The organism is Sphingobacterium sp. GW821-FHT03E03 (assembly GCF_059420745.1).
The window spans coordinates 692058-749728 of sequence record NZ_JBWKUH010000001.1 but is presented as its reverse complement, the minus strand read 5'-3'; the positions used below and the strand labels follow the sequence as shown (position 1 = coordinate 749728).

Genomic DNA, 57671 nt, shown 5'->3' with positions numbered 1-57671 from the left:
GCTTGTTGGAGATATTGATCCATATTCAGTTTGAGGATATTGATCTGGCAATTTCACGGGTGAAAAGCTTTAGACGTCGGTACAAACAATATCTGGAAACCGTGCGGGAAGGTCGGGTTGTTAATTTTTTAAGACTGGTTGAAAAGTACCTGCAAAATCCATCGATCGTAAAAAATAATGTTTTTATGGCCGATATAGAGGCGATGACCGATCGCGCAGAAAATCAGGATTTGTTTGTGTTGGGGTTCATTGCTTGGTTAAAATCCTTAGTCACATCGGAAAGCCCTTATCAGGCTTTATTGAGCTTGGTTAAGAAATTGGAACTGAAAAAGGATCAATAATAGATGTTTAAGACAATTTGTTTTTGAGAGGAGTCAATAATAGGCTGCAGTCTTTCGTAGAATTTTACGCTTACCATTGGGCACCCCTGGCTTAAACATATTGGAGCAATCTGTTCATCGTAGGGCATGCTGTCGTATTTATGTAAAACAATGTTTCTGCTGTAGGCGTTGCTATTGGAATTTTCAAGCCCATATAACTTATAAGCTTTTCCGAAACGACCGTTATAAGATGTACCGATCGAGTACATGCCTAATGAGGTCGCATAGGAGTTGTCCTGATTGCTGAATTTTAATCTGCCGGCTTTTCCGGTTTCCGAACCTGAACCATGGGCTACTAAACCTTGATCCAGGATCCGGTTCTTTTGGATATCAACAACAAAAAAGCGATTCCTTCCCGAAAGCTTCTTCATGTCGAGAAGAAAAGCGATGTTTTTATTGTATTTTTTATCCTTTTTAACGAGGCCTTTGACCCGGTCAAATGCGTCAATATACCGTGCTGAGTCTGATGCCGCAGTATTTTCGGTGTTGTTTGCAGCAAATGTGTGCTTTCGGGAAACTTTGAAAGCGATCAAACTGATCCCGATCGCGATAATGAGCAGAATGAACTTATTCATTTATTAGGTTGGCTTTTTTGTTCAACAAAGTGTGCACATTTATTTTTCAATAGCCTATTGTTGTTATTCTATTGTTTTATTAAATCGTGCAAAGGATTTCCAATATTTATCTTTATAGATAGCATAGTCGATTTCAAGCCTATTTTGATATTGCGCAATTAGCTGATCTATTATTTGGGATGATTTCCTGAATTCTGTACAGGCTAGGTAAACTTCCCGTATGTTGTCCGCAGTTTCACGTCCAATATTGAGATAACCGATATCATGTGGAAGGCCAGCCATTAAGTCGTCTTCGAATTTATCCATTAAATCGTATGTCGTCTGGTCAGGCATACCATTGGTCGAAGTTCCATCGTAATTGATCCGCAATGTTACGATCCAGGGGTGTGATACCTTTCCGTCCCAGTCTAAAAGTGTTGTATTTATTATGGCCAAAATAGGCAGATCGTTTTGCATCATGCCCTCAAAAGCGGTGTAGGAATCATTTTCGGTTTCATGCCTGACATCCGTATATTTTTCGACAAATTCTTTTTCCCGCCATATTAAATAGTCTTTTAATTTGATCAATGGAATGAGTTCTCCCGCTGTCAGGTCGCTGGAGGTAATGTTTAAATTGTCAATGGTGATGATCGAGTTTAGTTCGCCGATATAATTATCTAAGAATATTTCAACCCCATGAGCGATGTTGGCTTTGTTTTCTTCCGTGTAATTGGGGTGCACAATAACAATATCGACATCATCTGGACGGTATTTGTGTTCAATGGAGTAAAAATACATGTCATTAATGTCAAAGGAAAAACCGTACATCGTTATTTTGAATTTTTCCATGTCTTCGATAGCCGGTTTTAAGGCGGTAAATTTCCAATTTGGGAGCATAGGAGCTGAGCCGATCAAGGCCTCGACGAACGCGATATTTTTCACAACCCCATCGGGAGTAATAACAAGCTCAGCAATATCATCACTGTACATTCCAGTTAAAAAATAGAGTTCTTTTCGAAGCGCGTCAATTTTTGGGGAGAGTTTGCTGAAAAAATTCTGATCAATCTGATCCCCATTTTTTACAATTTGAAAAAATGTTTGTTCATTTTTTGCAAACCAATTCCAAAATTCCTGTATGCTATCTTTTTTGTTTTCTTTCTTTCCAAAAATATTATTAAAAAACCCCATAGTTACTATTTATTCAATTGGAACCCGATATCGTATGTAAGACCTGTTAGACCTTTGCTTTTAAAATTAATGATATAATTATGATCCAACAAGTGATTTGCTGTTTAAAAATTATGTGACAAACAATTGGTCAAGCAGTTTGTTAAGGATAGTATTGGAAAAATATAAATTAAGATGGAGTAGCTGAAATACCTATGATTGGGGTACAGATAGATGTGTGAAAATATTTGGCATATTTCATTTGACATTTTAAAAAAACAAACCGAGTGTATCGCGTCCGGATATAGCAATGATATAAGACGATTATACCGCCGAAAGCTCGTGAATACTTTAAACAGAAAATAATTGATGAACAAATAATTATTTAAATATGAAATTTAACAAATTAACATTTTGCCTTATGGCAACATCTGCAGTACTTTCTTTTTCTGCATGTAAATCGGGGTTATCGGATGATAAATTAGAGGAGAAGATCGAAAATGCACTTACGGGACGTAAAACTGTTGATGTTGAGGTCGAAAAAGGAAAAGTAATCCTTAGCGGCACCGTAGCGTCGGAGGAAGAAAAACAACAAATTGAATCGATCGCAAAAACAGCAGGGGATAAGGATGTCAAATCTATTCAAAATGATATCGTTGTGAGTGCACCTGTTGCAACAACACCGGCACCGATTACAGTATCGAATAATGATGCTACACTCGGCGCAGCTGTAAATACGTTTATGAAAGATTTTCCATCCGTCCAGGCGAGTGTTAAAGATGGAATTATTTCGGTAACAGGAACGTTGGAACAGGCAAAGATTGTTACATTGAAACAAGGTTTGGATAATCTAAATCCAAAAAAAGTAGATTTGAGTGGTATTGTTGTCAAAAAATAAAATAGTAAAAATTATGTCATTACAAGAAAAATATAAAGTTCTTTTGGATACTGCGCAATCTTCAGGAGTTAACGATCTGAATTACGCTGAAATGGATGGTGTGCTTCAGATTAGGGGTACTGCGCCTACCGCTGATGTGAAAAATAAACTGTGGGAAATTTATGGAAATATAGATCCAAACTTCCAGACCGGTGATGTCGTCTTAAATGTTGATGTGGCTACAGAGGTGCCCGGAAGCCAGGTAAAGGTAATCACAGAGAATAGCAACTTAAATATTCGAAAAGGCCCCGGAACTGACCAGCCTATTGTAGGAAAAGCTGCAAAGGGCGAAATTATCACATTGATCAGCAAGGCAAATGAGCAATGGTGGTTAGTGCGGACCAACGATAACGAAGAAGGGTACTGCTATGCGCAATACCTTGAGTCTGTCTAATACGATCAGTCCCTAAATAAAATATAAGGAGATCTATCTTAAGGATATTTCTCCTTTTTTTATCTGTATGCTGTTGTTTTGGCGTTTTATATTCCCTATTTGAATTTAGTTTCATCTAGACTTGCGGTTTTTGGTGTAATAATTGTACTATATGTTTTGCAACAAACTTATTACAATATGTCGAAATTGAAATTTTTCTTGTTCCCATGTATTGCTTTGTTGGGACAAATAGCCGTAGCTCAGGAGTATGTTCGTTTGGATAAAAACAGGTATCAGTTACATTTATCAGAATCTCCAAAAGATACTATTAACATCGTTGAAAAAGGACAAGTCACTAAATTGAAGCAAGGAAAATATATTGTGCAGCAAAATCAATTTTTGGGCCCCTCTAATGCCTTTATTGCGGTCAACAAAGACGGTTTAGTAGATGGAAATTTTAAGATTGAAAAGGAAGGAAAGCGTGCTGTGGTCCAGGTCAGGCATGGTGTGATGCAGCAAATGGACGTGCAGACTGACGCGACTTTGGATTTTCAGTATACGATTACGGATACTTCAAGTGTACAGCGCGATTTTCGAAACGGTAAAATCAGTCAGGAAAAGATAGTGATTTATCAACCTAATATAGGAAAGAAGAAAGTATTAAAGACTTTTTATGACAGCTACTATATCGTTGAAAACGAGTTTGACCACAGTAAATCAGAGTATGGCCTGGATAACAAGTTACTTTATAAAGCGAAGTTGGATTGTGTCGGTCAGGTCGTCGAATCGAAGTCGTTCAACAGGGACGGCCAACTACTTAAACATACCTATAAAAAAGATAAAGTCAATTATACCGACTTATATCAGCATAATAATCTTGTCGAGAGACTGTACAAATTCAATGGTTCGAGTTATAGGGAATATTTTAAGAACCAATTATTATTGAAGAAAATTGTTGAGAAAAAACGAAATGGTCGAGTTGAGAGATATGTATATAATGCCGAGGGTAAATTGCTGGAGAAACGGAATGATAGTGGATCGAACAAGGGAGATGAGAATAACGTGTAGTTGAGTTTTTGATAAGAGGGAATAAGGTGTAATTAGGCGCCTGATAAGAGCTGATTGGAGTCAGATGTCGTGTGGCATTGAATAAGAGGGGATGGTATTACTATATTATTATGGCTTTTTTGATTTTTGGAAATATAGCGTTAACTTTGTTAAGGCAATGAAGAAAATGAACAACATATTACGTCTTCCATTTTTCTTTAATTATTATCTCCCGATAGTAGTTCGGGAACCTTATGCCTATTAAAATTTAGAAAATTTAATTATTTATATAGCTAAGCCCGAACATAACGTTCGGGCTTTTTTGTTTTTATAGCATTATGTTAACAGATTTAGAAGAAAACATTGAAATTATGTTGCCAAAGGATGGGCTGAGGTCCAAATTGCAACAATCTAAAGAAACTGGGCGTCCGCTGATTATTAAACTCGGGTTTGATCCTACGGCTCCAGACCTTCATTTGGGGCATGCTGTCGTGTTGAAAAAGCTTAAGCAATTTCAGGAATTGGGCCATCAAATCGTCGTTTTGGTTGGGAGTTTTACTGCGCGGATAGGAGATCCAACTGGCAAAAATAAAGCGCGTAAACCTTTGAATCAGGAAAAAATAGCTGAGAATGCTGCAACCTATATCGCACAATTAGCTAAAATCATTGATATGTCAAAGACAAAAGTTGTCTTTAATGGTGATTGGTTGGATAACTTGGATTTTGCGGAGGTTATTCAGCTTGTTTCAAAAGTGACGGTTGCGCAGCTTATGCAACGGCATGATTTTCACAAACGTTTCACGGACAATCAACCGATCGCCATGCATGAACTTATCTATCCTATATTGCAGGGTTTTGATTCCGTACATATCAAAAGCGATATTGAAATGGGTGGGACAGACCAATTGTTTAATTGTACAATGGGACGCCAGCTTCAAGAATCTTTTAATCTCGATCCTCAGCTTGTCTTATGTATGCCACTGCTCAGAGGATTGGACGGTAAAGAGAAAATGAGCAAATCGCTGTACAATACCATTGGTCTGTTGGATGAGCCGAATGAAATGTTTGGCAAAGCGATGTCTATTCCCGACAGCTTAATCCCCGATTATATTGATCTCACAACAGACTTTACTCCAACGGAAAAGAAGATGTTAAAATCCCGGATGGAAATTGGCGAAAATCCGATGGAAGTCAAAAAGCTTATTGCGCATAATCTCGTGGCCCAATACCACGCTCCGCATGCAGCTGCGGATGCATTGGATTTTTTTGCTAAACAGTTCCAGCAAAAATCATTCGATAATAAAAGTTTTGAAGAGGTCTCGTTGCAACATGTTAATGCGCAATTGGGTTCTGTTGCAAAGCTCGTCGACCTTTGTCACTTTTTAAAGAAAGATCTGAGTAAGTCCGCTATTCGCAGACTCATTGCCGAGGGGGCAGTACAGATTGATTCGAACAAATGTCTGGATCCTGATCTGCCCGTTGATCTGGAAACTGGTTTTAGAATTAAATTAGGAAAAAGAAGTTTTTTTAGATTTGTTTAGGAAGGTTTTATGAGTCATACCTTTGATATATTTTGTAAAAAAGCACGAGAATGTAAGGTTGCCCTTTCGGAAACAATAAATATTTTCTACCTTCATACAAAGTCTCACACTTTATTTTGATACCGATTATAAATGGAAACATATAATAATGTTGTTTTGGAGCAGCTGCCCAAACATTTAAAGCGCTATGTAGTCGCCCAGCAATACGAACGTTATACGGCTTTGGATCAAGCCTTGTGGCGCTATGTCATGCGTCAGAATTATTCCTTTTTAAAAGATGTCGCTTATTACCCATACATACCAGGATTGAAGAAAGCGGGGCTTTCCATTTCGCACATACCGGATCTGCAACAAATGAACGATAGTTTGAAATTAATTGGTTGGGGAGCTGTAACGGTCGATGGATTTATACCACCGGCAGCTTTTATGGAATTTCAGGCACATCGGGTATTGGTTATAGCCGCAGATATCCGACAATTGGAACATATTGAATATACCCCTGCACCAGATATCATTCATGAATCTTCTGGCCATGCACCGATCATAGGTGAGCCCGATTATGCGGTGTATTTGCAGTACTTTGGTGAAATTGGAACAAAAGCATTGTCGTCCCGGAAGGATTTCGAACTGTATGAGGCTATTCGCCATTTATCAATTTTAAAAGAGCACGCGGGTACAACCGAAACCGAATTGGTGGAAGCTGAAAACAAGTTGAAGACCGTTCAGGACAATATGGGCGAACCTTCGGAAATGGCTTTGCTGAGTAGGTTGCATTGGTGGACTGTGGAGTATGGTCTGATCGGTAGCCTTGATGATCCCAAGATTTATGGCGCAGGTCTACTGTCTTCCATTGGCGAAAGTGCCAGTTGTATGCAAAAATCGGTACCAAAGCTACCTTATGATTTAAATACTGTAGCATATACCTATGATATTACTAAGCCACAGCCACAATTGTTTGTCACACCCGATTTTGAACATTTAATGGATGTCCTGAATCAGTTTGCAGATACTATGGCCTTCCGGGTTGGCGGAAAACAAAGTTTGGAAAAAGCGATTGACTGTCAGGCTGTATGCACGATTGTTTATAGTTCTGGATTGCAGGTGTCAGGTATTTTTAAGGCGGCGAATGCAGATCAGTCTATTTCCTATATACAAACAGTAGGCCCCACTGCATTGGCGTGTTCTGGGAAGCAATTAGAAGGACACGGGATAAATTATCATCGGGAGGGCTATGGTTCTCCGGTCGGTCTTCTCGCAGATAGCAATAAAGATTTGGCGGATTTCTCAGACGAAGAATTGACCACTTATGGTATTAGTCAAGGAAAGCGATGTTCTTTGTGTTTTTCTTCAGGGGTTGAAGTTGAGGGCGTTGTTTTGAAGGTTGTACGTCAGGCGGGTAAAGTTGTGTTGATTTCATTTGATGACTGTGAAGTCTACCGAAATGACCGGAGGGAAGTTTATTTTAAACCTGAATGGGGAGTTTACGACATGGCTGTAGGGACCGAGATTATTTCAGTATTTGCGGGGGCTGCTGACAAAGATGCTTATGAGTCTATTGAGGAAGGGACGGAGAAGTCATCCGTTTTATCGTATACGCAGATTGAAGACTCAAAATTGCTTGTCTTGCATGCACAGATCGGAGCACTGCGGTCAGGATCATTTGCTACGGAGCGTTGGACGGATATCTTTGATCAGTTGTCTGCTGAAATAACAGATAACTGGCTCGCGCTGGTAGAACTTTATGAAATCGCCTGGGCGAATTATGCCTACGACTTAACTGAAAGTGTACAAGGTAAGCTTAAAGCTATTATTACAATTCGACCCAGCTTGAAAAAACTGATAGATGATGGTCTGCGGGTGGCAAAAGAAGAGTCGTTAAATAATCACTGAGTGAAATGATTGATTCCCATAGTATAAAAATTTGGTAAAACTTTTTATATTTGGAACGTTTAATTTATCCAGTTATTTCTGATGAACGAAAAGTATACTCCCGGAAAACATCTGCTGATGACATTGCAGGTAGAGGAGGCATCATTATTGACTACTATAGATCCTTTTTTGGAGTTTACAAAAAAGCAGATCAATATCCATAATTTACAAATTGTAGGTATTTCCACCCATTCTTTTGAGGGCGGTGGATTTACCGCTGCAATTTGTTTAATGGAATCCCATATCTGTATCCATACCTGGCCGGAATTTGGACAATTGACATTAGATGTCTATCTCTGTAATTATCTAAAAGATAACAGTGAAAAAGTTTTGCATTTGGGTAAGCTCTTTAAAACTTATTTTAATGCAATAGTTATTAACGAAACTGTGGTTAATCGGTAGTTTATGGATGTAATATGCAAAAAATGTGGCCATGCACACCGGTTTAAAATCGAGGTAACCGACTTTTCAGGTTTCGTTTGTGCAAAATGTCATAGTTATTTTAAAGGTACGACAGTTGACACCTTAACTTATGTGAAAGAATTTTCGGCTCCCTTAGTCATGCAATGGGCTACTTTGGGTGAATCCGTTCAATTCAAGAGAAATAGCTATTATATTATCTCCAAGATACAGCGCTTTACAAAAAGTGGCGAATATGGAAATGAATTTGTGGGGTTAAATGCGAAGCAAGACGATATTTATTTCAGCGATGGCGTAGACTATGCCTGTGCCTTACATACCATTGATCGGGAGCAGGTGACGCTCATACCGAAAAGCAATTCATGTAAGTTTGGTAATAGACACTATGACCTGGAGTATACGGAGGAGCAAACTGTTGTCTATGCAGAGGGCTTTGTATTTGAAGACTTGGAATCGACGTCAACGACCCTGACCTACATTCAAACAGTTAATGAGGATCGTTTTATTTCTCAGGAATTTATTGATAACGATGTACAGTATTATCAGGGAATTTACCTGGAGGATGAGAGCTATTATAAAATTTTTGACACCTATAACGATTATATTGCCAAAAAGGAGATTGTAGGGACGAAGCTGAGAAATATTGGTGTCTTCGCTGTTTTGCTGTTGGCAGCTCTATTCTGGGTTTTAAACTGGGGACAGATCGGTAAGGATACTTATAAGTTTGATGAAAAATTCCCCGGAAAAAAGGCAAACTCGGAATTTGTCGGCGCCTCTTTCGAATTAAAAGGCGATAAACCCAAAAAGCTGGTCCTGGAGGGAATATCGGAATCTAAAAGCCATCCCATCCAGCTGATGATCAAATTGGTCAATGAAAAGACAAATGAGATTATTGAGTCTGGTACAGCTGTCCACGAGAACAATGACGTTAATTATGCCAGTGGATTGACCGTCGATTTTTGTCGTATACAACCGGGGATTTATCACCTTGTTTTTGTCACCTCTTCAACCAATGGTGCCGCTGATATGGATGTTAATTTTGAACTCACAGAGGACTATAAATTAACATACGGAGGTACCAGTTATACCTTTTTGATTCTTTGTTTGGTGGGTATTGTTGTTCTTGTGGGGATTTTTAGACATAATATTCTGGCGATTAAAAATAAAGATTTTGTTGCTCGGGCTGAAGGTTTAGGTTATTTCGATATCTTAAAATTTGATCGGCTGGGTGTAGCTTTAGTTGCTTTTTTTGTCTTTTTTGTTGCTGTTAACCTATTTGTAAATTCCTCTACAGATTGTAAGACTACAATGCGGACGAGCACCTTGGAAGACCATACTTATACAGGATCAAGATCACATTATCGTCGATCCTTTTATGGTAGCGGAGGTAGTTATAGTGGATATGGTTCAGGTCATAAATAAAAATTAATATAAAAATGAATTACGAATTGTTTTATAAAGGAATTGCAGCATCATTGATTTATTCGCTTATTGGCATTGCTGTATTGTTATTGGCCTATTGGCTTATCGAGCGATTGACGCCGGAACAATCTTGGCAGGAGATCGTAAAGAACAAGAATATGGCTTTAGCGATTGTTTTTGCGGCTTTTATATTAGGCATATCGATTATAATAGCTGCGGCAATACATGGGTAAAAAGAGCAATCTGCCCATTTTTCTCTTATTTGCGGTATTTGTCATTGCAACTTGCGGGCTTATTTACGAGCTGGTTGCGGGTGCATTGGCGAGCTATTTATTGGGAGATTCAGTCAAGCAGTTTTCATTTATTATCGGTACCTACCTGTTCTCGATGGGGGTGGGATCTTTTTTAGCGAAGTACATCACCAAAAACCTTTTTGACCGATTTATTGATATTGAACTGTTGATCGGCGTCATTGGCGGTTGCAGTTCTGTCGTTTTATTTTTACTGTTTCAGCAGGTCGAACACTTTCAATTTGTACTCTATTTCTTTGTTTTTCTGACAGGCTGTCTCTGTGGTATGGAGATCCCCTTATTGATGAATATTCTAAAAGATAGGGTTCAGTTTAGGGACTTGGTTTCCAATGTATTTGCTTTTGATTATATCGGCGCATTGATCGCTTCGGTGCTGTTTCCTATCCTGCTGATTCCGCGGTTGGGCGTGATGGGAACATCACTGTTTTTTGGGATCATCAATATTTTGGTAGGCGTCTTTCTATCATTCTATCTCGCTAAAAGACTTAAAAATCCCAACTGGATTAAAGCCAAGTCAATAGTTTGTCTGGTATTGCTTTCGGTTGTGTTTTTTTATTCCGATGATTTGCTTAAATATTCCGAAAGTCAATTATATGGGAATAATATTGTCTATAAACATTCTACACCCTATCAACGTATTGTTCTGACGGAGAGCAAGGGTGAATATCAATTGTTTCTGAACAATAATTTACAGTTCAACACCAAAGATGAATATCGGTATCATGAGGTTTTGGTACATCCGGCGATGTCTATGGCCAAAGATGTATCGCATGTATTGGTGTTTGGCGGTGGAGACGGGCTTGCTGTCCGGGAGGTTCTTAAATATCCAGGTGTAAAAAAGGTTACATTGGTGGATTTGGACGAGGGTATGACCAAATTGTTCCAGACAAATGAATTACTAGTCAGTCACAACAAGGGCTCGCTGAATGACCCGAGAGTAAAGGTGATCAATCAGGATGCATTTATCTGGGCAAAATCTGCAAAGGAAAAATACGATGTCATGATTATAGATTTTCCGGATCCGTCAAACTATAGTCTTGGAAAATTATATACGACAAGTTTTTATCAAAGTCTACAACCTCTCATGACACCCTATACCATGGTGTCGGTACAGACAACTTCGCCTTATTTTGCACCCAAATCTTACTGGTGTATCCATGAGACAATCAGCACGGTTTTTCCAAATACTGTCGCCTATCATACCTATGTGCCATCCTTTGGCGAATGGGGGTTTTGTCTATTTTCGGCAGATATGACACAACAATTTAAGCATATTGCCCGACGGGTGGATAAGCTGCGGTATTACAATTATCATTTTAGAGAACTGACTGAGTTTCCGGCCGACATGCGTGTGGATCATGTAGAAATAAACCGTTTGGACAATCAGATTTTAGTGCGGTATTTTGATGAAGAATGGAGTAAGATTTAATCCCTCGCGGCGTGGTTTTCTCAAGCTCGCATTCTTGGGGGCAATCGGCCTGCAGTTTGCTCAGGCCTGTAAGAAAAAGGTGAACCGTATTTTTTTGCGCCTGACGGGGACAGACCATATTTTGGGGCATCGTCTGCGATTCCAGGATTTCCCCAAATCTACAGCAGTGGTTGAAATACCCATTCTGATTCTTGGTGGTGGCGTTAGCGGACTATCGGCTGCTTATCGTTTGCAACAAAAGGGAATGAACGATTTTCTACTTTTGGATATGGAGTCTGAAGTAGGGGGTAATGCGCGTCATGGCGAGAATGATTATAGCCGTTATCCGTTAGGAGCACATTATCTTCCTATTCCGAATGCTTCCAATAGGGAACTCCTGCGGTTTTTGGAAGAATCGAAAATTATCGTCGGCTGGACGGAGGGGGGTGTTCCATTATTTGATGAGGAACAATTGTCCTTTGCTCCGCAGGAACGACTTTTTATCCATAACATCTGGCAGGAAGGCATTGTTCCCAGCTATGGGTTATCCCAGCAGGAGACGACTGAAATAGATCGTTTTATGACACAGATGGGTCAGTTTAAGCAATTGAAAGGTAGCGATGGAAAGTACGTCTTTGATATCCCGATGCGCAATGCTTCGCAGTCGGCCGATCTCAAAAGATTAGATGTCCTGACGATGCGTTCATGGATGGAATCAGAGGGGTATAAGACGGAACCTGTGTTTAGTTATGTGAACTACTGTTGCCGTGACGACTATGGAACAGGTATCGCGGCCACTTCTGCTTTTGCTGCTATACATTACTTTGCGAGCCGAAAGCACGATTGGTCTGCCTACCAGGATCTGGTGCTCACCTGGCAAGAAGGGAATGGACGATTGGTCAGCCATTTGAAAAAATATGCGGATGGTAGGGTATTGAATCAACATCTGGCTTATCAGATACATGTAGGGCAAGATGCTGTGGAAGTGTCCGTCTTCGATGATAAAACGAAATTGTCAAAGACCATTAAAGCCCAGAAGGTGATCAATTGCTGCCCACAATTTGTCAATCAGTATCTGTTGCCAAACCGTACGGCATTGACGAAAAAATTTCATTATGCACCTTGGATCGTAGCGACGATTGTATTGCATCGTTTCCCTTTTGCAGATGGTGCGACACTTTCTTGGGAAAATATTATTTATAACGGAAAGGGATTGGGTTATGTGTATGATCAACACCAGAGCCTAAATCAGTTGCAAAGCCCTTTTGTGATTACCTATTATCATAGTCTGGGAGATGGGGACCTCAACGGAAACCGGAAACAGCTATATCAGTGGACAGACCAGCAATGGAAAGAGTTTATTTTGGAAGATCTAGAGAAGGCGCATTATGGAATAGAAAATGAAGTCATTAGTATAGAAGTCTTTCGACACGGACATGGCATGATAAGCCCTGTCAGTGGTTTTCTATCAGACGAAGCGCGTACCGAACTGACAAGACCTATTGCTGATAAAGTCTATTTTGCACATTCTGATTTAAGTGGTATATCTATTTTTGAGGAAGCCTTTTATCAGGGAATCACCGTAGCCGATCAGGTTTTCGCTGACCTTGGTCAAAAAGAAGCATAGCTGTCGGTCTATGCTTCCGGATTTCTGTAGGTGTGCTATAGGTATTGCGTAGCCGATATTTTTATAGGTTTGCTTATTTGTAGTATTATGCAACGAAACTTTTTATAGGCTTAATAGTACCTGCCATGCTTTGTCTAATTGCTCCGTATCCAATAATTGCGCAGCGTAAGCATGTACTTTTTGTGTTAATTGCGGTGAACCTTGTTGAAAATTCAGCCGGAGGTAGTTTAAATATTTATCCTCTTGGGTGGCTTGCTCTAGAACTGGTAAGGATTCGACATTAGCCAATAATCCGAGATGGTTTCCGGTAAGTACTTTGGAAAGGCGAATACTTTCGGGCAGCTGATCTACGCCAATACCCAGACTGCGGAGTGGTTTAGGAACAATAAAGAGGTTTTCATTGGTTACACGGCAGTACCAGTCGCCGCCGAGACGAGCGACCAGATCTAGTTCCTCTTGTTTTATCGTATTGTTTTTGTGCAAGAGTTCTTTGTGCACATGCATATAGAGTACTTCTGCAATAACGAGATTTCCTGCGCCGGGTTCGTCGCTCAGGGCGATCACTTCTCTTACACGACATTCCAGTTGAACCGGAGATTCCGAGACCCGCGGTGGGCGAACATGTAATGATGGGATTGGTGTAAACCCAGATTTGTCAAATTCATTTACCTCCTTGCTGTACTCTGTACTGGCCAGTGACTGTTGCTGTACCATCGCATAGTTTACGATGTTGATGACGACCTCATTGACTTCCTGAATATTGTCCAGTGTATGCTTGGTACTGCCATCACGCATGCGACGCAAGGGTGAGAATACACATATTGGTGGTTGGTGTGACATCAGGTTGAAGTAGCTGAAAGGACTCAGGTTGACATTGCCCGCCGCATCGATGGTACTCGCAAAACAGATGGGACGAGGTGCAACGGCATATTTGATTAAATTATCAATGATCGCTTTATCAGCCGAGGACTCAAAAGTGACTGTATCGAAAGAAGAAGAATTCATTTTTTGAATAGATTTATTGTTGGTATAATACTACGGAATTGGAAAGTTTGCCCAAGCCAGTTATTTCTAGCTCGACCTGATCGCCTACCTGTAGCCATTGATCCTGATGAGCGGGATTCTCCATGCGCCCAGTGCCGTTGAGTTCTAAAAAACATCCCGTTCCAACTGTTCCCGAACCGATCACATCACCCGGAAAGAGACGTACACCATAGGAAACGCGCTCGATAATTTCGGCAAATGTCCAGTGCATTGTAGCAAAATTACCGGAAGAAACCTGCTGACCATTCACGCGGCATGACATGTCGAGATTGTATCTGTCACCAATATGATCTCCTGAAGAATTAATTTTATAAGGTTCCAATTCGTCCTTGGTGACTAACCATGGGCCAATTGCCGTAGCAAAATCCTTTCCTTTGGCGGGCCCCAAGCTTAATTTCATCTCGTCCATTTGGAGTTTTCGTGCGCTAAAATCATTCATGATCATGTATCCGGCAATATATTTATCAGCCTCTGAGGCAGGGATATTTATACCTGTTTTATTGATTACGATGGCCACTTCAAGTTCAAAATCCAGTTGCTCAAGATGCAGTGGCATACATTGTATCGGGCCGGGACCTTGTATGGCCTGATGATTGGAGAAGTAAAAAACGGGAAATTCATCGAATTCCGGAATCATATCCAGTCCGCGGTTTCTTCTTGACGTCGCTACGTGCTGCCGAAAAGCATAGGCATCACGCACTGATGTCGGATGAGGTATCGGTGCAACAAGCTGACTATCTTGCAATAACTGGTAAGGTCTGGACATACGTCCCTCCAGCAATGCACTGTGATAATACACTAAATCGTTTATGGCTTCATCTCCACGGATCAAAAAATCAGCCATATCGGTCGGAAGGGAAAGGGCTATCTCCGAGCAGGTGTATACCCGGTCATTGATTATAATGCCTAATTCATGTTGGCCATTTTTCGTGCACGTAACAATTCTCATATCGGAATATTCTATTGGTTATTCAATCTTTGAATGCGACACAAATATATCGTATAAGTTTTGAAAAAAATATTTCTTCGCTTGAAAACAGAAAAATATTCTTACCTTTATTATAACATTATAAACTAGTAAAAATGATCAATCGTGGAATACATCGCTTTGCGTCATCCATGCCCTATATTGCTTTTAATAGAGCAATTATAGCTGATATCATTTTTGCCCAATACTAATCCCCTCGAATTTTTTGCCAATCGATGCTATTGGCAACGTTGATATTCATTTATTTTTTATAACCGTTTTAAATTGTAGAATTATGCCATTTTATGTTAAACAAGGGCAAATTCCAACACAGCGACATACTGTCTTTAGAAAGCCCGATCATACGCTCTATGCTGAAGAATTGGTTTCTACCCATGGCTTTTCCAGTCTTTATTCGCTCGTGTATCATTGCCACCCGCCTACGTTGGTCAAACAGATCCGTGAACCCTATGATGTTACTCCAAAGATTGCCCGTGAAAAACATCTTAAACATACCAGTTTAAAAGGATTTCAGGTTAAGGCCAAAGATGATTATCTGGAAAGCCGCACACCTGTTCTGGTCAACCAGGATCTACACATTTCGCTGGCTGCCCCCCGTCAGTCCATGACGGATTATTTTTATAAAAATAGCCAGGCCGATGAGATTATTTTCGTGCACCATGGAACAGGGAAACTCAAGACAGGATACGGAAATATTTCTTTTCAGTATGGTGATTATCTGGTTGTCCCAAGGGGTACAATTTACCAGATGGAATTTGATCAGACTGACAACCGATTATTTATTGTTGAATCGTTTTCCCCGGTACGTACGCCAAAGCGGTATCGGAATGAATTTGGTCAGCTGATGGAGCATGCTCCCTTTTTTGAACGGGATATCCGTGTACCACAGGATCTGGAAACTTTTGACCAGCTTGGTGATTTTGAGGTGAAAATCAAGAAACAGGGATTGATTTATCCTTACATCTATGGAAGCCACCCTTTTGATTTTATTGGTTGGGATGGCTATCATTTCCCTTGGGCATTTTCCATTCATGACTTTATGCCAATTACCGGAAAATTGCATCAGCCACCACCTGTTCATCAGACTTTTGAGACCGATGCCTTTGTGTTGTGTAGTTTTTGTCCACGTCTGTATGACTATCATCCAAAAGCTGTACCTGCGCCTTATAACCACAGCAATGTAGACTCGGATGAAGTGCTGTATTACGTGGATGGTGATTTTATGAGCCGGAAATCGGTTGAAAAAGGACAGATTACATTACACCCGGGCGGTATCCCGCATGGACCACACCCTGGTACGGTGGAAAAGAGTATCGGGCAAGTTAAAACCGAGGAACTAGCGGTCATGATCGATCCTTTCCGTCCCCTGATGCTGACCGAAGAAGCGTTAAAAATTGAAGATCCCGATTACTTTAAATCCTGGATGAGTTAAATTAAATACGAATAACCTTTATATAAATTATGGCAAATACATTTGCAGAGAAGATTGCCCAAGCGCAAGATTTTCTACCTATTAATGGAACCGATTACATTGAATTTTATGTGGGGAATGCGAAGCAGGCCGCACATTATTACAAAACTGCCTTTGGTTTTCAGTCGGAGGCTTATGCAGGACCCGAGACCGGTATTAGAGACCGTGCATCTTATGTCCTAAAACAAGATAAAATAAGACTGGTGCTGACCACAGCGCTTAAATCAGACCATCCTATTGCTGAGCATGTCAAAAAGCATGGCGATGGCGTCAAAATACTGGCTTTATGGGTTGATGATGCCCGCAAATCATTTGAGGAAACCACCAAACGGGGGGCGAAAGTCTATCAGGAACCGCAACTGCTCAAAGATGAACAAGGGGAGGTCTGGACTGCAGGGATATACACTTATGGAGAAACGGTACACCTTTTTGTGGAGCGGAAGAACTACAATGGTTTATTTATGCCCGGATATGAAAAATGGGAAAGTGACTATAATCCAGCAGAGACTGGTTTGCTCTATGTCGATCATTGTGTAGGCAATGTAGGCTGGAATAAAATGAATGAAACGGTTCAATGGTATCAGGATGTGATGGGCTTTGTCAACATCCTGTCCTTTGATGATAAGCAGATCAATACCGAATATTCGGCATTGATGAGTAAGGTGATGAGTAATGGCAATGGCTATGTAAAATTTCCGATCAATGAACCTGCAGAAGGGAAAAAGAAATCTCAAATTGAGGAATATCTTGAATTCTATGAGGGTGAAGGTGTGCAGCATGCGGCATTGGCAACGAAGGATATTGTACGTACGGTGCGGGAACTTAAATCCAGAGGGGTTGAATTTTTAGGAGCTCCTCCAGAAGCCTATTATGACATGTTACCGGAAAGGGTTGGCGCAATAGATGAGGAAATCCGGATTATCCAAGAGCTGGGTATTTTGGTGGATCGCGACGAAGAAGGGTATCTCCTTCAGATTTTTACCAAACCTGTAGAAGATAGACCTACCTTATTCTACGAGATTATTCAACGAAAAGGCGCACAGAGTTTTGGTGCGGGTAATTTTAAGGCACTTTTTGAAGCAATCGAACGTGAACAGGAACGCAGAGGTAATCTATAAGGATATGTTGGGTATGAAAGAATTATTGCGGGCATTTGAGCACAGAAGTCCAGAAATCGTATTTGAGTGGAAAGATAGTGAAACTGATGCCAAAGGATGGATTGTTATCAATTCTTTGCGGGGTGGTGCAGCGGGTGGAGGCACACGGATGCGCGCCGGCCTGGATCGGCATGAAGTAGAGTCCCTTGCTAAAACAATGGAAGTAAAGTTTACGGTTTCAGGCCCCGCTATCGGTGGTGCCAAATCTGGTATCGACTTTGACCCACATGATCCACGCAAAAATGAGGTTTTAGACCGTTGGTTTAAGGTGGTGACACCGTTATTAAAAAATTACTATGGTACTGGAGGGGATCTTAATATCGATGAAATCCATGATGTCATTCCATTGACTGAAGAATATGGCCTATGGCATCCACAGGAAGGTATCTTGAATGGACATTTTAAGGTAAATGAGAGCAACCGTATCCACCAAATAGGACAGTTGCGCTATGGAGTGTCCAAAGTGTTGGAAGATAATACCTACAGTCCGGATTTAAAGCGTAAATATAAGGTTGCAGACATGATAACAGGCTATGGAGTTTCTGAATCTATCCGCCATTATTATCAACTTTTTGGAAGTGACTGTATAGGAAAACGTGCAGTCATCCAAGGCTGGGGAAATGTTGCCGCCGCCGCAGCTTTCTACCTCTCTAAGCTGGGCGTGAAAATTGTTGGAATTATCGATCGGGCTGGTGGTTTAATTAATCGGGAAGGTTTCAGCGAAGCGGAGATTACACAATTATTCCTGAATCGCAAGGGAAATGAGCTTAATTCACCGGATTTGATGTCTTTTGAGCAGATTCAGAAAGAAATATGGGGATTAAAGACCGATATCTTTGTTCCAGCAGCAGCATCACGTTTGGTTTCAAAAGATCAGATCCAACAGCTCATGGAAAACGGGCTTGAAGTCATTGCTTCTGGTGCAAATGTACCTTTTGCTGATCAGGAAATATTCTATGGACCAGTGATGGAGTTTGCTGATCAGCATGTTGCGGTGATACCTGATTTTATCGCTAATTGTGGTATGGCAAGGGTATTTGCGTATTTAATGCAGCGAAATATAGAAATGAGTGATGATGCGATCTTCTCTGACGTTTCAAAGGTGATTTTTGAAGCTTTGAAAAAAATAAGGGATTCTTCCGCAGATCGTACACAGATATCTTCGAGAGCGTATGAAATCGCATTGAAACAATTGGTCTGATTCTTTTACGGGAGTCGTTAAACGAAAAACACTTGAAGCGGGGAACTTCAAGTGTTTTAACTAACCAATTATTAACCTAAATTTATGAATGCTTAAAACAGTACAATACCTGTGCCAAAACTTATTTACCTAAGATGAATAAATTGTCATTTTTTTGTTAACTTATAATTTCGCTCTTATTTTGGATAAATCGCTGAAGTCGTTAATTCTAAAAAGCTAATGCTCGATTGAATCCATCCTGGGTGGTGGATGTGTTAAAGGATGCAGATATACCAAGTGTTATTACCGTTTTATTTTTATAAACTGTTGATAAACAGAAACTCCTGAAGCGGGGAGCAACAGGAGTTTTCCTAACCAATTATTAACCTAAATTTATGAAAAGTACAAGTATAACGTGATGAGAATATAAAATGTTTCAACTATTTTCACTTTTTTAGATTTTTTAACATTTTTTAGTATTTCTATATTGATTTTCAGTAAAATATTCTAATATTTATATTCTTTTCGTATTAGAAAATAAAAAACCTATTAGCGGGGACTAACAGGTTTTTTATAAACTAACTAATTATTAACCTAAATTTATGAAACTAGTAAACAACTTTCAATAAGAATGCCAGCGCATAAACCAATCAGTAGGTTTAACGATTTTTAACGCTTTCTATGGCTAATACGTCGGTACTTCCTTGTACCGAGGCTTTAGTATTTTATTTTTCAAACCTTTTATCGCTTGTAAGCGTTTACTTATTCAGAGTAAGCAAATAATCATTAAAACTGTTTAATATAAAGTACATGTCCTTATCCTATCTATATCAATTCGAAAATCAGAGAAGCCCTTTTTGGGCTTTTGCTATCCACGATGGTCATCATATCGATTCGGATTTAGAACCGTATTTGCATATTTCTCCCGAAGATCGCTTACGTGAGGAGGATCCATATACGGCAATTTTGGCAGAATTGCCCTTTAACCGCTTTGTTTGTGGCACATCGAGGTTTCAATTGGATTTAAATAGGAATAAGGAGGGAGCCATCTATCTGACGCCCGACCAGTCTTGGGGAATTCAGGTCTGGAGGACAGATTTACCACAACATATAAAAGATCAACTGTACGAATCTTATGACATGTTGTACCGCAAAATAACGCAGCAGATTCAAAACACCATTGACCGCTATGGTTATTTTGTTGTTTATGATATTCATAGTTATAATGCATTCCGAGATGGACCGTCGACTATGATCGACAAAGTAAACAATCCACAGATTAATATTGGAACAGCAAACAACCACAGCAAATGGCAGGAATTGACCAGCTCATTTATGGATGTACTTCGTACTGGTAAGGATGGGCAGGCTTATGATGTACGTGAGAATGTTAAATTTAAGGGCGGCTTTTTGTCATCTTATTTAAATGAGCAATTCGGCGATAAGGGTTGTGTTTTCTCTATTGAGTTTCGCAAGGACTTTATGAATGAATGGACAGGAGAGGTCTACCCCCAAAAGTTACAGGAATATAAACAACTTTTAATGCAAAGCATTGACACCCTCGAATCCTATTTTGCCTATGAAAGATAATGCGAAGCAGCTAGCGGGTATTCTAAAAAAAATCAAGAATAAGGAGGTTTTTCATATTCAGATACCACCAAAAAATAAAATGGTATTCAATCAGGTGGTACCTTATTTATTTTTGTATCGACAGTTTTTTAGTCCAGATCCGATGCTAGCGGAATTGGTAAAATCCGAACCGGCATATTTTAAGGTGAAAGATCCGGAAATGAATGTATCGGACTGGATCGCACCAATACTTAATCAGTTCGTCGAAGAATTTGGTGCCTGTCTTATCATAGAAGCTTGGACCGCAAGCCAGGGACAAGAGGAAGATATTCAGATTCATATTGCCCGGAAAAATGTACAATCCATTGCACAATATCTCGGAAAGCAATTGGAGACGGAGGAATCTATTGCTAAAGTCGAAATTGCGACCGATTCAAAAACCAATGCGACACAGAGTCTCTCTCCGGCGAGCATACAATTGGATAAATTAAATAGCAATATCTTGTATATGGGATTAGAAATCAAACCGAAGTATCTGCTGGGGGCCAACCAGCAAATACTTCCCATTGATCTTCGCCATTTTCGTGAGGCTATATCCCGAAGTTTATCTAAAACATTTTTTGAGTTTATTCGCATACATACCTTGTCAAAACCAACATCATTTAAAATTAGTCATCCCAAAAAGATGCTCCCTTTGGCCTGGGAAATTGACCAGAAATTGGCACGCGAAAGTCAACGGTTTGATTTTCTACTGTTGGTGACACCGACAAATTCCTACGACGCCTGGCTACAATTCAAAAAGGGGAATTATCGTAAGGTTCCTGTTTTTCATTATAGGCCCATGCCGATTGATCCCGATATTATTAAACGCAATCTCTATAATTTACATATTGAAGACCTTTATGACCCTTCCATCGCTTATTTGTTTCGGGATAAACGCAAAGAGCTTGATCAGATGATGAGCATGCTGAGCGAACGGGGAAAAGAGGGATTTTTACTCGGCAGCATGCAGGTGTTTGGTACCGTCAACGAAAAGCTGTTGGAAAAAGCGCAAGCCATATTAACAATTACAGCGGCGGACAGAGAACATCGTACAAAGGAAGAGGATATCGTCTATGCAGAAGAGTTTGCGAAACTAGCACAGGAAGAACTGGATTATTTAAAAAGCCAGGATCCTAATTTTGGTACGACTGTACGGCTTCGGGATGATATCTATGGAGTGATGGTGAATCAAGGGGTCTTAAATATCAGTAAACAATATAGTCTACCCCGACATCGGGTACAGGCATTGATCCAGCATGAAGTTGGGACACATATCGTTACCTACTATAATGGCAAACAACAGCCCTTCAGTCTTTTTAGGTTAGGAGTTCCAGGATATGAGAAGCTTCAGGAGGGATTGGCTGTACTCGCCGAGTACTTGGTTGGTGGCTTGACGAATAATCGATTACGCATATTAGCCGGTAGGGTGGTAGCGGTATATCACATGCAACAGGGAAACACTTTTTTAGATACATTCGCGCTGTTGGTAGATAAATATCAGTTTCTGCCAGAAACGGCTTTTCAGATGACCATGCGTGTTTTTAGAAGCGGAGGGCTTACGAAAGATGCCTTATACCTCAGTGGTTTGATCGAATTGATAAATTATATAAAAAGTGGTCGGGATCTCACCTTGCTGACTATGGGCAAGATCAGGGAAGATTATATCCCAATAGTCGAAGAATTAATGCTTAAGGGTGTATTGAATGCACCGGTGTTAACACCCAAATACTTGACCTCACCCTATAAAGATGTATTAACCAACCTCAAGAAAAGTAAAGGAATATTTCAGATGATACAATAATTAACGACACTATATGAAGATAGCATTTGTTATTAATCAGACACATAAAGAAACTGAACGTTTCACAACAACCCTGCTCGCATTGAAGGCACATCAGCTAGGGCATGCAATTTATTACATCGGACTGGCCGATTTTTATTATGAATCTGCCCATATTGCCGCCCATGTGCGTGAGGTACTTCCTACACAACAGATTACCTCTGCAAAACAGTTGATGGAGGTGTTGAGAGCTACAGCAAAGACAAAAATGGAATTGGAGAAGATGGATGTGATTTGGCTTAGATTCGATCCTGTTTTGGATATGGTGAATAGACCCTGGGCAGCTTCATCCGCGCTGCAGTTCGCCTCCTTATTAAAAGAAAAAGGTGTACAGGTCATTAACGATCCAGATAGTTTGGGCCGGGCAAGTAATAAATTGTATCTCGAGGGGTTTGACGAGTCTATCCGACCCAAAACAATTGTAACCAGAAATTATGCTGATGTTGTCGAGTTTTTTGAGCAGCAAAATAAACTGATTATTTTAAAACCTTTAAAGGGGTCTGGTGGGAAAAATGTGTTTTTGATTAATAAAGATAATCAACAGAATCTAAAGCAAACGGTGGAGGCGATTGCCAGGGATGGCTATGTGATTGGACAGGAGTATCTGCCCGAAGCAGCTGCCGGTGATATCCGTTTTTTTCTGTTGAATGGTGAACCCGTCTCCATCAATGGAAAATATGCTGCTGTTCATCGTGTTCAGCAGGGGAATGAGATCCGGAGCAATGTACATCAAGGGGCAAAAACTCAAGCCGCGATAATCTCGCCGGAGCTGCTACTTATGGTTGATAAAATCAAAGACAAATTGATACAGGATGGAATGTATTTTGTTGGTTTGGATATCGTGGGCGATCGTATTATGGAAATTAATGTTTTTAGTCCGGGAGCTTTATGCCAAACAGAAGAGATTGTAAAAGAAGACTTTTCCGCATTGATTATCAAAAATCTTGAAGAAAAAATAGGATCTGCTAGAAATTCATCGGGTGTATAGTAAGGCGGTTATATGTAATTGGTTTTATAATAAGGGGGCAAAGATCAATAATTGAATGGGCTGTCTAAAAGCATTCCTAATCCTGAAAACTATGTTGTTTTTAGCGTCATTTGAAATCTCTTGGCGGTAATTAGGATTGTTGTAATAGGAAACTGACAAAACGCGGGATTGATGAAAATTATGAGTTTGAGATGAATCAAGGCATTTAAATTCTTGTTAATTTTAAGAAAATATAAAAATACGATGTTTATTATTGATTCGCCTTCACATGATGCCTATTTCAATATTGCTTCTGAGGAATACCTGCTCACGAAATATCCTAAAGAACCCATTTTCTTATTGTACATGAATGATCCGTCAATTATTATCGGTAAATTTCAGAATACTTTGGCTGAAATTAACCTTGATTATGTAAATGATAATAAGATTAAGGTCGTTAGGAGAATGTCTGGCGGTGGTGCCGTATATCATGATTTAGGGAATCTCAATTTCTCCTTCCACACCCTATTGGGAAATCTCGATTTTATGGATTTTTCTACTTTCACGCAACCCATTGTTTCTGTTTTGAACAAATTGAATATTCCGGCAAAACTGGAGGGAAGAAATGACCTGTTGGTGGATGGAAAGAAGTTTAGTGGAAATGCTAAGCTCGCAAAAAATGGTAAAATGGTTCAGCACGGTACTATTTTAATTGATTCACAGATGCAGATTTTGAGTGATGCATTGAAGGTAAACCCGCTTAAATTTGTCGATAAAGCTGTCAAGTCCAACCGTGCCAGAGTAACAAATCTGATCGGTTATCTACCTCAGGGTTTTACAACGGTAAAATTTAAGGAACTCTTGATCGCAGAGATGCAGCGTGAAAATCCGGATGCGAAGGTCATTCATTTCTCTGCAACTGATATCCAGAATATCGAACATCTGGTGAAGGAAAAATATGAAACCTGGGACTGGAATTTCGGTTTCTCTCCGAATTATAATTTTAAAAAGGCAATCAAGATACCCGCCGGTTTTATAGAATTACATTTAGATGTACATAAAGGTTATATTGAGCATGCCAAGATTTTCGGGGATTTTTTTGCTTCTGAATCTATTCATGAAGTGGAGCAACTATTGGTTGGAAAAAAACATCAATTGGAAGAAATCAGGCTGCTGTTGGAAGCCATAGATCTAACTTCGTATTTTGGAAAAGTTGATGTTGCTGAAATTTTGGAGCTATTTAAATAACAAATGTTCTATTATCCCATTGGGATTTAAATAAAAAATATTATGCCTTGGAATCCAGTTGTATATAATCAGTTTAAAGACATTCGTTTCAAACCCTTTTTTGATCTATCTGAATTAATAGCTTCTGAAGCAATGATGAAAGCAGTGGATCTCGGATGTGGAACCGGTGAGCAAACAGCTATTTTGAGCGATAAATTTCCACAAGCTACATTTCTCGGAATAGATGCATCTCCGGAAATGCTATCGATGAGTCGTAAACTTGAACATGAACACCTGAAATTTGAAAATAGTAGTGTTGAAAAATTTCTGAAGACAGCGGGTTCATGGGATTTGATATTCAGTAATGCGGCATTGCAATGGCTGGATGATCACCAAATGCTTTTTCCGCATCTCATTTCCAAATTGAGTAGCGGCGGACAATTGGCAATTCAGATGCCTTACCAGCCAGAAAATGTCTTAAATAAATTGCTATTTGAGCTGGCTGGTGAAGAACCTTACCGAAGTTATTTGGATGGTTGGAATAGGGCTTCATCGGTGCTAAGTATAGATGACTATGCACAGATTTTATTTCATGCAGGCTTGGAGGAATTGGATCTTTCGCTTCGTATATACCCAATTATTGCCGCGGAAGTGGATGTACTTTATAACTTTATTTCCGGATCGGCATTGATCCCTTATATTGAGCGATTGGACGAAGATAAAAGACCTGCTTTCATTGAGGCTTTTAAGATACGTATTAAACAGTATTTTTCCAGATTCCCCGCGATATATCCGTTTAAACGTATTTTGTTGTATGGACGAAAGAGCTGACATCGAGCGAGGATGTTCGTGTTAAATGCTGATCAAATCTGAACAGATCGCTTTGGTCATCGTTGCTAAATCGTTGGGATTTAATATCATTTGAAGGCCTCGTTTTCCCGCGCTCACAGAAATTTCTGTTTCCAATTGAGCTGCTTCCTCAATAAATGTTGGAAATAGTTTTTTCATGCCAATAGGTGAGCAGCCACCGCGGATATAGCCCGTTACAGCTAGGAGATCCTTCATAGGGAGCATTTCACAATTTTTATTACCTGATGCTTTAGCGATCTTTTTTAAGTCAAGTTGGGCATTTCCGGGAATTACAGCAACAATGTAAGGGTCTATATTTCCTTTCAATACTAAAGTCTTATAAAGTGTTTCAGGTAATAGACCCAATGACAAGGCAACATGTTCGGCACTGACATCATGGTCATCCACCTCGTATTCTCTTAATTCATAGTTTACTTTTGCCGTATCCAACAAGCGGACTGCATTGGTTTTATGCGACATAATAAGCTTTATTAAGATCTACGATTGGAAAAATAGTTTGTAATATCTGTCAAGGAGTATGTATTCAGACAATTTTTTGCTTCCAGGCCACCTTTCTGTGCAACAAAAATACCATACTGCATGTCCAGTAGACCCTCAGTGCGATGCGCATCGGGGTTAATGGATAACAATACACCTTTTTCCACAGCATAGCGATGCCATCTCCAATCTAAATCTAGCCTTAAAGGATTTGCATTAATTTCAATGACGACCTTATTCGCGGCGCAGGCATCAATTATTTTTTTAAAGTCGAGTGGATAGCCCGATCTACTTAATAAAAGACGGCCCGTTGGATGTCCCAAAATTGTTGTATATGGGTTTTCAATTGCTTTAATCAATCTGGCGGTTGCTTTTTCCTCATCCATCTTTAAGTTGGAGTGAACAGAGGCGACAACAAAGTCAAATTGTGCTAGTACCTCATCGGGGTAGTCCAGTGATCCGTCGCTTAGAATATCGGATTCTATCCCTTTAAAGATTTTAAAAGGTGCTAGTTTTTCATTTAAGCTGGCAATTTCTTTCCATTGCTCTTCCAATCTTTCGATGGAAAGACCATTTGCATAAACAGCCGTTCTGGAGTGATCACATATTCCGAGATATTCGAGACCTAATGCATCTTTACAATAAAGAGCCATTTGCTCCAAGGTATGCACACCATCACTATAAGTTGAGTGGTTGTGCAATGTCCCTTTGAGATCTTTAAATTGGATTAATTGAGTTAAAGTATGGTTCTGGGCGCGTTCAATTTCGTCAAGACCCTCGCGCAATTCAGGTTCAATATAATCAAGCCTTAAGTTACGATAGATAGCTTCTTCACTGGAAAGTGAAGGTAAGTCAGGAAGAATATTGAATAAGAGATCCAAGTGTGCGGTCGATCCTGTACTGAGAATAAGGTCTCGATAAAAATCATTGATATTCGTACTGAAAACCTTGAATGTAAAACCTAATTCATCGGTAATTTCCAGTGAATTCTCTGTTTTCTCCACCAATGTATAATCACCTAGGAATTTCTCCACCGCTTCTATACTTTCGGAAATGAGTAGATCTACTGTGCTTAACACCTCGCATTTTCTTCTAAAATCTCCGGTAAAGGATAGGAGAGACGAGGGGAAATGTGTTTTTAAAATAGCGTAAAATGTATCAGCTTGGGACAATACTTTGGCGTATAGGAACCACCCCTGATTGGATATCGAAAATTCGATGGACTTCTTTATTTCTTCCTGCGTTTTTAAGCCAAATCCTTTAGCTTCAACTAGACGGTTTTCATTGCAGGCATACAGTAGTTCGCCTACACTTTCAATCCCAAGGTCTTGCCAGATAATCTGAACCTTTTTTGGACCAAGACCCTTTATGGTTAACATTTCAACAACTCCTGATGGAGTATTCGCCAATAGGACCTGGAGTTCCTTAAACGTTCCGGTTTGTGCGACCTCTTTCGCTTTTTCGGCGGTACTTTTTCCCATGCCTGGCTGTGCGCTCAATTCTTCAAGCGAGGCGTCATCGATACGAAAGGGCAATTTGTCCAATTTAAAAGATGCACTAGCCATAGCCTTTGTTCGGAATGGATTTTCGTTGTGAAGTTCCATTAATTGGCTACACAATTTAAAAATTTTAGAGATCGCTTTATTGTCCATCATTGTCGGTGAGTTGTTAGGCTACAAATATCCTAAATTTTGAGCCAAAATACCAACCAAGTCGATAATATAATGCCGTTAAATAATGTGAAAAAGATGATTTTTGTCGAAATCATTCACTGTTTTTTAAAATTAACAACAAAGTGACAAATGACAGCCCGCGTAACCGGGTATTTTGGCTAAGTTTGCCGTTTTTGGGTGTTGAAATCGATAAGGTTTATCGTGTTTTCTGAAAATATCCGACAACAATAGGAATGTTATGATAGCAGATATAAATGACAAAGAAGTAAGTGGTCTCTACAAGACAGGTATTATTCAACAGACGGCCTATTGGTCTGCTGTGAAAAAGATGCAGGGGATAGAATCGAAGGCTTTTAATTTCAAATCGAAGCACTCTGATCTTTATATCGGAGTGGAAGACGATACCTATTTTGTAGGGGATCTATTGATTATTATTCAGGCAGTGGATCATGAGCATAGCATCGCGTATGTACCATATGGTCCTGAAATAGAACCATCAGAAGAAAATCAAGGGTCGTTTTTAGAGCAGCTTTCGGAGAGTTTACGTTCTTACTTGCCGCCCAATTGTATTATGATACGATATGATCTGTCCTGGGAATCCCATTGGGCAAAAGATGATGACTGTTATGACCTCTACGGCAATTGGTTAGGCGTTCCTGAAAAACGTATTCAGGAAATGCGCTTTAATTTTAATACTGAAAATTGGAATTTTCATAAAGCGAATACAGATATTCTTCCCTCTAATACCATTTTTATGAACCTTAGAAAAGAGGAAGATCTTCTGTTGGCCAATATGAAATCAAAGACGCGTTACAATATTCATTTGGCTGAAAGGAAAGGCGTAAAGGTTCGTTCTCTTGGTTTAGAGAGCCTGGAGATCTGGTATGAGTTATATCGGCAGACTGCGCTTCGTAATAATTTTTTCTTGCATGATATCAACTATTTCAAGATTGTACTATCTGCCAAGGCAAATGATACTTTGTCTCCAGCAGATGTTTATTTACTGGTTGCCGAGGTGGACAATCAACCTTTGGCTGCAATGTTTCTAGTAATTGCTGCAAATCGGGGAACCTATCTTTATGGTGCCTCCGCTTCCGAGAATCGCAATTATATGGCTACTTATGCCTTGCAATGGCGTGCCATGCAGATAGCAAAGGAGAAAGGCTGTGCGGAATATGATTTCTTTGGCGTATCACCTCAGGCAGATCCTTCACATCCATTATACGGACTTTATAGATTTAAAACGGGTTTTGGTGGTGAGATCTATCATCGAATGGGCTGTTGGGATTATCCATTAGATAATAAGAAGTATCGGTATTATGCCTCCATGGAGTTTAAAAATCAAAGTTATCATTTGAGTTAAGTGTTAAAATACTTCACCCAGGGTCAATCTTACTCCACGGTGATTGGTGCTGACACCATAATCTATGCCGATGTTGGTGCCCGAGTTCTTGTTAAATTTAATTCTGGCGCCAGCACCAGTACCGATGTTCCAGTCTGCAAACATGCTATTTTTTGGTCCGTTGACGGTTGTGAAATTTATAAAAGCCACAAAACCGAATAAACCATCGCTGCTGATGTCACGGCGGTACTCTGTTTCCAGATAATACAACGATTTGCCACGGAACCGACTTACGGGAAACCCTCTTCCGGAACTATTGTAAGGATCCCACCCCAAATTAGGTAAATCGAGGTAAGGTGCTTTGCTATTGAATACAGTCCAGAAAAAGCTACGCACAGCAATCATATTCTGCTTATTCGCATCCTGGGTCAAGCGATGGTATCTCCTGATTTCAAGGAATAAGGACTTCCAATTTTGATCGCTTCCCATGAAAACAGGGTTAAGGCGGAATTGTAGATTGGCATAGTTGCCAGACCAGGTATTAATAGAATTCGCACGTGTATCATAAATGAGATTGAGACTAAGGCCCGAAGAAACAGTATGATCTTTTAAATCCGTGCCATAAGGGTAGGAGGTATACTCGTCAAGTGGGATCGCACTCGTGGATTTGATATTCATGCGGTAATCCAGATCATAGCCAATGCCCATAAACAGTCCGCCGTGGATTCTTTTTAGCGCATGTTGATATAGTCTAAAATAAGTATAATCCAAATTGATCTGTTGGTCTCCGTGATGCTCTTTGCCTATTCCCCAAGTCTCATGTGGGTATTTTAATAGCCTGATATCACCATCGATAACCCAAGTATTATCTTTTAACCAGACATAGGAGCGGATGGGGAGGCCGAATCGCTTTCCAAAATTGGTGTATGGAGTGAAAGTAACTTTAGACATATAGGTACTTTTACGCTCACCAAGATAAAACCCTGCTGTGGTACTCGTAATTAAAGCGTGTCCTCCTCCTGGTACATTTGTCGAAAATGGCAGAAATGAAAAGTAAAACTTTTTTCCGGTACTATCGACAGATTGTGGTGGCTTAATCTTGAGAATATCTTTTCCGATATCGATCAGGTCCCTTTGTTTACTTGTATCTGCGATATGCTCAGTGATTTCTATTTCATTGACAGGGCGCTGCGCATAGAGCTCAGATTGAAATATCACCAATAAAAATGTTAAAGTAGCAAGCTGATATAAAAAAAGATGCTGTCTGTCGTAGTGTGTCATGAACGCATGCAATCTAAGAGGAATTGTACAGAATTACAATATTGTAAAGAATATTTTATCTATTCTGTCGCGTTTTGGCTATAAAGGGAATAAGTTCAAATTTCATTCACCTAGAAAAAAATAGCGTTTACCGATTTTAATGTAATGTTAATCTAAATGTAATAGAATCAACACATCAGTTGTCTTAAATTTGAATCAGAAAATAAATAAGAAAAAAGTGCAACAAATTTAGATTGTCTTCGACAATAGGATAAGAAAATATACTAATACATTATAAAATAGAAAAGATATGAAAACTTTAGTAAAAACATTTGTAGCGGCAGCAATGATAGCAATCTCTACCTGTTCAATGGCTTCGGTTAAACCAGAAGAACGTAATTTAATTACAGCTGATTTGGCAATTGATGAATATGTTGGCGCAATGACCGAAGGTCAGGTAGCGAATTTAGATAAGCTATTCACTTCTGATTTTAATCAGAAAATCTGTGGTAAACAAGATTTAAATCACAGCCGATCGGAGATGATCGAGTTCTTGAAAAAACAAAAAGGAATAAAAATGAACTGTAAAACAACAACGCAGATCGTTGAAGAATTACCAGATTATGCTATTGCGAAAGTAACCATGCAATTTGATGGTTTCTCTAAGACCGATTTGATCACACTTGTGAAGGAAAACGGTGCATGGAAAGTTTCTAAATCAGTTAATTCTTACAAATAGGAATTACTGCCGCAAATTGAAATGATGTTTCGGGAAACTGAGCAATGTATAAAAACAAAAGAGGCTACTTTTCACAAGTAGCCTCTTTTGTTTGTGGAGCATATCAGGATCGAACTGATCACCTCTTCACTGCCAGCGAAGCGCTCTAGCCAGATGAGCTAATGCCCCCTTTGTTTTTTCTGTCGCTAAGATAATACCTTTTTTGTAAAAACAAAATTGCTTTTTTATTTTTTTAAGTATTATTATTTATTGCTTCTCGGTAAGTAATTCTTCTGTACGTTGTATCTGCTGATTATCCTTCCATCCATCATGTCCAGGAATAACCATCTTTATATGGGGATACTTCGCTAATAATCTGGCTAATGCAGGCTTCCAGGCTTTGACGTCACCATCAACAATATTACCTAAATTTTTTGCCTCCGAGCTTTTGATAAAGCAACCCCCATCCAGAATTTGATAGTCCGGAAACCAGACAACGACATTATCCAAAGAATGCCCGGCTCCAAAAAAGTTCAAAACGAAGGACTGACCACCGACTTTATAGGTCTTGTTGATTTTGACGAGATGCGTAGCTTGGGCTTTATGATTTGCCTTAAGCAGGTCGTTGGTCATTTTTGTCACATAAGTTGGAATGCCGATACGATTATAATATGCAAACCCTCCCGCGCGATCCTCATGCCAATGTGTGGCATATACCGCAATGACAGGTAGTTGATGCTTTTGTTTAATACTGTCCAAAAGCGGTTGATATTGTGTCGAGTCCCAAGGCGTATCAAATAGAATAACACCCTTCTTGGTGATTAGATAGACCGCATTAGCGGCATATTTGGTGCCCTCAAAGGTATTGTAAGTCGTATAAAGATATAGCTGTGAATTGATCTTTTCAATGGATAATGGTTTTTCCTGTGCGCGCAAAGATGACAATACACAGCAAGAAAGACCGAAAAGTAGTGTAGCTACTTTTGCGGAGAAGAGCGAAATAGTATTTTTGAACATAAGTAAATAAACGATTGTTCGGAACGAATATTGTTGAGTTGGACCTGTTAAATTCCTTTTTTTTGGCTACAACGATGTAACGAAATCTTCCCGATGTGGAGTGAAAGAATCTATCAATTCGCCTTCTTCAAGACATTCACAGCCGTGGATTAAATTTGGGTAAATGATACAGGAATCACCTACGGTTAAAATTTCATCTGTGCCATCAATGTGGTACCTGAACTTTCCGGCGCTGACATAAGATATTTGTGTATGTGGGTGTTGATGTGGGGCACCGATTGCACCTTTTTGAAAACGTACTTTCATTAACATCAATTCATCATTATAGACTAATATTTTACGTTGTACACCATCGCCTAGATCCGTCCAGCTCTGCGCTTTATCGTGTAGGAATATCTCACTCATTTTAATCACTTTTATTTTGAAAAATTAATCAACAAATCTTTATTACCAATGATAGGAAATAAATACGACTTTTGTAGCTCAGCTTGAGAACTTCTTGATAAGTGTACAGCGTTGGTGAGAAAATATCCCGATTTTCTTAGGAAAAATAGAAGAACATGGATGAACTGATCGGTAAAGTATTTGAAAAAACTGTTACTTTGTGTCTGATCAAAGCGAATGTACTGATATGAATTATTTCGACGAACTTATTACGTTATTACATGAAGAACAGCAATATGATAAGATGCAGCATGAAGCATTATTATTGAAAAGCAGTTTAAATGAAAGAAGAATGCAGGGGGTGACCTGGTTTCCTATTCAGATCACGGATAGCGAACTAGGGCGGGGAGATTATCTGTCAGTTAGTTTAAAAAAAACAAATCACCTCGATGTAGATCATCGGTTTCGTTTTGGGATGCCTGTTTCTCTATTTTCAAACCATGACCCAAATGCGGACAGAATAGATGGCATTATATCTTCAGTTAATAAGGAAGGTATGCGGATTTCATTTCGTGTAGATGAGCTGCCGGATTGGAGTAGAAGAGGGAAACTTGGTGTGGACTTATTATTTGACGAGCACTCATACCGTGAAATGGCGAATGCATTGCGGCAGGCAAAGGAGCTCGCGACTGATCCGCGACAAGGTACATTGATCAGAAAGCTTATTGGTGGGGAACAATTATATATCGGAAAAAAAGATACATTTTTTGAGTATCCAGATCTCAATGCCAGCCAAAATAGTGCTGTTCAAGAGGTCTTAGCTACAACAGATATCGCACTTTTACATGGCCCTCCGGGGACTGGGAAAACGACAACATTGATCAAGGCAATAGCCGCTTTGTTAAAGAGCAATAACAAGCAGATATTAGTCGTGGCCCCGAGCAATACTGCAGTTGATTTATTGACTGAGCGTTTAGATGCTGCAGGAATATCTGTCACTCGGATAGGTAATCCGGTTAAAGTATCTGAACATCTACAGGAGTTGACCCTTGATAGCAGAATAGATCGCCATAGCGCGAATAAGGATATAAAGGCCTTGCAAAAGCAAGTTCGAACCTATACGGATATGGCCCAGAAATATAAACGCAATTTTGGCAAGGCCGAGCGCGAACAAAGGAAAGCATTGTTCGACGAAGCTTACAGAATTCGAAAAGATGTTGATAAGATTCAGGATTTTATCGTAGCGGATATTCTCGATTGCTCTAAGGTGATAACCGCGACGCTAGTAGGAGCAAATCAAGATGTTATACGAAACCGAAGATATGAGACGGTTGTTATTGACGAGGCTGCTCAAGCACTGGAGCCTGCCTGTTGGATTCCGATATTAAAGGCAGACAAATTGGTATTGGCTGGGGATCATTGTCAACTCTCACCAACAGTGAAATCAAATAAAGGTATATACAATAAACTTAGTAATACGCTGTTTGAAAAACTCATCGATCTTTATCCCGAAGCGGTTTCGTTGCTTGATATCCAATATCGAATGAACGAACAGATTATGAATTATCCTTCCTCAGCTTTATATGGAGGTCTCTTGAAAGCTGATCGTTCTGTTGCGCATTGGACAATAGCAAACGATACGGAACCGATTGTATATATTGACACAGCTGGGGCAGGTTTTGAGGAAACCGAAAGTGATGGTGCGATCTATAATCTCGGGGAGGCCAGTTTTCTGAAATCTCATTTAAAGACAGCCATCGCAACTTGGGTACGATCTTCTCCAATCGAACAATGGCCTAGTATTGGGATAATAGCACCTTACCGTAAACAAGTGTCTGTATTAAAGGAAATGTTGGAGCAGGATGAGGAATTACGGCCGTATGCTGCTATTATCAAAGTACAAACCATTGATAGTTTTCAGGGGCAGGAGAAAGATATTATTTATATCAGTTTGACGCGAAGTAATAACGAACAACAGATTGGGTTTTTATCCGATGTGCGACGGATGAATGTCGCCATGACAAGGGCCAAAAAGAAGTTGGTCGTCATTGGTGATAGTGCAACGATAGGGATTCATTCATTCTACCAGAAATTTATTGTTTACGCAGAAAATCTTGGTCACTACCATAGTGTTTGGGAATGGGATATTGCGGAGATGTAATCGGAAAAGGGACTGCGATGAAGTTCTTTACGCAGTCCCTCTCAATTTTTATAAAGAGGTGAAATTCATCCAATCGGCCTTTTCGTCATAGTGCATAAGCGGTTCGGCATTATTGTTATTGGAGAGTTGACCGACCAACATGTACAGATCCATACTAACATGCTGACGGGCAATTTCTGTCATTTTATCATTAAAACCAGCATTATTGATTTGAAGGACATATTGGAAGCAAACAACACGTGCAATTATTTTCCCTAAAGTGACCATCTCGCGTTGCTTAGGTTGAAGCGGGAAGTCGAAATTCAAAATAGAAGAGAAAAATGGAGCGGCTAATTCGGTCGCCGGATTTATTTTCAGGAATGAAAGCAGATTGCTTTCTTTGCTTTTGCGCATCATTTTAGCAATTGCCTCTGCTACTTGTGAATAGAGCATCTCATTGGATCCTTCAAAAATTTGGAAAGGTCTACTATCTACTAAACCACGACCAGCAACATGATCCAATCTATAACCATTTGCTCCAGATAATTGTACACAGATCTGTGCAGATTCGTGCATCAGGTCAGTCACGAGTGCCTTGACACTATTGGCATCTACACTGTGACCAGAAAGATCATTATGAATTGAACTGATTGAACTACTGTATGCACACATCGCTGAACATATCGTAAAAGCAGCCTGCAAACGCGATAACTGAAACTTAACCGAATCGAGTTCGTTCAATGGAATTCCACTAACACGTCTTTCTGTACAATGCTTCATGGCTTCATCCAGCATACGTTTTATGAATCCCATTCCCATGCCAGGAAACTGAAGTCTGCTCCGGTGTAAGGTATCCAACATCAGTTTTATACCAGTGCTCTCTGGTGTTAACCTATTGTCAATGGGTACTTCGATGTCTATTTTATTGATACCATAAGGAATCGCATATAATCCTAAGCTATTGTATTTTTTTGTTACTTCAATCTTTTGTTCTTCGATGGAATTGTCAGTAACAAAGAAATCAATATCACGCACAAGTTCACCATTCTCATTTTTCTTTCGTGCAGTAACGAGCCAAAAGTCAGCAGCACCTGTTAAACCTTGCCAATGTTTTTCTCCGTTAATGCGGTATTTATCTCCATTTTGTTGGTAGGAGGTACGCATATTGAGGGCATCACTACCATAGGCCTGCTCGGTAATCATCAGCCCACCCATGGCTTTATTTTCTAGAAATTGATGGAAAACTTTTTCCTGAAGTAAGGTGTTGCCGTATTTAGCAAAAGGCTCCAAGAATAAAGCGATATTGATCCCGAAGATCAAAGACAGTGACAGTGATTCATAAGACGCCGCCGCAAGCACTCCTAAACACTCTTTTACATGTAGGCCACGGCCACCGTGATGCTCGGGAATAGCAACAGACAATGGTCTCATTGCCATAATTTCGCTTAAAAACTGAGGGGGCAAACCACGTGCTAAACTCAGGTTATTGTAGTCATATTCCGTATGGAATAAATTTGACAATCGCTCTTTGAATTTTCCGATATATAAATCGAAATCTTCGATCTGTTTTTTTTGTCCTAAAACGTTAGACATCGCTAGATATTGATTAAATGATAAAACATTTGCAATAGTAGATGTATACGATATATCCCTTATTTAAGATAGCTGTGATTTACTCCTAACATCCCATCGCTATACAAAAATAATTCATATCGCTGTGATTATTCTGTCCACTTCTGTATAAAAGATAGGATAAATCGTGCATGTCTGAAAATATTAAGTTGCCTTGTTTCGATAAGAAGTAGGGGAAATTCCTACGATTTTTTTGAATAAACGGGAGAAATAAGAAGGATCAGAAAAATCCAGCTCATAACAGATATCGGCAATACTTTTATTTGATTCAAAAAGAAGAAATTGACTATGCATGATAAGTACTTCTAAGATTAGTTCTTTGGAAGACTTTTTGAACACCGAAAATACGCAGCGGTTTAGGTAATTGGTTGACACCGCGAGCCGGTCAGCATAAAAGCCGATATGTTTTTGTTTTTTGAAGTTTTTGTGCACAAGCTGTTTGAACATCATTGCGATTTCCTGCCTTCGGTTGAGTGCTTGATTGGAAGATGATAGCTTGATAATCTTTAGTAAGAGGGATTTTAGTAAACTTTCGAAGAGTTCTTTATAAGGTGATTCAGAAAGTAATTCATTGTACAGCAATTTGAATAGCTCGTTAAGGTCGGTACTATCCTGTGAAGCTAAGTTGAGCAGTGGTGAAATGTTAAAGATATTCAGGATTTCCTGTTCCCGAAATATCGAAGTCATCGCGTTATCGTTGATCAGTACACAATGTCCTTTTGCCGATTTGTCAACAGATTTGATCGTCGAAATATTACCATAGTTGCTAATCAGAATCGCTGGTGCTTTTACCACATATTCTTTTGCACCGATCTTGTGTTTAAAATGGCCCTCTGTTATATGTACAAGGAGATTGTATCCCAAGAAAATGGGCGGTGTAGGGAATTTAATATATGGAGCGATTTCACTGAGCTGGAAGATCTTGACGGGAGATTGCTGGTACCTCAGGTGTTCCAGACTACCCGTCATAAATCGATCTACAAATTCACCCGCATTTACCTGCTTTTCCATTATTGTCCATTATGTTTTTGCAAAACATCAAATTCTCCTATTTTCCGATTAATACTACGCGTTGCAAACCGATTTAACGTAATATCAGGATAATATTTCAAAGGTAATGGGATAAAATAGCTTTGTCAATATAAAATGTATGATGATTTTCAAAAATAGGTACGATATGCTGCCATTGTTGCCAATAGCTACACTCCATGATCATCTCTATGCAAGGGTAAAAAACTAATCGGATTTTCTAACCATTTAAGGCCTGGGCGATAGTTATGATCGATAAAAAATGATTTTGGAAAACGAAGGTTTATCATTAGCTTTAATCTTTAGTAAAATCTGAATCGTTTGTTTCTCAACGACTTTTTTATTATAAACCGAGCGAGTATGAAAATTGTATCTGTTTTTATTTTATTATTTTTTTCTTTTATAGCGGTATGGGCACAAGACCGGATAAAATACTGCAATGATTACATCCAAACCGGTGCAGAGCGAACAGAGCAATATATACCTTACCTCAATGGTAAGCGTGTCGCTATTTTGGGTAATCCATCTACCGTGATCAAGAAAAAACATCTTGTAGATAGTCTACTCGCCAGGGAAATTAAAATCGTAAAAATATTTGGACCTGAACATGGATTTCGCGGAAATGCCAGCAACGGAACGAAAGTGGGGGATGAAGTAGATCCAACAACCAAAATTCCGGTGATCTCACTCTATGGAAATAAAAAGAAGCCTTCGGCGAAAGATCTAAAAGATATTGATGTGTTTATCTTTGATGTGCAAGATATGGGGGTGAGGTTTTACACGAATATTAATACACTTCGGGACATCATGGAGGCCTGTGCCGAAAATGATAAGGAACTCTTGATTTTAGATCGCCCAAATCCAAATGCGTATTTAGTTGATGGCCCTATATTGGATATGAAACATAAATCGGGTATTGGTCAGTTTCCGGTTCCGATTGCTCATGGGATGACAATCGCTGAGTTTGCCCAGATGATTAACGGCGAGGGCTGGATGGCAACGACAAAAAAATGTAAGCTAAAGATCATACCCGTAGCGGGATATAATCATCAAATGTTATACAAGCTTCCGGTTAATCCTTCTCCAAATTTAAACACCGAACAGAGTATTCTACTCTATCCCAGTACTTGTCTTTTTGAAGGTGTAAAGATCAATCATGGAAGGGGGACTGATTATCCCTTTACAGTTTTTGGGAGTCCAGTCTATAAAGGCGCATATCGTTTTTCGTTTACACCGGTGAGTAAAAAAGGAATGAGTGAAACACCACTTTTTATGGATGAAGAATGCTTTGGCTTAGATCTACGTGAATATGATTTGCAGAAGCTGGTGGACAGTAAGAAAATCAATCTCTCCTGGATGCAGGAGCTCTATCGGAATTCTCCTGAAAAAGATAAATTCTTTGATCAGTCATTTTCCAAGCAGATTGGCAGTATAGAAAAATTGGTTGGTGTTGATTCCTTTCGGCGACAGATAGCAGAAGGTATTTCAGAAGAAGAAATTCGAAAAAGCTGGGAGCCTGGATTAACGCATTATAAGGAAATGAGAAAGAAGTATCTTATTTATCCGTAATCTATTTATCCGCACCGGAAGCTGTTGCATGGAATTGCGATTATTCTTACAAATGTGATAGTTGCCAATAACTAGTTTATCGGAACCTTACTCTTTAACCTGAAAAGTAAATGATGTCTGATCGAAAATATTATTGTTGTTATGTAGCTTTTTTATGGGGGCTCATCGCAAATCTAAACCAACTCTATGGGCAACAGTTAGCGCGGAGCCCAGATCGACAGAATTATATCCCCGCTGCTGGTAGTACACTTTATTTTGGAGCTGCAGATGGCGCTGTTTATGCCATTGAATAGCAGCTGTGGGCTTTATTCGAACGTTGATTTATTTTCTTAAAATTTTTTCCATTGACTTGCCTTTCGCCAGTTCATCAATCAGTTTATCTAAATAACGGACTTTTTGAACGAGAGGATCTTCAATATCTTCTATACGATAGCCGCAAATGACACCGGTAATCTTTGTTGCATTGGTGTTGAAATGCGGTGCCTGGCTGAAAAAATGTTCAAAATCGGTTTTGTCGGCGATGATCTGTTGCAGGTCCCGGGTATTATAACCTGTTAACCAAAATATGATTTCATTGACTTCTTCTTTTGTGCGACCTTTTTTTTCTGCTTTTTGTATATAATGTGGATATACTCCAGCAAATGACATGCGATATATTCTAGTATTGTCCATTTTTCTACTGATGATGGTTTGTGGTTTTTGCTAATTTACCATTTTTTTGAATGTAAAATTTCTTTACAATATCATTTTACCTGTTGTTTTATCAAAAGTAATGGTTTTGTTGGCACCTCCATAAAAGAGTGTAATGCGAAGCGTTTTATCCGTTTCCGAACTGAAAATGATGTCTTTTGCACTCCCTATTCTTATGGTTGTCCCGTCATTATTTAATGCATTGTCGGTACAGCTAAAAACCCTTTTTTCAATTATTCCTTTTTTCTCAATTATTTCTAACCAAGGTGGGGATAAAACACTATATCCGACGATTTGTGCACGATAATTTTCGTTTAAATCTTTCGTCATCCGTAGACCGAAAGAAGACATGGACAATACCAATGTGTAAAAGGGTAGCATCATTGGCAAGATGCTACAAATTAACCCCAATATTAATCCAGACAACATAATCTTTGCCAGGATCTTTTTCCAGAAGATTACGATTACAATTATAGTCAGTCCTAGCCACATCCAGAAAAGTATGATGTCACTATAATAGCCGATTAAACTTATCTTTTCCAGGTAGTAAGCGAGCATATCTATACCCAGTAATAGCGTAATGATAATATATAGTATTTGTATTTTACTTTTCATTGTAGTGATTTGTCGTTTAAAATAGGATTTTTTTTGCATAGATTTTAATGGGCTTGTCAAATGATATCATCCGATTACGGTACTAAATATCACAATCGGAGAGCTTATGGTCGCGCCTAGTTCTTGAACTGTTTTTGGACATAGTCTTTAAGATTAATCGGTAAAGACAACATAATAATTTTAAAATTATAGCCTTACCTTTATAGGATACAAAATTGTCTTAAAAAATGAGTTTGAGATACAAACGTAACATCATTCATGTAAAGGAAGAAGAGCAACAAGTTCTAAAGGATTTTCCGATACTGATTGGGGGCTGCGGTATTGGTAGCTATATTGCTGAGTGTCTGTTGCGGATGGGATTTGAAAATTTGATCATTATCGATGGTGATCTTGTGGAACTGACCAATCTTAATCGCCAGAATTATGTAGCGGGAGATATCGGTGTAAATAAAGCTATCGCTTTAAAAGAACGATTGGTGGCCATTAATCCCGATGCAAAGATTACAGCTTATCCTGAATTTCTAAATAAGGGTAATTTGTATAGTCTTGATTTAAATTGTAAAGTGGCTATTAACGCCCTGGATTTTTCCTCCGATATCCCTTTTTTATTTGATGAATACATGGCGCAGAAAAATATCCCTGTTATTCATCCTTACAATTTGGGTTGGGCAGGGTTTTTAACTGTCATTACACCCGATAGTCGTAATTTACGATCTTTAAATGTTGAACATCAAGCGTTTGAGGTGAACGTTGGGAAATATATTGTTGATAGACTACAAGAAAAAAGTATTGATACAGAATGGCTTGAGGATTTTCTTTTAGAATATGGTAAAATAGCAATGGATTCGCCACCTCCACAGTTGTCATTGGGGTTATATCTATTATCTGGAATGGTCTGCCATATTGTGTTTAACATCGCTACAGATAAAGTAATAAAAGTATTTCCTGAATCCTACTATTTGTCTCTAAAATAATAACAGCAGACATATATAAATTCTTCTTATTTCACACTACATGTTGTTGATTTAATAATTTAAAATAAAAGTCCTTATTTTTATAATTCTTGATTTATATCTACATGAATTGGACGTCTGAAGATTATTACTTTACTAAACTTGAGAAAAAAGAGCTTTCAGAGTTTATTCATTTTTATCTAAGTACGACAAGAGAATACTTTAATCTGGATAGTTCTCCTGATGAAGAATACTTTCGCCAATATGAGAATCTGATTCGAGAAGACTTGCTCTTTTTTGATAAATCAATTTATTACGTTTTACGCGATAAAGAAAAACATGCTATCCAAGCCTCCATTCGTATTACTTATTGGGATAGGGAAACTACATTGCCAATTCAACAGTTATTTGCAATAAAAAAAGAAGATCTATTGATTCCAGATATTGATCATTTTTGGCATATAGGTCGTTTCATTATTTCACAAAAAATTACTGGACAGCGCATCAGTGTGCTTAAAAAGATGCTTTTTGATGCATTTTTCCCTCCATTTTACTTTGAAAATGGATTAATTATTGCAGAATGTGATAAGAAATTGGTTCGTACATTATTTAATTTAGGTATACCTTCTTACCAACTAGGCATACCAATTATTTATTTATATTCGGAAACACTACCTATTTATATAAAAACAACATGGCTGGAGTCTTTTATAGAAAAGAACAAATTGGCACAGTATTGTTTTAGTAATACGATAGACGCTCACAAAATCCTTGACACAGGGAAAAAAATACCTATACATAAGAATACTAAAGATGAAGATATAGAGTCTTATTAAAATAAAGACTGCTCAATTGCTAAAGCTGTGGCCTCAGTGATACTTTTTACTTTTAGTTTGGAAAATATTTGTTTTTTGTGAAATTTTATCGTGTCTATAGAAACGTAAAGTTTATCTGCTATCTGATCCATAGTTAACCCTTGCGCAGAAAATAGAAGAATATCTTTTTCTCGGGGCTTAAGTTTAACATGCGGTGCTTCGACCCAACGATCTTTTTCCAAATTGTACTCAAATTGTTTTCCGTTCTCATCGGACTTGAATTTAATATTTCCTGCATTAGCGTGTGAAGAAATAGAAACAACACAAAGCGCTATCCAAGGATTTGAAGATTTATCTAAAAGTATTGGCTTAAGTTTGTGATTTATCAATAAGGGTTTTCCATTCGATTGTTTCAAATGGAAATCGTAGGATATGGAATGTTTTAATCTCTCTTCTTTCGAAAGATTTTCAAAAAAATCGAATCCGACATCGTTTATTTTTTTTAATAGATGTATGTCCTGTTCTGGTACATTATCAAAATAATGTTGATAACCTTTCTTTAAAACTTCGGCAGGGGAGTTTCCACATAGGAAGATGGGGTTGTCAGACACAAACAAAAAGCTCTTTTTAGAGTAGTCGATTAAATATATACTTTGATAGGTTAATCTGCTTAAAGATTTCGCGAAATTAATAAAAGCATCTATGATCTCATAATCATCTTTGCTAAAGGTATCTTTAACGTGTACAGGCTTAAAAAAATCTTCAATCTCAATCTTCATAGTATTAATGGCAAAAATGATCTATTATCGCTTTGAAATTTCCAATTAAACTAATATTATTTCTGTTCGCAAATTACAAAAATAACAATCCAGTCTAAAGTAATTAACGAAAAATAGGCTTTTCTGACCTTTCTACGTCTATTTAGAGCGTTGGTTAAAAGAGCACCTAATTTTTTCATTAAATCCTTATGACATAATGGGATAATATCCTACACAAATGGGTAGAATATCATTCCCCTTGATAAAATGTAGTATTTTAGTTTCTATCTTTAATATTGTCAAAGCAATTTAAAATTATATAAATATAGTCTATTGGATTCAAAATATCCAATGGTATGTCTTGCTTTATGTAGGATTTTAGTAAAGATCGTAATGCAATGACACCTTTGAAGAAAACTTATTCCTAATATCTCTCCTAATTATTTCAATTTTTGATTCAACCTGACTACGCTAAGTGATCCTTAATTCGATTGTGTTATGAAGTATTACAAGTACTTTAAATAGAATTCTTGTATATAATAATATGTATGTACATTTATATTCTATTGCTTGGTATTTATTGTTTTTTATAGTAATATTGTATGCTTAATCTAATTTTTTGTGCTTTTACTTCTGTTTTTAAGCTGCTTTATTGTTTTTTTATAATGTATATACAATATTGAAATTATTGATAGTTTGAATAATTTTGAGATGGTTTTTCTTTATGCATTTTAATTTGGAGGTGGGATGATAAATTTAAACATGTAAAAGAACTGAATACTTGGATAGGCATTTATAGCATACTTTTTATTATAAAATCCATCAATTATGAAAATGCATTTCCCCATTTCCGTTTTCACCAGCTTACTGTTAATGACAGGACAGCTTGTTTCGGGGCAAGAAAATACCATTTGGCAACTGGGCAGTTCCGATGGCTCCAGCAGAGAATTCGCCCTGGCTCCACATGATTATAAGAAATTTCTGGAACATGATTTTGGCTACGAAGACAATTACTTTGTAGTCGGGCAATCTTCGTTGTCAAGAGATTTGCCTTATGTGTTACCCGGACCTGCCAATGGATGGGGTGGGACTGGCGGAACCTCTGGCCTAAGAACCCATTTTTTGAATTTATACAGCGTATTAAGTGGTCAAGTTGAAAATGGGAAATGGGCTCTGGAAGTAAAATTAGCAAATAGTGATCCTCAAAATAAACCGACCTTACAAATCGCAATCAATGGTAAATCTTATAATTACGAACTGAAGAATGGGGACGGATCCGTTGATCCAGTAGGTACAGGTTCAAAGTCTGGGGCTTCTACGATACGGATAACATTACCCGAACATATTATTGCGGAGGGGGTTAACCAGTTTACGCTTACTGTAATAAAGGGAGGGTGGGTTGAGTTTGACTCCTTTAAACTATTGGGTCCCCAACAGGTGAAATTGTTGAGAGATTACACTTCAATAATTAAAGGGGTACGGCAGTCGGATTTTGAATTGAAAAATGGAAACGAGCGCATACAGTATATGCTCGTTGATCTATTGAAATTGAAAGATGATGAACGTATAAAAGTGTTGCTGGATGGAAGAAAAATCTATGATAAAACTCATGAGAAGGGCTTATCTCGACTTGAGATTCCAATGCCTTATGCATCGAAAGAGGTACGGAGTAAATATGCAATATATATCAACGATAAACTAATTCAAACATCTTCTATAAAACGATCTCCAAAAAGATTGGGTGGGGTTTCGGATTATGTCAACACTATGATAGGGGCTGCGCATTCTAGATGGATGCTGGCACCGGGACCGTGGATGCCATTTGGAATGGTAAAGATTAGTCCCGATAATCAGAATATTGGCTGGCAGGCTGGTTATGAACCTTCAATAGAATCTATTGGTACATTTAGCCATATACACGAATGGACAATGGCTGGACTGGGCACATTTCCAACAGCAGGCCAATTGAAGACCAGTGTCGGAGACCAATATAGTACGCATTCAGGTTACCGTTCGGCAATAGATAAGGCAAGTGAACAGGCTCCATTGGGGTACTATTCCGTTCATCTTCTTGACCAGGATATTGACGCAAAGCTAACCGCAGGAACACGGTCCAGTTTCCAGAAATATACTTATCATAAATCAGATACTGGACGTATTATGATTGATCTTAAAGTGAACGGAGAATATGATTATAAGATCAAAGATCTCTCACTCAAAAAGGTCTCTGATTATAAGGTTATTGGCTACAGTAACCAATTGTCCGAAAATGTCTGGTCTACCGATGCGAAACAAGATTATGTTGTCTATTTTGTCATGGAATTTGATAAGCCGATTATCAATTTCGGAACTTGGCATAATGGTCGCATAACAGATCAGTCTGATCTGGTTGCCGACAGTGCTCAATCCGCTGGTATGTATGTAGAATTCGATGTTCGTAAAAACAAGGAAGTGCAGCTGCGGACTGGGATTTCCTATGTCAGTATAGCCAATGCTGCAGAAAATTTGAAAACAGAACTTTCAGATCCATTTGGATGGTCTTTTGAACGTGTGGTCGCCAACCAACATCGGGTGTGGAATGAATTATTGGGGCGCCTAGAGATAAAGAGTAATGACTATTTGGAAAAAGAGAAGTTTTATACAAATATGTATCGTACCCTGGCCAGCCGTAATACTTTTAGCGACGTCAATGGGCAATGGCGGTCTTCTGATGAGACGATCAGAACGATGAAACATCCGGGGGACCTTGCCCTTGGCTGTGATGCATTTTGGAATACCTTCTGGAATTTAAATCAATTCTGGAATCTGGTTACACCGGAATGGTCGAATAAATGGGTGCGGTCGCAATTGGCTATGTATGATGCCGACGGTTGGTTGGCAAAAGGTCCTGCTGGGATGGAATATATTCCAGTGATGGTTGCTGAACACGAGATTCCTTTGATCGTAGGGGCCTATCAAATGGGAATACGTGATTACGATGTCACAAAGGCATTTGAAGCGATCAAGAAAATGCAGACAACAAGTCCGCTGAAATTTGAAGGTGGCTTTGCCGGTAACCGGGATCTGGATGTTTATCTGAAGTATAAGTATGTGCCTTATGACCTTGGTCGTTTCTCAAATTCCCTGGAGTATAGTTTTGACGATTGGACTGTAGGACAATTTGCAAAGTCCTTGGGAAAGGAAAAGGAATACAATTATTTTAATGATAGAGGTAGCTGGTGGAAGAATGCGATAGATGTTAAAAGTGGTTATGCGAGGATGAAAGATGCCAAGGGGGAATGGTACCGGGACTTTGATCCATTTAAATCTGGAGCCAATCATCATTATGTTGAAGGAAATGCATGGCAGTTGACATTCTTTGTACCTCAGGATATCCCAGCATTAGCTAAAATGATTGGTGAGGATGTGTTTCTAAAGCGTTTGGAATGGGGATTCGGAGAAAGTGAAAAATGGCGGTATAATGGACCAAATGATCAATACTGGGATTATCCGGTTGTTCAGGGAAATCAACAGTCTATGCATTTTGCTTATATTTTTAACTGGTTGAACAAACCATGGCTTACACAAAAATGGAGCCGGTCTATCGGTGAACGCTATTACGGACAGGGTATTTCTAACGCTTACCTGGGTGATGAGGATCAAGGACAGATGAGCGCTTGGTATATCATGAATGCAATAGGATTATTTCAGCTAGACGGAGGGACGCGAACAAAGCCAATTTATGAAATTGGTAGTCCATCTTTTGAAGAAATTAAAATTAAGTTGGGACGGCAATATGGTCGAGGAGATCAATTCACTATTAAAGCTAAAAATGCGAGCAAAAAGAATATGTATGTGCAGGGCGCAACTTTAAACGGTAAACCTCTGCAGACATTCTATTTTGACGCTGCGGAATTGCTAAAAGGAGGTGAATTAGTTTTGGAAATGGGGGATAAGCCGAATATGCAATGGGGCGTGTCGCATTAATCATGTATCACTGAGATGGACTTTAATGGGATATGATATCTTTAGATTGCAGTTTTCCGCATCGAACAGTACTGTTTGTTAAAGTTTGGTTAAACATAGAAGGACAGAATAACAAAGCTCGGGGAATGGCGTTATCAATGTAGTTTTCATAATTTAGGTTAATAATTGGTTAGTTAGTAAAAATCCTGAAGTTCCCCGCTTCAGGATTTTTTGTTGAATGATCTTTCTTCTTGGATATAACAAGCATTAGCGGCTGTATTTTGATATTATTACCTTACTTTAAGATACCTAGGGGCATGATGAATTTGCGTCTGTTTTTAGTCTTGCTAAATCCTATTAACATTGTAAAATGATAGATATAACTGCTGTCGATATTTGTAAATCTTTGGTATTATCTGTAGTATTGTGACTACACTTAAAAATGTGCAATCTACTGCTCACTGTATCAGAAAAAAGTAGATTGTCTTTATCAAGATGATATGATCAAGTTTATCCGTTATTTTATTTTGGGATTATTTGTTTGGGAGCAAGCGTCTGCGCAAAAACTACCGACCGACTATGTCAATCCTTTTATTGGTACCAGTAACTATGGTACGACCAATCCCGGTGCTCAGGTACCCCATGGTTTAATGAATGTGTCTCCCTTTAATGTGATGGGGTCATCACTTAATGCCTTCGATAAGGATGCACGTTGGTGGTCTACACCTTACGAACATAGCAATAGCTATTTTACCGGTTTTTCACATGTCAATCTGAGTGGTGTAGGCTGTCCCGATATGGGAAGCTTGTTACTGATGCCAACCGCTGGGAAACTAGAAGTTGACTACCACCAATATGGAAGTACTTATACACAGGAAGAGGCTCATCCGGGTTATTATAGTAATGTGTTAAAAAAATACGGTATCAAAACAGAGACATCCGCAACTGCTCGTGTGGGTGTCTCTAAATTTACTTTCCCTAAAGGGCAGGCTAATATTCTACTCAATTTAGGCGAGGGGCTGACGAATGAAACTGGTGCCACAGTTCGTTATGTCAGTGATACGGAACTTGAAGGTTCGAAATTATTAGGTTCGTTCTGTTATACCAACAATCAGGCTGTATATCCGATTTTCTTCGTGATGCGAGTGAATAAAAAGCCCGCAAAGAAAGGTTATTGGAAATTTCAGCGTGCCGGTGAAAAATGGGAGAATGATTGGAATAAAGATGCTGGCAAATACAAGATTTTTACCGATTATTCGAGCCAATTGTCTGGAGACGATCTTGGGGCATTCTTGAGTTTCGACGTTCAGGAAAATGAGAGCTTAGAAGTACAGTTGGCGGTATCTTTCGTAAGCGTTGAAAATGCACGAAAAAATCTGGAGGCCGAGCAACCTAGTTTTGGATTTGAGCGGATCAGAACGCAAGCTTCATCTTTGTGGAATAATGAATTATCAAGAATTCAGGTTGAAGGAGGTACCGAGGATCAAAAAACGGTATTTTATACGGCTATGTATCATGCCATGATTCATCCAAATATTTTACAGGATGTTAACGGCGAATATCCGGCTATGGAAAATAGAAAGACCCTTGTCGCGGATCATAATCGTTATACCGTATTCTCTTTATGGGATACGTACAGAAATGTACAGCCGCTCATGTCGTTGGTCTATCCAGATAAACAGATTGGAATGATTCGTTCCATGATTGATATTTATAAAGAAAATGGATGGATGCCTAAGTGGGAGCTTTATAGCCGTGAAAGCTATACCATGGACGGTGATCCAGCAGTACCTGTGATCGTAGATGCTTGGATGAAAGGCATTCGGGACTATGATATCAATACGGCTTATGAGGCTTTTTTGAAGTCGGCGACAACGACGGATTCTACGAATCGAATCCGTCCGGACAATGCCGATTATGTCAAGTATGGTTATGTTCCTCTTCGCGATTCTTTTGACAATTCAGTTTCCCATGCGATTGAGTACTATGTTGCTGATTGGAATTTAGCGCAGTTGGCCAACTCGTTGGGAAAAACTAAAGATGCACAAACTTTTGGTAAGAGAGCACAAGGGTACAAGCATTACTATTCTCCAGAATATGGAACATTTAGACCTATTCTTCCCAATGGATCGTTTTTGACACCTTTCAATCCATTGATGGGGGCTAATTTTGAACCTAACCATGGATTCCATGAAGGGAATGCCTGGAATTATAGTTTTGCGATACCATTTGATATCCCTGGTTTAGTTCAACTGATGGGCGGTAAGAAAAAATTTGTGGACAAATTGCAGGCCACCTTTGATAAGGGTTATTTTGATGTTACCAACGAGCCTGACATGCTTTATCCACATGTTTTTTCGGAAATAAAAGGTGAGGAATGGCGTACACAAAAATTGGTTAAGCAAATTCTGGATAAACATTTTACGAATAGTCCCGGTGGGATCCCAGGCAATGATGATACAGGAACAATGTCGACTTGGGCTTTAATGAATATGATGGGGATTTATCCTTTTTGTCCCGGCAGACCAGATTATACGATCGTGACTCCGGTATTTGACAAGGTAACTATTCAACTTGATAAAAAGTATTATCCTAAGTCTGATCGTGTGACCATTAGACGCCAAAAAGAGGGCAATGGAGAATTTATCAAAGAAATTATCGTCGATGGAAAGCCATTAGGAGGTTTTAAGATAAGTCATCAAGTTTTGGTCAATAGTAAAGATATACTGATTGTTACCGGAGACAGATAAATCACACAGATTAAAGAAGCTATCTACATTATGAAATATATGAAATACCTGGCATGCGCAGGTTTATTGGGAATACTGAGCTGTGCCTCACAGCAGGATTCGGCTGAAGGTTCCTATGCAAAATCGGTCAATCCTTTTATAGGGACAGATTTTACGGGTAACACCTATCCCGGAGCACAATCGCCCTTTGGTATGGTACAATTGAGTCCGGATAATGGATTGCCCGGTTGGGATCGTATTTCGGGTTATTTTTATCCCGATAGCACGATTTCGGGCTTTAGTCATACCCATTTAAGTGGGACGGGAGCTGGGGATCTATATGATATATCGTTTATGCCAGTTACATTGCCTTATCATGAAGCCGCGGCACCTTTGGGTATTCATTCCAAGTTTTCGCATCAAAACGAACAGGCATATGCGGGGTACTATAAAGTAAAGCTGACAGACTATAATATCGATGTAGAACTAACGGCAACCCCACGTTGTGGTATCCAACGTTATACATTCCCTGACGCTCAATCGGCTATTTTTTTGGATTTAAAAAAAGCAATGAACTGGGATGCCACGACAGATTCATACATCGAGGTGGTCGATTCAGTCACTGTACGCGGCTACCGGTTTTCAGAAGGTTGGGCCAGAGGGCAACGTGTCTATTTTGAAACCCGATTTTCAAAGCCGTTTACTGCAGTTCACATAGATAGCTCGGCAATACAGTCAAGTGTTGATAGCATAACAAAAACGACCAAACGTATTGGTACGGCTTTCAAAGCACGTTTTGATTTTAAAACATCTACTGGTGAACAAGTAACGATTAGTACAGCTCTTTCGGGGGTAAGTATGGATGGCGCTTCCAAAAACCTGAAAGCTGAGGTGCCAACAGATGATTTTGATCACTATTTAAAACAAGCTGAAAGTAGCTGGAATAAAGAGCTTGGTAAGATTGCTATTCAGACTGTAGATAAAGAAGCTAAAGTAAAGTTCTATACAGCATTGTACCATTCGATGTTGGCTCCAACTATATTTGGAGATGTAGATGGCGCTTATTTTGGCGCGGATAGAAAAATACATCAGGCCGAAGGTTGGACCAATTACAGTACTTTTTCGCTCTGGGATACCTACCGTGCTTCACATCCTCTATTTACTTATCTTGATCCAAATCGGGTAAATGATATGGTGAAATCATTTATTGCATTTTACGAACAGCATGGTCGCTTGCCGGTATGGAATATCTATGGCAGTGAAACTGATATGATGATTGGCAATCATGCAATCCCAGTTATTGTGGATGCTTATCTGAAAGGAATAGGTGATTTTGATGTCAATAAAGCACTGGAAGCTTGTGTAGCAACAGCAAACATAGACAACTACAGAGGTATTGGATTGTATAAAAAGCTGGGTTATGTACCTTATGATGTTGCGGATAAACACAATGCGGAGAACTGGTCTTTGTCACGCACACTCGAATATGCATTTGATGATCATTGTGTTGCGGTTATGGCGGATAAGATGGGGAATAAGGCGGTGGCAACTACGTTTTTTGCAAGAGCAAAAAATTATAAAAATGTCTATAATTCCGCAACATCATTTATGCAACCCCGTGACAGTCATGGTGCTTTTGTAACACCATTTGATCCAGAAGAATACAGTGCACATATCTGTGAAAGCAATGCTTGGCAATACTTCTGGTCTGTTCAACACGATATCCCGGGATTGATTGATCTCGTTGGCGGAAATGAGCGCTTTGGGCAGAAATTGGATAGTATGTTTACCTTCCATCCATCAGACACCAGTAAACTGCCTATCTTCAGTACGGGCATGATCGGACAATATGCGCATGGAAATGAACCAAGTCATCACGCTATATATTTGTTTAATGCGATTGGGCAACCATGGAAAACACAGCAATATGCTGCTGAGGTGATGGAAAAACTCTATCTAAATAATCCGTCAGGGTTAAGTGGGAATGACGATTGCGGACAGATGTCTGCTTGGTATGTATTCAGTGCGCTGGGTTTTTATCCAGTAGATCCAGTGAGCGGAAGGTATGAAATCGGTACACCATTGTTTGAACATAGCGAATTTAAACTTGCGAATGGGAAAAAATTTACTATCAAGGCAAATCACGTAAATAAAACCAATATTTACATACAGTCGGTTACTTTGGATGGAAAGCCTCTTGAAACAAGTTATATCACACATGAGCAGATCATGTCTGGAGCTACCCTTGTTTTCCAAATGGGAAGCAAGCCTGGTCCGGTGTGGTACAAAAAATAGTCAGAAGCGATATCATTGTGTTTGTCGAGAAAACCTCCAATAAGTTAACAGTTATTGGAGGTTTTTAGTGAATAGCAATACTATTCAATGTTTTTATAAAAGTAGGTTGTACTACAGGGGGCACCATTAGGAAAAAGTGCATAATTTGGAATGTTTCCCACGACCTTCCAGCCGCGTTTTAAATACAAAGCATAAGCTGGGCTATCTGTTACAGTATCTAACACCAGTAGTGATTTTCTCATTTTTTTCGCAATTAATTCAAGATGTTGCAATAGATTTTCCGCTATACCAAGACGTCGAAAAGCGGAATGCACCAACATTTTTGCCACGTCCGCCCGATGAGGCTGATTTTGTGGAAGGTCTATTTGTAATTGCACGGTTCCAACGATCTGGTCCGACGAGGCGTCTTTTGCAACAAGAAGCACTGTTTTTTCTTGCTGGACCTTTGCCAGGACATTGTTCCAGAATTCACTTGCTTTTTCTTCGCTTAAGGCCTGCATAAATCCCACTGAGGCCCCTCCTTGGACAACATCCAATGTTAATGCCACCAAGTCAGAAACGACTGTGTTATTTACTTCCTTTAATTCTTCAATGTGGATACTTCTCTTATCAGAGATATGCATAGTTATTTTATGGTTTTTATTGGCGTGAAATAATTGCTCTTTAATTGAGAAATAGGATTACTGCTTCATGATGCAGGGCGGCCATATGATAAAATGTTTTTAGGTCTTCGAAGTATTGAAGAAGATAATCTAATGCATTTTCATCATCCCAGATATCTGGGTATATATCTTTTTCAAGCATGGTGGCCGAGTCGAAACGTTGCGTTAATTCATAAATAGAAATTTCCTGTAACGCTAAATCAATCTGTCTAGTTTGTTCTATATCTGTATAGGTTGCTGGGCCATATCCCATATCCTGATTGCGATCGATGTCATTGGGACCAACTAATAGCCAGGATAACGGTGGAGCGGCTTGATCGTATGTGCCGATTGATTCTCCTGTCAATAAAAAGAAAATACCTTCCCAAGCTTTGTCAATATCTATTAAATTGTTCAAATGTATAGCTTCTTTGCTATATACCATTTTTCTTAATGAATGACTATCAGTGAGAAAACTATTCAATGTTTCCAAATTGACCCGGAGGAAATTTTGTATCATGCTCATGATCTTTCGATTTTGGTTGACTGCTTTTTATTTTCTGTTTACAGAAGGATGTAACACTGTTGATTGCATTGAAAATATGACCTGGAGAAATATTAATTATTGCTCCGTGTAAATGCAAAATAAATAACATATAGCCAGCCCAAGATGCCATGAATCAGCGCCCAGAGAATAGACTTGTTACGATCCCAAGAAGTAACGACGGCAATTACAGAACCAAGTCCAATTCCGGATTGCGTAATTGTTTGGGTGGTTGAACGGCTAATTTCTTGTCCGAAAACCATGCTCGACATTCCGATGAACATGATCAATAAAGCTAGTTGTTTCATAGTGTTTTATTCAGTTCTTTTCGTTTTTGATTCCTCATCGATTTTCTTGATTCGTCTAAAATTAACGGTCTTCTAATCTAGTCTATATTCTTTTTCTAAGTTCCGTAATTCTTCCTTAAGAAACAAGCTGTTGCCCTTGACTAGTTTTATAGTATTTGCTAATCGGGTAATTATCGGTGCTATTGTTTGCGGTAAAATTGTACCCAAATGATAGCGAATCTTAAAAAACATGCAACGAATATTAACTGTCTTAAAGAGCCTGTTTTGAAAATACGTTATTTGTTAAAAAATAGAGATATGAGAATTATTATTTTGACATTAATCATCAGTACATTCGCATTGACATCCTGTGGTGGTAATTTGGACTTCGGATATAATGAGAAGATTGCCGGTCTTTTCTATAGTTGTAAAGAAAAGTTGGATGAAAGCTACAATAAATTGTTGGAAGGAGAATATGATGCAGATAAAACGGATGAATTATCCTACGAAATGAAGCTAAAAGAGGTACAGGCGCTGAGCAGCTATGTCAAAGGAATAAAGAGTGAAGTCAATGCATTAAAGCCTAGTGAAGCGGCTACAGGCTTCCATTTGACTACAATAGCTTACATGACGAGAATTGCGGATGGTTATGGTACGTTGTTGGTCAAATATGTGGATGAGCAGAAAAAAGGTGCTAGACAGGCCTTATTACGAGATATTACGGATGAAAAAGCTAAAATAGCAGTCTTGGCAGATACTTGTTTGGAGAAACAGGTTGAGTTTTTAAATAAGGTGGGGATAAAGGCTGCTGCTGCGCAATAAGATAATCAATGAAACATAATTTTTAGCCAATGAGAACTTGCTTAACAATTGATAAGTTTTATTTAATGCTGGTTTTACTTCTACTTGTTGTATCCTGTAAAAGTAAAGCCATAAAACAAGCTATCAAGCATCCCAATCAACAGGAAACTGTACGACCCGATTGGCTAGCGCATAAGTATGATCGAGTAATGAAGATTGAGGATCGTCAGGTGACACGATTAGAAGGCAATTATCTATTGGATCTGCCATTGCAGTTTAACGCAGATTCAATAGATGTGTTTTATTTGAGCGCAAAGATCCCAATAGAACTTTTCAAGAAGTCTTCGGCGTTTTATCCTGAATTGCAAAAATTCATTCTTATTGTCCCTGATTGGAATTTTTACAGTGAAGTCAGTAAAATGGCTTCAAAAAGTGGAATGTGCGTGGAAGCAGAAACGACAAATTTTTATTACTATATCAGACGGGAAGAGGATAATGTAAAAGTTGATAGCGTCGGGCTTGGGGGACTAGAAAATCCAACGATTGATTTTGCTAAACCTATAGTGCCTGAAAACCTATTAACAGTATATTGGAAGGAAAGCTATGGTTCTGTCTGCTGCCCTCGTGATCCGATGTGGGATGTCGCCGATCAGGATAGCTCTTTTATCCGAGGTTTTGAGGAAAGAAATAAATTCAAGGTAACTACAGGGCGATATATTCAAATGCAAGGAAAAGAAGGTGAAAATAGTATATATTATACATTGCCGGGATTGACAACAGCACAGCGATTGCAATTTTTGCTTGAGAAGCGTGCACAATGGAGATTAAATAGAGAAGCCAAGAAAATGCCACTTTCAACCAAATTGTTTACACCTCAATTGCAGCAGATGATAACAACAGGTTTTAACAAGCTTGAGGAAATGCCGTAGCAGATAAGAAAATAATGTTGAGTCGAAGATTTCCGTTTTTAAAATGTATCTGTTCAAAGTATAGGGTTTATATAACATTTGATAAATAAGCATAATTTTGAAATAGTATGAGAATAAACAATCCATATAAAATTGTAGGCTTAGTGGCAACAATTGTACTTATAGGCGGCTCTTGTCAGGGACAGGAGACAACCAAAGCTGCTAAAGGAGGTGTTGAAGACACTGTTTTACCTATCGGTCAATTACAGGGAAAGTATAATGCGATAGAAGACATTTGGGAAAATCCAGATACTGCTTACGAGCAATTTATACGATTTGATGGCGAAAGTCTTGCGACTTTCCATCGGACGGATGCTAATGGAGATTTAGGAACTATTGGCATCATTGATAAAACAGGAAAGGTTATTGTACAACCCAACTATTTCAGTACTACAACAAAACCACATTTTGGCTTTTTTGAAGTACAAGATAGTAAACAACGTGTAGGGTTGGTCAATGAGAAAGGTGTGGTGGTCGTTTCGCCAGAATATGAGTCTATCTTTCTGGATGACACTCTTATGGCGATTGATAGTACGATCATCAAAGTAGCGAAAGATGGAAAGCAAGGATTTATTGATTATAACGGCGCTATTGTGGTTCCTTTTAAATATCAGGTTTTGGATATTGTGGGTAAAAATAGAATCATGTATATGGAATCACCACAGCATTGGGGATTGATGGATTACAACAGCAAAATATTAACCGATCCTGTTTTTACCTTTAGTAATATTTTTGTCGACGGAAAAATGGTGTTGCAACAGGCCGATGGCGAAGAGTATACACTCTATGAAGATGGGAAAATCGTTAAGAAATAATTGTTGTACTGAAGTAAGAAAGTGCTATTTCCAGAGCGGGAATAGCACTTTAATGAATAAACTGTCTTTATGATTGTGTACATCATAAGCTAACGAGAGATTAATTAATCCAGTAGCTGTATTTCAAATATTTTGTCCCAATTTTTTCCTGTGAGAAAAAAGGTGTTTGATTTTTTATTGTAGGCAATTCCGTTTAATACATCCAGATCAATATGTTGTGTCACATTTTCTCGTAATTTGGAAAGATCTACTAACCCCTCTATAGCACCTGTTTTTGGGTCTATGATACCCATGACATCTTCCATAAAGAAATTAGCATAAATCTTTCCTTTTACCCATTCCATTTCGTTTATCTGGTTAACGATTTTCTCATTTGTGGCAACACGGATATAATCGATTTTGGAAAAATCATTAGGATTGAGTATATAGATATTTTCTGAACCATCTGACATATACAAATTTTTACCATCCGAGGTCAACCCCCATCCTTCCATGTTTTTGAAATATGGTAGTGTTTTTATTGTCTTTAATGTTGCCACATCATAGACATAGGCAAGATTGCTTTTGTAGGTCAATTGATATAATTTCCCATTTAATATGGTGGCACCTTCGCCAAATATTGAATCGGCTAATTCGATCTTTTTGATTGGCTTTCCTGTGGTGGGATTGACAATGCGGATACTTGACTTACCTTTATTTCCACTTAACCCAACGCCATTGCCCGTACTTTCCATCAAGTTTTCTCCAAAGAACTCTAACCCTTGTGTGAAAGCTTTGATGTCATGTGGGTAAGTATTAACAATTCGGTACTTTAAAATTCGAGGTGGGTTTGATGGCAAATAGTCTATGTTTACTGTGTTTTCTTCGGATTTTCCAGCATTAAATACAACCGCCTTAATGATTTGCTTGCCAAATTTCTCTCGTGATAATCTATATGTTACTTTATTGTTTTCTGTGACTTTAGCAATCGGGTAATCATTGATATAATAAAGGATGGAATCAATTTTTACATTAGGTGTATTTGTAATCTGAAACGATAATTCTTCATTTGTTGTATAATCTTGTTTAATCCCCTCGAAGCTAAAGCTTGGATTATTTTTTGGTAAGTTATCTGGAGACGGCAATGTTGTTTTTTTACCGTTTTCTCCGCATCCTATAAAAAGAGATGCTACTGTTAGCAAAAATAGTGAAGAAGTTGTTTTCATTTTTGTAGAGCTTGAAGATAGTGGGATTTGTTTTATACTTAAAGAAAGATAAATATAATTTCAAAATAAACCTAAATCATTGCTGAAAAAGATTCATTGCGAAAAACAATTAAGCTGTTTTGCTCTAAAATAGTCTTGAAGACCTTGTTGCTGGAATTAGCTATACCAAATATGTGGGGGAATAGAATCTGGAGCAGCCGTATTTTGGTAATTAGGTTTGAGCGACACGAAATAATTTCGTGGGCTCAAACCTTTATTGTTGTTTTTATTGTTTTTTATCCCACCATACTTTGGACAAAAAGGAATCTCCGTTCTGCATTCTAGAAACAGCGTCTTTGAGATTTGTTTGATTTAATTCAGCCTCCTCGCTGGAGTAAATAGCTCGACGCGGTATCTGTCCATTGGTGGATCCCGGATTTGGACCAGGTGTCAATTTTGGATAACCAGTACGTCGCCATTCGGCAAATGCTTCCATATCTCTGCCAAATAAGCTAATCCATTTTTGAGTAGCGATTTTCTCCATCTTTTGTTCGTCTGTCAATCCATTTAGGTTGATGACATTTTGCTCATAAGATGAGGGGATGGAAGTTAAATTGTACGGAGGAAGGGCAAAGGCAGCTTTGACACCATCTGTAAAGAATGATTGCGCATTTGTACTTGTCGCACCCCAACCTAATAATGCTGCCTCGGCTTTGTAAAAACATATGTCTGAGTAGGTCATTGCATAACTTGGTATTGGAGCAAAATTCAAGCTAAACCATGTTGACTTGTTGGCCGTAGAGTAATTTGCTCTGATCAGTTGAGAAAGTTCGTTATCGGTTAATGCTACTCCAATTCCTTGGTAGGTGATAGCACCGCCTATAGTGACTGGCTCTGCAAGTAGACCTAAACGGGGATC

At 38.9% G+C, this 57671-nt stretch carries 51 protein-coding genes and 1 tRNA gene (2 of these 52 cut by a window edge); 32 read left to right on the top strand and 20 right to left on the bottom strand.

Annotation, left to right across the window (positions count from 1 at the left end; translation table 11 throughout):
• A protein-coding gene (locus tag AC07UV_RS03040) for a hypothetical protein (protein ID WP_495182696.1) crosses the window boundary here: on the top strand, nucleotides 1-341 show its final stretch. 1168 nt of this gene lie to the left of the window's left edge; only the last 341 of its 1509 coding nucleotides appear in the window; its start codon lies off the left edge, out of view; the stop codon is at nucleotides 339-341.
• Here the strand turns inward: AC07UV_RS03040 and AC07UV_RS03035 are convergent.
• Nucleotides 335-955 carry a murein L,D-transpeptidase catalytic domain-containing protein gene (locus tag AC07UV_RS03035; RefSeq protein WP_495182695.1) on the bottom strand — a complete coding sequence of 207 codons (621 nt, stop codon included), beginning with the start codon at nucleotides 953-955 and terminating at the stop codon, nucleotides 335-337. The genes AC07UV_RS03040 and AC07UV_RS03035 overlap by 7 nt on opposite strands.
• A gap of 63 nt (nucleotides 956-1018) precedes the next feature.
• Nucleotides 1019-2122 (bottom strand): DUF695 domain-containing protein, encoded by a 1104-nt coding sequence (locus AC07UV_RS03030; RefSeq protein ID WP_495182694.1) that lies wholly within the window; start codon nucleotides 2120-2122, stop codon nucleotides 1019-1021.
• Between the two features lie 400 nt (nucleotides 2123-2522).
• Here AC07UV_RS03030 and AC07UV_RS03025 point away from each other — a divergent pair, with 400 nt between their 5' ends.
• The 10 genes from AC07UV_RS03025 to AC07UV_RS02980 all read left to right on the top strand — a co-directional run bounded on the left by AC07UV_RS03025 (nucleotide 2523) and on the right by AC07UV_RS02980 (nucleotide 13116).
• The gene (locus tag AC07UV_RS03025) at nucleotides 2523-2999 is read left to right on the top strand and encodes a BON domain-containing protein (protein ID WP_282253469.1); all 477 of its coding nucleotides are present in this window, start codon (nucleotides 2523-2525) and stop codon (nucleotides 2997-2999) included.
• A gap of 13 nt (nucleotides 3000-3012) precedes the next feature.
• On the top strand, nucleotides 3013-3432 hold the full coding sequence (locus tag AC07UV_RS03020) for an SH3 domain-containing protein (protein ID WP_120260658.1): 420 nt from the start codon (nucleotides 3013-3015) through the stop codon (nucleotides 3430-3432).
• 177 nt (nucleotides 3433-3609) lie between these two features.
• On the top strand, nucleotides 3610-4479 hold the full coding sequence (locus tag AC07UV_RS03015) for a hypothetical protein (protein WP_282253470.1): 870 nt from the start codon (nucleotides 3610-3612) through the stop codon (nucleotides 4477-4479).
• A 317-nt stretch (nucleotides 4480-4796) separates the two neighbouring features.
• The gene (gene tyrS, locus AC07UV_RS03010; RefSeq protein WP_495182693.1) at nucleotides 4797-5999 is read left to right on the top strand and encodes a tyrosine--tRNA ligase; all 1203 of its coding nucleotides are present in this window, start codon (nucleotides 4797-4799) and stop codon (nucleotides 5997-5999) included.
• 132 nt (nucleotides 6000-6131) lie between these two features.
• Nucleotides 6132-7889, top strand: a complete 1758-nt coding sequence (locus AC07UV_RS03005) for an aromatic amino acid hydroxylase (protein ID WP_495182692.1) — start codon at nucleotides 6132-6134, stop codon at nucleotides 7887-7889.
• Nucleotides 7890-7970: 81 nt separating this feature from the next.
• Nucleotides 7971-8330: an S-adenosylmethionine decarboxylase family protein gene (locus tag AC07UV_RS03000; protein WP_120260662.1), complete on the top strand. Its 360-nt coding sequence runs from the start codon at nucleotides 7971-7973 to the stop codon at nucleotides 8328-8330.
• 3 nt (nucleotides 8331-8333) lie between these two features.
• Complete coding sequence (locus AC07UV_RS02995) at nucleotides 8334-9770, top strand: hypothetical protein (RefSeq protein ID WP_495182691.1); 1437 nt, start codon at nucleotides 8334-8336, stop codon at nucleotides 9768-9770.
• A gap of 14 nt (nucleotides 9771-9784) precedes the next feature.
• Nucleotides 9785-10003 carry a DUF350 domain-containing protein gene (locus tag AC07UV_RS02990; protein WP_120260664.1) on the top strand — a complete coding sequence of 73 codons (219 nt, stop codon included), beginning with the start codon at nucleotides 9785-9787 and terminating at the stop codon, nucleotides 10001-10003.
• A complete protein-coding gene (locus AC07UV_RS02985) occupies nucleotides 9996-11510 on the top strand; it encodes a polyamine aminopropyltransferase (protein WP_495182690.1) in 1515 nt (504 codons plus the stop codon). The genes AC07UV_RS02990 and AC07UV_RS02985 overlap by 8 nt, the downstream gene beginning before the upstream one ends.
• Nucleotides 11488-13116 (top strand): FAD-dependent oxidoreductase, encoded by a 1629-nt coding sequence (locus AC07UV_RS02980; RefSeq protein WP_495182689.1) that lies wholly within the window; start codon nucleotides 11488-11490, stop codon nucleotides 13114-13116. Before AC07UV_RS02985 ends, AC07UV_RS02980 begins: the two co-directional genes overlap by 23 nt.
• 102 nt (nucleotides 13117-13218) lie before the next feature.
• Here the strand turns inward: AC07UV_RS02980 and AC07UV_RS02975 are convergent, their stop codons facing one another.
• Both AC07UV_RS02975 and AC07UV_RS02970 read right to left on the bottom strand, forming a co-directional pair.
• Nucleotides 13219-14121, bottom strand: a complete 903-nt coding sequence (locus AC07UV_RS02975) for a flavin reductase family protein (protein ID WP_495182688.1) — start codon at nucleotides 14119-14121, stop codon at nucleotides 13219-13221.
• 13 nt (nucleotides 14122-14134) lie between these two features.
• Nucleotides 14135-15109, bottom strand: a complete 975-nt coding sequence (locus AC07UV_RS02970; protein WP_495182687.1) for a fumarylacetoacetate hydrolase family protein — start codon at nucleotides 15107-15109, stop codon at nucleotides 14135-14137.
• Between the two features lie 313 nt (nucleotides 15110-15422).
• On the opposite strand from AC07UV_RS02970, the gene AC07UV_RS02965 reads away from it, so the two are divergent.
• The 8 genes from AC07UV_RS02965 to AC07UV_RS02930 all read left to right on the top strand — a co-directional run bounded on the left by AC07UV_RS02965 (nucleotide 15423) and on the right by AC07UV_RS02930 (nucleotide 25432).
• The gene (locus AC07UV_RS02965; protein WP_495182686.1) at nucleotides 15423-16580 is read left to right on the top strand and encodes a homogentisate 1,2-dioxygenase; all 1158 of its coding nucleotides are present in this window, start codon (nucleotides 15423-15425) and stop codon (nucleotides 16578-16580) included.
• Between the two features lie 29 nt (nucleotides 16581-16609).
• Nucleotides 16610-17737: a 4-hydroxyphenylpyruvate dioxygenase gene (gene hppD, locus AC07UV_RS02960; RefSeq protein ID WP_120260669.1), complete on the top strand. Its 1128-nt coding sequence runs from the start codon at nucleotides 16610-16612 to the stop codon at nucleotides 17735-17737.
• Nucleotides 17709-18977, top strand: coding sequence for a Glu/Leu/Phe/Val dehydrogenase dimerization domain-containing protein (locus AC07UV_RS02955; protein WP_495182685.1), 1269 nt, complete (start codon nucleotides 17709-17711; stop codon nucleotides 18975-18977). Before hppD ends, AC07UV_RS02955 begins: the two co-directional genes overlap by 29 nt.
• A gap of 789 nt (nucleotides 18978-19766) precedes the next feature.
• The gene (locus AC07UV_RS02950) at nucleotides 19767-20546 is read left to right on the top strand and encodes an N-formylglutamate amidohydrolase (protein WP_495182684.1); all 780 of its coding nucleotides are present in this window, start codon (nucleotides 19767-19769) and stop codon (nucleotides 20544-20546) included.
• Nucleotides 20536-22368 (top strand): peptidase MATCAP family protein, encoded by a 1833-nt coding sequence (locus AC07UV_RS02945; protein WP_495182683.1) that lies wholly within the window; start codon nucleotides 20536-20538, stop codon nucleotides 22366-22368. The genes AC07UV_RS02950 and AC07UV_RS02945 overlap by 11 nt, the downstream gene beginning before the upstream one ends.
• 13 nt (nucleotides 22369-22381) lie before the next feature.
• Nucleotides 22382-23395 carry an ATP-grasp domain-containing protein gene (locus AC07UV_RS02940; protein WP_282253483.1) on the top strand — a complete coding sequence of 338 codons (1014 nt, stop codon included), beginning with the start codon at nucleotides 22382-22384 and terminating at the stop codon, nucleotides 23393-23395.
• A 243-nt stretch (nucleotides 23396-23638) separates the two neighbouring features.
• Nucleotides 23639-24622 (top strand): lipoate--protein ligase, encoded by a 984-nt coding sequence (lplA, locus tag AC07UV_RS02935; protein WP_495182682.1) that lies wholly within the window; start codon nucleotides 23639-23641, stop codon nucleotides 24620-24622.
• 42 nt (nucleotides 24623-24664) lie between these two features.
• The gene (locus AC07UV_RS02930; RefSeq protein WP_282253485.1) at nucleotides 24665-25432 is read left to right on the top strand and encodes a methyltransferase domain-containing protein; all 768 of its coding nucleotides are present in this window, start codon (nucleotides 24665-24667) and stop codon (nucleotides 25430-25432) included.
• 21 nt (nucleotides 25433-25453) lie between these two features.
• Here the strand turns inward: AC07UV_RS02930 and ybaK are convergent, their stop codons facing one another.
• Together ybaK and AC07UV_RS02920 are read right to left on the bottom strand one after the other, a co-directional pair.
• Entirely contained in the window at nucleotides 25454-25930 is a 477-nt protein-coding gene (gene ybaK / locus AC07UV_RS02925; RefSeq protein ID WP_495182681.1) for a Cys-tRNA(Pro) deacylase, read from the bottom strand.
• Between the two features lie 11 nt (nucleotides 25931-25941).
• Nucleotides 25942-27600 carry a DNA polymerase/3'-5' exonuclease PolX gene (locus tag AC07UV_RS02920; protein ID WP_495182733.1) on the bottom strand — a complete coding sequence of 553 codons (1659 nt, stop codon included), beginning with the start codon at nucleotides 27598-27600 and terminating at the stop codon, nucleotides 25942-25944.
• Nucleotides 27601-27859: 259 nt separating this feature from the next.
• Here AC07UV_RS02920 and AC07UV_RS02915 point away from each other — a divergent pair, with 259 nt between their 5' ends.
• Nucleotides 27860-28984 (top strand): lipid II:glycine glycyltransferase FemX, encoded by a 1125-nt coding sequence (locus AC07UV_RS02915; RefSeq protein WP_495182680.1) that lies wholly within the window; start codon nucleotides 27860-27862, stop codon nucleotides 28982-28984.
• 3 nt (nucleotides 28985-28987) lie between these two features.
• On the opposite strand, the gene AC07UV_RS02910 is transcribed toward AC07UV_RS02915, so the two are convergent.
• Nucleotides 28988-30181 (bottom strand): BamA/TamA family outer membrane protein, encoded by a 1194-nt coding sequence (locus tag AC07UV_RS02910; protein WP_495182679.1) that lies wholly within the window; start codon nucleotides 30179-30181, stop codon nucleotides 28988-28990.
• Between the two features lie 352 nt (nucleotides 30182-30533).
• Here AC07UV_RS02910 and AC07UV_RS02905 point away from each other — a divergent pair, with 352 nt between their 5' ends.
• Nucleotides 30534-30962: a nuclear transport factor 2 family protein gene (locus AC07UV_RS02905; RefSeq protein WP_120260678.1), complete on the top strand. Its 429-nt coding sequence runs from the start codon at nucleotides 30534-30536 to the stop codon at nucleotides 30960-30962.
• A gap of 94 nt (nucleotides 30963-31056) precedes the next feature.
• Here AC07UV_RS02905 and AC07UV_RS02900 read toward each other — a convergent pair.
• The 3 genes from AC07UV_RS02900 to AC07UV_RS02890 form a co-directional block, all read right to left on the bottom strand.
• Nucleotides 31057-31130: transfer RNA gene (locus AC07UV_RS02900), tRNA-Ala, on the bottom strand.
• A 78-nt stretch (nucleotides 31131-31208) separates the two neighbouring features.
• The gene (bla, locus tag AC07UV_RS02895) at nucleotides 31209-31958 is read right to left on the bottom strand and encodes a BlaB/IND/MUS family subclass B1 metallo-beta-lactamase (RefSeq protein WP_495182678.1); all 750 of its coding nucleotides are present in this window, start codon (nucleotides 31956-31958) and stop codon (nucleotides 31209-31211) included.
• Between the two features lie 66 nt (nucleotides 31959-32024).
• A complete protein-coding gene (locus AC07UV_RS02890; protein WP_286858667.1) occupies nucleotides 32025-32363 on the bottom strand; it encodes a cupin domain-containing protein in 339 nt (112 codons plus the stop codon).
• A 199-nt stretch (nucleotides 32364-32562) separates the two neighbouring features.
• Here AC07UV_RS02890 and AC07UV_RS02885 point away from each other — a divergent pair, with 199 nt between their 5' ends.
• Nucleotides 32563-34503 (top strand): AAA domain-containing protein, encoded by a 1941-nt coding sequence (locus AC07UV_RS02885; RefSeq protein WP_495182677.1) that lies wholly within the window; start codon nucleotides 32563-32565, stop codon nucleotides 34501-34503.
• A 48-nt stretch (nucleotides 34504-34551) separates the two neighbouring features.
• Here AC07UV_RS02885 and AC07UV_RS02880 read toward each other — a convergent pair whose 3' ends face one another.
• Nucleotides 34552-36075 (bottom strand): acyl-CoA dehydrogenase family protein, encoded by a 1524-nt coding sequence (locus tag AC07UV_RS02880; protein WP_495182676.1) that lies wholly within the window; start codon nucleotides 36073-36075, stop codon nucleotides 34552-34554.
• 183 nt (nucleotides 36076-36258) lie between these two features.
• The gene (locus AC07UV_RS02875) at nucleotides 36259-37125 is read right to left on the bottom strand and encodes a helix-turn-helix domain-containing protein (protein ID WP_077432563.1); all 867 of its coding nucleotides are present in this window, start codon (nucleotides 37123-37125) and stop codon (nucleotides 36259-36261) included.
• Between the two features lie 378 nt (nucleotides 37126-37503).
• Between AC07UV_RS02875 and AC07UV_RS02870 the strand changes: the two genes are divergently transcribed.
• Nucleotides 37504-38712 (top strand): exo-beta-N-acetylmuramidase NamZ family protein, encoded by a 1209-nt coding sequence (locus AC07UV_RS02870; RefSeq protein WP_495182675.1) that lies wholly within the window; start codon nucleotides 37504-37506, stop codon nucleotides 38710-38712.
• 110 nt (nucleotides 38713-38822) lie between these two features.
• Nucleotides 38823-39005: a hypothetical protein gene (locus AC07UV_RS02865; protein WP_495182674.1), complete on the top strand. Its 183-nt coding sequence runs from the start codon at nucleotides 38823-38825 to the stop codon at nucleotides 39003-39005.
• A 28-nt stretch (nucleotides 39006-39033) separates the two neighbouring features.
• On the opposite strand, the gene AC07UV_RS02860 is transcribed toward AC07UV_RS02865, so the two are convergent.
• A complete protein-coding gene (locus AC07UV_RS02860) occupies nucleotides 39034-39384 on the bottom strand; it encodes a DUF2200 domain-containing protein (RefSeq protein WP_282253494.1) in 351 nt (116 codons plus the stop codon).
• 63 nt (nucleotides 39385-39447) lie between these two features.
• Nucleotides 39448-40017, bottom strand: a complete 570-nt coding sequence (locus tag AC07UV_RS02855) for a hypothetical protein (protein WP_495182673.1) — start codon at nucleotides 40015-40017, stop codon at nucleotides 39448-39450.
• A 227-nt stretch (nucleotides 40018-40244) separates the two neighbouring features.
• Between AC07UV_RS02855 and AC07UV_RS02850 the strand changes: the two genes are divergently transcribed.
• Both AC07UV_RS02850 and AC07UV_RS02845 read left to right on the top strand, forming a co-directional pair.
• Nucleotides 40245-40991: a HesA/MoeB/ThiF family protein gene (locus tag AC07UV_RS02850; protein ID WP_495182672.1), complete on the top strand. Its 747-nt coding sequence runs from the start codon at nucleotides 40245-40247 to the stop codon at nucleotides 40989-40991.
• Between the two features lie 104 nt (nucleotides 40992-41095).
• Entirely contained in the window at nucleotides 41096-41806 is a 711-nt protein-coding gene (locus AC07UV_RS02845; RefSeq protein WP_495182671.1) for a hypothetical protein, read from the top strand.
• Here the strand turns inward: AC07UV_RS02845 and AC07UV_RS02840 are convergent.
• Entirely contained in the window at nucleotides 41803-42564 is a 762-nt protein-coding gene (locus AC07UV_RS02840; protein WP_282253498.1) for a response regulator transcription factor, read from the bottom strand. The two genes, AC07UV_RS02845 and AC07UV_RS02840, sit on opposite strands and share 4 nt — an antisense overlap.
• A gap of 807 nt (nucleotides 42565-43371) precedes the next feature.
• On the opposite strand from AC07UV_RS02840, the gene AC07UV_RS02835 reads away from it, so the two are divergent.
• From AC07UV_RS02835 to AC07UV_RS02825, 3 genes are all read left to right on the top strand, one after another.
• Nucleotides 43372-46509, top strand: a complete 3138-nt coding sequence (locus AC07UV_RS02835) for a GH92 family glycosyl hydrolase (protein WP_495182670.1) — start codon at nucleotides 43372-43374, stop codon at nucleotides 46507-46509.
• A 479-nt stretch (nucleotides 46510-46988) separates the two neighbouring features.
• The gene (locus tag AC07UV_RS02830; protein ID WP_495182669.1) at nucleotides 46989-49238 is read left to right on the top strand and encodes a GH92 family glycosyl hydrolase; all 2250 of its coding nucleotides are present in this window, start codon (nucleotides 46989-46991) and stop codon (nucleotides 49236-49238) included.
• A 30-nt stretch (nucleotides 49239-49268) separates the two neighbouring features.
• Nucleotides 49269-51512 (top strand): GH92 family glycosyl hydrolase, encoded by a 2244-nt coding sequence (locus AC07UV_RS02825; RefSeq protein ID WP_495182668.1) that lies wholly within the window; start codon nucleotides 49269-49271, stop codon nucleotides 51510-51512.
• An 80-nt stretch (nucleotides 51513-51592) separates the two neighbouring features.
• Here the strand turns inward: AC07UV_RS02825 and AC07UV_RS02820 are convergent, their stop codons facing one another.
• The 3 genes from AC07UV_RS02820 to AC07UV_RS02810 all read right to left on the bottom strand — a co-directional run bounded on the left by AC07UV_RS02820 (nucleotide 51593) and on the right by AC07UV_RS02810 (nucleotide 53005).
• The gene (locus AC07UV_RS02820; RefSeq protein WP_495182667.1) at nucleotides 51593-52135 is read right to left on the bottom strand and encodes a GNAT family N-acetyltransferase; all 543 of its coding nucleotides are present in this window, start codon (nucleotides 52133-52135) and stop codon (nucleotides 51593-51595) included.
• A 40-nt stretch (nucleotides 52136-52175) separates the two neighbouring features.
• Nucleotides 52176-52679 (bottom strand): YfbM family protein, encoded by a 504-nt coding sequence (locus AC07UV_RS02815; RefSeq protein WP_495182666.1) that lies wholly within the window; start codon nucleotides 52677-52679, stop codon nucleotides 52176-52178.
• A gap of 92 nt (nucleotides 52680-52771) precedes the next feature.
• Nucleotides 52772-53005, bottom strand: coding sequence for a hypothetical protein (locus AC07UV_RS02810; RefSeq protein ID WP_120260713.1), 234 nt, complete (start codon nucleotides 53003-53005; stop codon nucleotides 52772-52774).
• A 297-nt stretch (nucleotides 53006-53302) separates the two neighbouring features.
• On the opposite strand from AC07UV_RS02810, the gene AC07UV_RS02805 reads away from it, so the two are divergent.
• The 3 genes from AC07UV_RS02805 (at nucleotide 53303) to AC07UV_RS02795 (ending at nucleotide 55568) form a co-directional block, all read left to right on the top strand.
• Complete coding sequence (locus AC07UV_RS02805; protein WP_282253505.1) at nucleotides 53303-53806, top strand: hypothetical protein; 504 nt, start codon at nucleotides 53303-53305, stop codon at nucleotides 53804-53806.
• A gap of 29 nt (nucleotides 53807-53835) precedes the next feature.
• Complete coding sequence (locus AC07UV_RS02800) at nucleotides 53836-54714, top strand: hypothetical protein (protein WP_495182665.1); 879 nt, start codon at nucleotides 53836-53838, stop codon at nucleotides 54712-54714.
• A 107-nt stretch (nucleotides 54715-54821) separates the two neighbouring features.
• Nucleotides 54822-55568: a WG repeat-containing protein gene (locus tag AC07UV_RS02795; RefSeq protein WP_495182664.1), complete on the top strand. Its 747-nt coding sequence runs from the start codon at nucleotides 54822-54824 to the stop codon at nucleotides 55566-55568.
• Between the two features lie 104 nt (nucleotides 55569-55672).
• Here the strand turns inward: AC07UV_RS02795 and AC07UV_RS02790 are convergent, their stop codons facing one another.
• Nucleotides 55673-56773 (bottom strand): glutaminyl-peptide cyclotransferase, encoded by a 1101-nt coding sequence (locus AC07UV_RS02790; protein WP_495182663.1) that lies wholly within the window; start codon nucleotides 56771-56773, stop codon nucleotides 55673-55675.
• 265 nt (nucleotides 56774-57038) lie between these two features.
• Nucleotides 57039-57671 carry the 3' end of a SusD/RagB family nutrient-binding outer membrane lipoprotein gene (locus AC07UV_RS02785; RefSeq protein ID WP_282253509.1) on the bottom strand. 873 nt of this gene lie beyond the right edge of the window, so only the last 633 of its 1506 coding nucleotides appear in the window; the start codon falls outside the window, past its right edge; its stop codon occupies nucleotides 57039-57041.

Coding starts and splice junctions, on each gene's coding strand:
- AC07UV_RS02865 (WP_495182674.1), top strand. CDS start 38,823: ATGATGTCTGATCGAAAATATTATTGTTGTTATGTAGCTTTTTTATGG.
- AC07UV_RS02810 (WP_120260713.1), bottom strand. CDS start 53,005: ATGAAACAACTAGCTTTATTGATCATGTTCATCGGAATGTCGAGCATG.
- AC07UV_RS02975 (WP_495182688.1), bottom strand. CDS start 14,121: ATGAATTCTTCTTCTTTCGATACAGTCACTTTTGAGTCCTCGGCTGAT.
- hppD (WP_120260669.1), top strand. CDS start 16,610: ATGGCAAATACATTTGCAGAGAAGATTGCCCAAGCGCAAGATTTTCTA.
- AC07UV_RS02995 (WP_495182691.1), top strand. CDS start 8,334: ATGGATGTAATATGCAAAAAATGTGGCCATGCACACCGGTTTAAAATC.
- AC07UV_RS02980 (WP_495182689.1), top strand. CDS start 11,488: ATGAAGAATGGAGTAAGATTTAATCCCTCGCGGCGTGGTTTTCTCAAG.
- AC07UV_RS02945 (WP_495182683.1), top strand. CDS start 20,536: ATGAAAGATAATGCGAAGCAGCTAGCGGGTATTCTAAAAAAAATCAAG.
- AC07UV_RS02930 (WP_282253485.1), top strand. CDS start 24,665: ATGCCTTGGAATCCAGTTGTATATAATCAGTTTAAAGACATTCGTTTC.
- AC07UV_RS02815 (WP_495182666.1), bottom strand. CDS start 52,679: ATGAGCATGATACAAAATTTCCTCCGGGTCAATTTGGAAACATTGAAT.
- AC07UV_RS02805 (WP_282253505.1), top strand. CDS start 53,303: ATGAGAATTATTATTTTGACATTAATCATCAGTACATTCGCATTGACA.
- AC07UV_RS02905 (WP_120260678.1), top strand. CDS start 30,534: ATGAAAACTTTAGTAAAAACATTTGTAGCGGCAGCAATGATAGCAATC.
- AC07UV_RS03005 (WP_495182692.1), top strand. CDS start 6,132: ATGGAAACATATAATAATGTTGTTTTGGAGCAGCTGCCCAAACATTTA.
- AC07UV_RS03020 (WP_120260658.1), top strand. CDS start 3,013: ATGTCATTACAAGAAAAATATAAAGTTCTTTTGGATACTGCGCAATCT.
- AC07UV_RS02915 (WP_495182680.1), top strand. CDS start 27,860: ATGATAGCAGATATAAATGACAAAGAAGTAAGTGGTCTCTACAAGACA.
- tyrS (WP_495182693.1), top strand. CDS start 4,797: ATGTTAACAGATTTAGAAGAAAACATTGAAATTATGTTGCCAAAGGAT.
- AC07UV_RS02970 (WP_495182687.1), bottom strand. CDS start 15,109: ATGAGAATTGTTACGTGCACGAAAAATGGCCAACATGAATTAGGCATT.
- AC07UV_RS02845 (WP_495182671.1), top strand. CDS start 41,096: ATGAATTGGACGTCTGAAGATTATTACTTTACTAAACTTGAGAAAAAA.
- AC07UV_RS02835 (WP_495182670.1), top strand. CDS start 43,372: ATGAAAATGCATTTCCCCATTTCCGTTTTCACCAGCTTACTGTTAATG.
- AC07UV_RS03025 (WP_282253469.1), top strand. CDS start 2,523: ATGGCAACATCTGCAGTACTTTCTTTTTCTGCATGTAAATCGGGGTTA.
- AC07UV_RS02790 (WP_495182663.1), bottom strand. CDS start 56,773: ATGAAAACAACTTCTTCACTATTTTTGCTAACAGTAGCATCTCTTTTT.
- AC07UV_RS02840 (WP_282253498.1), bottom strand. CDS start 42,564: ATGAAGATTGAGATTGAAGATTTTTTTAAGCCTGTACACGTTAAAGAT.
- AC07UV_RS02800 (WP_495182665.1), top strand. CDS start 53,836: ATGAGAACTTGCTTAACAATTGATAAGTTTTATTTAATGCTGGTTTTA.
- AC07UV_RS03030 (WP_495182694.1), bottom strand. CDS start 2,122: ATGGGGTTTTTTAATAATATTTTTGGAAAGAAAGAAAACAAAAAAGAT.
- AC07UV_RS02990 (WP_120260664.1), top strand. CDS start 9,785: ATGAATTACGAATTGTTTTATAAAGGAATTGCAGCATCATTGATTTAT.
- AC07UV_RS03035 (WP_495182695.1), bottom strand. CDS start 955: ATGAATAAGTTCATTCTGCTCATTATCGCGATCGGGATCAGTTTGATC.
- AC07UV_RS02880 (WP_495182676.1), bottom strand. CDS start 36,075: ATGTCTAACGTTTTAGGACAAAAAAAACAGATCGAAGATTTCGATTTA.
- ybaK (WP_495182681.1), bottom strand. CDS start 25,930: ATGTCGCATAAAACCAATGCAGTCCGCTTGTTGGATACGGCAAAAGTA.
- AC07UV_RS02860 (WP_282253494.1), bottom strand. CDS start 39,384: ATGGACAATACTAGAATATATCGCATGTCATTTGCTGGAGTATATCCA.
- AC07UV_RS02965 (WP_495182686.1), top strand. CDS start 15,423: ATGCCATTTTATGTTAAACAAGGGCAAATTCCAACACAGCGACATACT.
- AC07UV_RS02985 (WP_495182690.1), top strand. CDS start 9,996: ATGGGTAAAAAGAGCAATCTGCCCATTTTTCTCTTATTTGCGGTATTT.
- AC07UV_RS02875 (WP_077432563.1), bottom strand. CDS start 37,125: ATGGAAAAGCAGGTAAATGCGGGTGAATTTGTAGATCGATTTATGACG.
- AC07UV_RS02870 (WP_495182675.1), top strand. CDS start 37,504: ATGAAAATTGTATCTGTTTTTATTTTATTATTTTTTTCTTTTATAGCG.
- AC07UV_RS03015 (WP_282253470.1), top strand. CDS start 3,610: ATGTCGAAATTGAAATTTTTCTTGTTCCCATGTATTGCTTTGTTGGGA.
- bla (WP_495182678.1), bottom strand. CDS start 31,958: ATGTTCAAAAATACTATTTCGCTCTTCTCCGCAAAAGTAGCTACACTA.
- AC07UV_RS02850 (WP_495182672.1), top strand. CDS start 40,245: ATGAGTTTGAGATACAAACGTAACATCATTCATGTAAAGGAAGAAGAG.
- AC07UV_RS02940 (WP_282253483.1), top strand. CDS start 22,382: ATGAAGATAGCATTTGTTATTAATCAGACACATAAAGAAACTGAACGT.
- AC07UV_RS02950 (WP_495182684.1), top strand. CDS start 19,767: ATGTCCTTATCCTATCTATATCAATTCGAAAATCAGAGAAGCCCTTTT.
- AC07UV_RS02820 (WP_495182667.1), bottom strand. CDS start 52,135: ATGCATATCTCTGATAAGAGAAGTATCCACATTGAAGAATTAAAGGAA.
- AC07UV_RS02855 (WP_495182673.1), bottom strand. CDS start 40,017: ATGAAAAGTAAAATACAAATACTATATATTATCATTACGCTATTACTG.
- AC07UV_RS02830 (WP_495182669.1), top strand. CDS start 46,989: ATGATCAAGTTTATCCGTTATTTTATTTTGGGATTATTTGTTTGGGAG.
- AC07UV_RS02825 (WP_495182668.1), top strand. CDS start 49,269: ATGAAATATATGAAATACCTGGCATGCGCAGGTTTATTGGGAATACTG.
- AC07UV_RS02890 (WP_286858667.1), bottom strand. CDS start 32,363: ATGAGTGAGATATTCCTACACGATAAAGCGCAGAGCTGGACGGATCTA.
- lplA (WP_495182682.1), top strand. CDS start 23,639: ATGTTTATTATTGATTCGCCTTCACATGATGCCTATTTCAATATTGCT.
- AC07UV_RS02795 (WP_495182664.1), top strand. CDS start 54,822: ATGAGAATAAACAATCCATATAAAATTGTAGGCTTAGTGGCAACAATT.
- AC07UV_RS03000 (WP_120260662.1), top strand. CDS start 7,971: ATGAACGAAAAGTATACTCCCGGAAAACATCTGCTGATGACATTGCAG.
- AC07UV_RS02920 (WP_495182733.1), bottom strand. CDS start 27,600: ATGGACAATAAAGCGATCTCTAAAATTTTTAAATTGTGTAGCCAATTA.